This is a genomic window from Vreelandella sp. L-25 (assembly GCF_056857535.1).
Window position 1 is genome coordinate 1 of the sequence record NZ_JBSXNH010000078.1, and the last position, 47,109, is coordinate 47,109.

Here is a 47,109-nt window from a genome sequence, read left to right on the forward strand (position 1 = left end):
GCAGGCAAGGCGTCAGAACCGCCTTGCAGAAGCTGAGGGGCAGGTTAAGAGCCACACAACAGCACCAACACCAACACAGGGGGGGGTGAAGAACCCACGCCTCAGCTCATCCATTAACCTCAAGTCCGACAGACTGCTAGATATGCGTGAAACGGGCCTGGGGGCCTCTCCCGCACAAACGCTGTTGGAGCAGGCGGGTGTGGCGTTGTCAGACGGCGCGGCTTTTGGCTGCCCAGGGTTTGTACGGCTTAACTTTGGAACCACCGCTTCCCAATTGGAAGCGGCGTTATCACGGATGGATACGCTGTTAAAAGCGTAACGTTGCCTTCGTCAGGCGCTATCAATAGAGCAGGGCGAACAGCTTGCGGCGGTAGGTGACCGTTAGAGGGTGGTCGGCTCCCAGCGCGTCAAAGACCTGTAGCAGCGTTTTGCGGGCCGCGTCGTCGTTATAGGCGCGGTCCTGCTTCATCAGCGCCAGCAGAGCTTCCAGGCCTGCATCGTACTGGCCATCGGCCACTTGGCGTAGCGCCCGCTGGTACTGCGCTTCGCTGTCAGTGCGATCACCCAGCGCGGCGATCTCTTCTGTTGAGAGTGCCTGTTCGCTGAACTCGATGCTGGCGCGAACGCCACGGGCGGGTGCTGCATCGCGCTCCTCTGGCGGCAGGTTATCCAGCACGCTACGGGCTTCTTCACCACGCCCTTCTGCCACCAGCGCTTTGGCAAGGCCAATTTGGTAGGCGTAATGTTCCGGGTATTGGCCAATCAGCGTTTGGTAAATCTCCCGCGCGCCTGCGGCATCGCCAGCGCTCAAGGCTTCTTCCGCCTGCTCTTCGGGGCTGGGCGGTGCGTCGCCGGGGGCAGGGAAGTAGCGGTTCAACCACTCGCGCACTTCTTTTTCAGGCAGTGCCCCTTGGAAGCTGTCTACTAAGCCGCCTTGGCTAATGAGCTTCACGTCAGGCACCGAGCGCACGCCCAATTGCCCAGCGATCTCTGGATTGGCTTCCACATCCAGCGTTGCCAGCAAGAAGGCACCGGCGTACTCCACCGCCAGTTTCTCAAGCACCGGCATCAGGTTCTTGCACGGCTCGCACCAAGGAGCCCAGCAGTCCATCAGCACCGGCACCTGCATAGAGGCTTCCAGTACCTGCTGAATGTTGCCTGCGTTGAGCTCAATGATGACCTCTTCGCGAGTCACGCTAGGGCGCTCGCCACTGGTGGGCGCATTATTGCTCGCGACAGGGTCGGCAGTCATCGGGTTGCCGGTACGGGGATCAATAATCGACATGGGTAAACTCTGCATCGCATAAAAAAGGTTACTTCATGATATGCAGGCAGCCGCCCAGGGATTCAAGGAAGTGAAGGGAAATAAAGCGCTGAGCCGGAAGAGCGCACACAAAAAAGCCGATCCCCTAAAGAATCGGCTTTTTCTATGTTTGGTAGCGGGGACGGTTATGAGCCGGATTGATTTGATTTTCTTAGCGCTGCTTTATTTGTTGTTAATTTGTCTAAATAGCCTGCTATATAAGGGTTTCCGTCGGTTTTTGAAATGCTGTCTAGGTAATTTAAGGTCAATCTAGCACGCTAAAGAGTGTCACAGAATAAAATGTAAAATTTACAGCATAAATGACCGTTAGGCTGTTGCTGAGGTCGGCAGCGGGTTAGCCGGACTCTGAAACCGGCGAGAATGGCATCAGAGGTTTTGTCAGAACGGATTGTTTGGTATGCCAGTTCCCGTGAGATGGCGCTGGGTGGATGTTCCAATTGTCGGGCGATGGTTCGGATTTAGTAGTGAACCCGCATCTGCATGATGGCGGCTCGGTCTTCAGTAGAGAGGTCGCAATAGCAGTGAGTCGTGGCAAAACCATACCGGAGGGTCAGATATTGCATTTGGTCATTGAGACCGCCAACCCAGGTGCGAATAGGAGTCAACGGCATCTTATTGGTGATACGGCTACAGTGGAAGCAGCTTGAAGCATTCGATTGATGAGTTTATTATATCTGAACTGATATAGATTTATGGCAGTCAAGGAGCCAGCGTGGCGCGCAAGAAACCTGTTGCATTCGTTGGAGACTCGAAGGATCGGCTGCGCGACTTCTCTCTGGACGCCAAGCGAGAAGCGGGGTTTCAGATAGACAAGATTCAGGCTGGAGGCCAGCCGGACGATTTCCGCCCAATGCCAAGCGTTGGCCCTGGTGTCATGGAAATCCGCATTCGGGAACACAACGGGGCCTTTCGGGTCTTCTACGTGGCCAACCGGGGCGACGCGGTATTTGTGCTCCACTGCTTCCAGAAGAAAACCCAGCAGACCGCCAAAAAAGACATCGACTTGGGCAAGCAGCGATACAAGGAGCTGCCCTGAGCCCAACCACCAAGCGAGGTTAGAAAATGGCCATCGAGTATTACGACAGTGTGTGGGACGCCATCGAGGACACTCCTGAAGAGGCGCTGAACATGCGGCTGCGCTCCGAGCTCATGGCGAGGATTGCTGGCCGTGTAAGGGAGTGGGATATTACTCAGAAAGAGGCTGCACATCGTCTGGGAATCACCCAACCCCGCCTCAACGACTTGCTGAACGGCCAGATTAATAAGTTCAGTCTCGATGCTTTGGTCAACCTGACGGGGCCAGCTAACTTCCATCTCGAACTGGAGATTGAAGACGAGAAGGAAGTAGCCGCCTGAGAGTGACCAGATAAACTGGGTTCAGCTAGACAAGTGAAGAAATTCTTGGCCTCAGTTCACTTGATGAGCTTTTAACGACTGACTGCCTCTCAAAGGCTAAAGCAATCTGGTTTGCCCGGAAGCGATAAACTTATACCCCATAGCCTTATAGCCTTTCTCACGCTTTCGGAACATTCGCTCAAGCATAGGCAGGCCAGTATCCAAGTAATCATAGACAGTGACTTCTAGTTTGCCTTCGGTGTCTCGATGGAGTCTGCCTGCATACTGTGACAGCGTTCCTTTCCATGCGATGGGCAGAGCTAAAAACAGGGTGTCCAGTCGAGGCAAGTCAAAGCCTTCTCCAATGTATTTCCCAGTTGCAACGATGACTTGAACCCTATGCAACTCTTTTTCTGCCAACTGGCGCTCTTTGACGCGCATCCCACCACGTAAGATAACTGACGATATGGATTCAGCATCCAGCAGTGTCGCCAAGGTCTCGGCATGTTCTCGTCGTTCCGTCAGCACAAGGCAATTTGCTTGGTTGTGCGCACAGCTTGCAACATCCTGAACAATGGCCTCATTTCGGGCGCTGCTCTGGGCAAGCCAATGGTAAACCGATGCGATATGGGGCCGCACGCTAGGCTGGCAGATGTGGGTGGGTGGCGTTTCGTGATGCTCTCGAACAATGACGTGTTGAATAAATCGGTTACTGTGGTGCGCCTGGGCTTTGTGACGAATGGGCCCTGCAACCATCAACATGATTTTTTGGTGGCCATCCTGACGATCAGGCGTTGCTGTCAAACCAATGACGTATCGGGCGCTGACCTCATTAAGCAACATCTCGTAACGTGGCGCTGAGATATGATGGCATTCATCGATGATGACTTGCCCGTACTCCTTGACCTGCTTCGAGACTGTATTGTCTTTCTTATTGATCAAGCTTTGGTAAGTGGCAACGTCGACCTGCCCAGTAGGTTTCTTTTTACCGCCGCCAATTACACCGATGAGCGCACCCTCAAGGAAGGTGTCGAGTCGCTCCTTCCATTGATCAAGTAGCTGACGACTGTGCGTGAGGATCAGTGTGTTGACTTGCCGCCTGGTTATCACGCCAATAGCCGTTACGGTTTTACCGAAAGCGGTCGGTGCATGAAGTATTCCGGTATCGTGTTGGATAAGTGCCTGCACCGCCTTGTCCTGGTCGCTACGCAGCGTTGCTTTTAGGCTGACTCCAGGTAAAAACTGGCCTGATATTCTACGGTCATCAATGTCCACCGTGATTCCCTGTTTCAGCAGCAGATCTTGAAGCTCATCCAAGCAGCCTCTGGGAATAGAAAGATAACCTTGCTCAATATGGGCGCATGATATGTAGCGAGGGATGCCATGCGTCGAGAAACGAAGCGACTGTGTTTTGAAAAATACAGGATTAGCAAAGCTGGCCATTCGCTTTATTCGTGTCGCCAATGTTCCTGGAATGCCTGATAACTTTATATAAATGTGACTGGTCAGGATGAGCGTGATGCTTTCAGGACATCCAGAAAGCTTCCCTGTATCAACCGGTAACGTTGACTCCCACGGCAACACAGTATCTACAGTCACACCGGAATTAGCCTCATTGCCGATCAGCTCTTCAAGTTGAGCTGATGCAAGTGTCTGTTGCTGACTGAGCAGTGCCCATTGATCCGGGTATGGCGCAAAGTTGTCGTCGACGAAGACGGTGCATCCGCGACTTCGCGCCTCGTGTTGAAGCGGCAGGGCAATCAGATTGCCAAACCCACCATCAGGCATGGTGTCTTGGTTGGGAAATAGGCGGTCATAGGAGTCGAAGGATAAGCCTGGATGAAGCTCCATGGCCTTATCCAACAATTTGAATCCCAACCTCCTCGCTGACGAAGCTTGAACAGCTTCTGAAAAGAAAACCCATAGATGGGCACCCGCACCGGACCGAGAAACCTCCATAAGATAGGGTACGCCTTCACCACGACAGGCCTGGGCTAGTGCACGAACATTCGCTTTCCAGTCCCCCTTATCAAAATCCGCCGCCAGCAAGTAACAAGAGCTATCCGGCAGTAAAGGGTAAAGGCCGGTCACATGTTTGCCAGACAGGTGGTCATAAACTGCATCAAAATCGAGGGGTTTGAAATTTTTGTGTCGACATTCTCCGCACTTGATCCTTGGTTTCTGACAGATGACCGGCATCCACTCGTTCGCACAAGCGACAGCATAGCCGGAACGACCGCCGGAACTCTGCCAGCGAACCGCATAAACATCCTGCCTGCCTCGAAAGAGTTTTCGGTATACTTCAACTTTCTGGCCAGGGGTGAGTAGCGGTAAATCATGTCGGTTTGCAGAGCGATACAGCTCTTGCTTTCGAGAAAGGAGAGCAGCCTTTTCTTGTTCAAGCTCTGATAGTCTCAGCTCAATAGTGACGAGTTCTTGATCTGTGCGGATACCTACCTCGTGCCCAGTAAAGCTATAGGGGTCTACGGTTTAACAGGTTAGAGACGCTTATTTGTAGTCTAGCTTATCGTCAGCACTCGGCTGACAGACCACACTCGTCACCATAAAAATTTACGGCGATCTATTTTGATATAATAGTAATGCATTGGACTGACAACACTGAGGCATGGTGTGACAAAGTTGGTAATATCGAAGATCAAACCCCCTTCCGGAGCGCTCGCTGAGATCGAGCGAGTCAACATTAACATTGCCAATCAATTGCCAGTATATAAACGATGTCGTATGAAATCATGTTAAAGCGTATATATGCGCCGATAGAGGATCACGACGGCACGCGCGTGCTGGTTGATCGGGTACGTCCTAGCGGGCTGTTTCCCAATTTATTGGCACTGAATGAGTGGTATCCAGAGATAGCGCCTGCCTCTCAATTATGCAGTCAGTATCGACAGAAAAAAATCAGTCAATCACTCTTTCTTGAGCGCTACAAGCGTGAGCTGAAGGCATGTCCTGATAAGCTACTGCCTTTAATGAGATTCGCACGAGCGGGGCGGGTTACCCTACTAACCGCCGCTCGTGAAATTGAAGATTCCCACCTTCCAGTAATCAAAGAGCTGGTGCTATCAGCGCTCGAAGAGGAAGACGCCAGTGATCGTGAATTTTGCTCATCGCCCTGCCTGGCGCACACATTACCCACTTCTCAACGTTAGACCGTTTGCTTCACGCGTCATCATTGGGCTTGACGATGAATGGGTTGGTGCCAGTGCGCCTAATATTCATGGCTTAATAAGCCCAGATAACAGCAAACAAAATACCCCACCCCAGAGCACTGGCAGCCATGATTGTGTAAGTGGCTGAAATCGTAGCAACATCAAATTCTTGATGGGTACAGAGTGCTTGTAAGCCGTGGTAAATCAAGCTGCAAGAGATGCCCAGCCCGCTAAGTATAACCACTACGTTGAAAAGTAAGCTGGGTACCAATAGTGCCAATGAAGCGACGAATAACGGTAGTGGTGCAAGTGTGGCAAGTAAATAGGCATCTTGATAGCTGATAGATAGCTCTTCAGTTCCATTGACTACAGCGTAGATTACCCAGCCAATAACGAAAAAACTCAATATCTCTGCTAGGAAAATAATTGTCGTGATAAAACGCCACTCTCGGTCAGCAAAGCCCGCCATAAATGCATCGCCGTAATGGGTGCCCGCATAATAGAGCATTACTGGCGGCAAGAGGGACATGGGTAACACCACCAGCCAAGCTAGTAAAGGAATGGAGGGGGAGGAAGCCTGTAGCTCTTTCCAGCCTTCACGATGGTTGAATGGTAATTTGAGAAAAGTGAGTGCTCTCATTTCAGATACCCCCTGCAGGTGTAATCTCAATGGTTATTTGTATCATAGTGTGATATTGTATTTTTCTAAAGCGCTCTAAATTGGCGAGTCAGCAATAGCCGAGTATGTGGTAAAGAGAATTGGAAAAATGAATAACCCTCAGACACTTGATAAAAGCGACTTTGAGCGGCTGTCGCAATTTCGTTACCGGTTGCGTTGCTTTCTTCGCCATAGTGAAGATATCTGTCGCCGCTATGGGCTGACGCCCTTGCAGTATCAACTATTGCTACATCTTCGTGGTTTCCATGGAAGAGACTGGGCGACGGTGGGGGAGCTAGCGGAACGGCTTCAATCAAAACATCATGGGGTGGTGGCGCTAGTTGATCGCTGTGAGCAGCTATCATTGGTTGTGCGGCGGCAAGGGCGTGAGGATCGCCGCCAAATAGAAGTGCATTTATTGGAAGAGGGCGTGAATCGGGTAACGCAAATCGCTGAAGCTCATCAACCTGAGTTGCGTCATTTGCAGGAAGAGACGCCATTTCCGGGTTGGCATAAGTCCACTTAATGCAGAGCTTAAGACGTTGGATATAGCCAATATACATCGAATGTCCTCATTAATAATGCTTGGTTCGATTGCTGTGTTTAGCTCTTAAGTGTGGTGTGTGGCATTTAGTTGCTGTACTTCTATACTGTGAACTTCAATTTATCGTTAAGGTATTGCACTATGACAAAGCATGATTTGCCTTCTGGAGCTGGAGATGTCGCAAACCAGTATCCTGAGATATGGGAAGCTTATGCCGCTTTGGGCAAAGCCTGTGCTAAAGCTGGGCCGCTTGATGAACGTAGCCGACGCTTGATAAAACTCTCGCTGGCCATAGGGGCACGCTCCGAAGGGGCCGTTCACTCCCATGTGCGTCGTGCCTTGGAGGAGGGAGTGAGTGCCGAGGAACTAAAACAAGTAGCCATGTTAGCGATTCCTACCACCGGATTTCCGACTGCTGTGGCGGCCTTAACCTGGATTGAGGACATCACGGATCCTGATTAAGGGCGCTCTGGGGGCGCTCTTCTGAATCTAGAGGCACTGTCCGGATCCAATCGACGCGAAAGTGCCGTGATGCTACAGATATTCCGACCGTTCAGTGCTTGGCGTTCTGAAGAGCCTGTTCTTCGATGTCTCTATCGACTGAAGAGACGTAGTATTCGTCATCGAAAGCGCCTTCTGGCTCCTTGAGCCACACTAGGCAGATAACCCAACTAATGAAGGCGCCGGTCGCGATGATGTAGAAGAACTGCGACGGTGTGACAAACGTGAAGATGGTGAGGTAAACCACCGCGCCAACATTACCGTAGGCGCCGGCCATGCCCGAGATTTGCCCAGTGATGCGGCGCTTGATGGAGGGAATGATGCCGAAAGTCGCTCCCTCAGCCCCTTGTACGAAAATCGAGGTGCCGATGGTCACCGCAATGGCCAGAATGAGTGGCCAACGCGAATTGAGCATGGCCATCAGTAAGAACCCCACGCTAATGCCAAACATGTAGCACAGCATCACAAAACGCCGGTTACCCATACGGTCGGAAACCATGCCGCCCATGGGGCGCGCCACCAAGTTGACGAAAGCGAACGATGCAGCGATCAGACCGGCCGTGGCGGCATTCAACCCCCAGGTCTCCTCAAAGAACATGGGCAGCATCGATACCACCGCCAGCTCAGCGCCGAAGTTGGCAAAGTAAGTACTGTTAAGCGCAGCCACACTGTTGAACGAGTACTTGTCATCCTCAGGCACCCCCTTGCGCAGAATCGGCAGGTTGACCCGCAGGATCTGTATGATCTGATAAATAACGATCGCCACGATGGTGAGATAAGCGATGACCGCCCCGGTGATGGATAAATAGCCCATGTACTGGATGCGCCAGACCAGGATGGCGAGTACGCCGACCAGCGGGATCGTCCAGATGATCAGCTTGATCATATCGCCCCAGGAGCTCACTTCCATGGCGGCGGTCTTACGTGGTTTGCGGTGGGCCTGGGCATCTGGGCCATCAGTGATCGCGAACCAGTAGTAAACACCGTAAGCGGCCATAACAAGGGCACTCTGCGCGATGGCCCAGCGCCATCCATCCGGGCCGCCATACATGCTCAGGGCGATAGTCGGCAGCGACATGGCCGCTACGGCGGAACCGAAGTTACCCCAGCCAGCGTAAAAGCCTTCGGCGAAGCCGATGTCCTTGGGCTTGAACCACAGCGCCGTCATGTGAATACCCACCACGAAGCTGGCACCAATCGAACTCAGTACTAAGCGCGCCACCAACAGCTGCGTCATGCTGTTACCGAAAGCAAACGCCAGTGCCGGTAGTGACATAGTTACCATAAGCACCGAGAACACCCGTCGCGGGCCGAATCGATCCAGCGCCATGCCAACGATGATGCGCGCGGGAATGGTCAAGGCGACGTTGCAGATGGCGAATAGTTTGAGATCATCCGTGGTCAGCCAGTCGACGCTCTTGAGCATGCTCGACGCGAGCGGTGCCATGTTGAACCACACGTAAAAGGTAATAAAGAAAGCAATCCAGGTCAGGTGCAAGGCCCGGATTTCAGGGCTGCGAAACTTGAATACAGCGGAAACTTTCATGGTCGTATCGTCCTGTGTCCCAAATGTGGTTAGAGGCTGCTTAAGGGCTGGGTAGGATCAACAAGGGACACTCGGCGCGCCGGGCCAGGAACGAGCTGACGCTGCCGAAAGTCATGTAGTCGAGTTCATCAACAAAATAAGTCAACGACTTGGCGATGATGCCGCCGTCCGGCTGATGGCTATGGCGGGCAATGACCAGTAGGTCTGGCGAGAGTTTGCGAGTGGCCTGAAGCAGCATCTTGCGTGCATCCCCCTCGGCGAGAAGCTGCTCGGCCTGGAAGCCCTCACCGATGGCGAATGCCACGCCCTCTTGAAGGTGTTGTTTAACCTCATCGTGCTCCTGCTGAAAAAGCACCTCGTTGTTATCGGTAGCGTCGAGTGGGTTCTCCACCACGCCAACCAGTACCAGCAGGGGTTGGTTACAGCGGAACATATTGACGACCTGAGCGAGTGCCAGCTTGGCGTTTCGCGAACCGTCATAGGCGATCATGATTTTCATGGTGTCCTCCCGCATTGGGGTAGGGGGTGAAGACCCGGAGCTTGGCTCCGGGCGTAAAGACGCAAGCCCTATTTAGGGGTTCTTAACGTAGGCACCTTTGCGTAGGTAGAACCACCAGTTGATGACCAGACAGATGGCGTAGAAGACCGCAAAGCCGTACATGGCAAGCTCCGGTGTGCCGGCCTGGATTTGCTCGCCCATTACCCGCGGGGCGATGAAGGCGCCATAGGCAGCGACGGCTGAGGTCCAGCCAAGTACCGGGCCTTTCTGCTGCTGGTCGAAAATAACCCCGATGCTGCGGAAGGTAGAGCCGTTGCCGATACCACTGGCGGCGAATAACACGATGAATAGCAGCAGGAATAGCCAGAAGAATTGATTAGGATCGGTGGCGTTATAGGCCTGCATCATCACGTAACCGGTGGCGATAGAGGCGACCACCATGACCGCAGAGATTATTTGGGTAACGATGGAGCCGCCCACTTTATCGGAGATCCAGCCGCCCAACGGGCGTATGAGGGCGCCTACGAAGGGGCCTATCCAGGCCCAGGTCAAAGCGCTGGGCGCCTCTGGGTTGGCCACGCGAATCAGTGTGCCGTCGGCTGTCGCTTCCATCATGTTGCCGAAGATGACGTTGATGGAAAGCGGCAGGGCCGCAGAGAAGCCGATAAAGGAGCCAAAGGTCAGGATGTAGAGGATGGTCATTGACCAAGTGTGCTTATTGGAAAATATTGCGAACTGCTTCTGGATATTGGGCTTGATGTCGCCAGGAATCAGGCGCAGCAACACAAGGGTCAGAACGATAGTTAGCGGCAGGGCAATCCACATATTAAGCCAGCCGAGTGCCAACATGCCGACGATGGCGGTCACCAGGCCGACGCCGTAGAGGCCTAATATTTTGCCGAAAGCCGCCAGCGGGGAACCAGGATTGGGCGTAATGGTGCGTAGATTGTTCATACCGAACCAACCGGCGAACGCCAGCGGAATCAGAAAAACAAGCCAGATAAAGCCAGCATTCTGGATCCAGGTATCGGTACCTGCTTCGATACGGCCGATCAACGTACCGCTAGCGCTTTGCAATTCCATCGGCGATCCGGCCATAGCGCCGAAAATGCCGACGGTCATCACCAGCGGGATCACAATCTGCATGGTGGTAACGCCGAAATTGCCGAGGCCCGCATTCATGCCCAGGGCGTAACCTTGCTGCTTGCTGGGATAGAAGGTGGAAATGTTGCTCATCGAGCAAGCGAAGTTACCACCGCCGATACCGGAAAGTAGTGCCAACGCCTGGAAAACCCAGAACGGCGTGCCTGGGTTCATCAAGGCGATACCAGTGCCGGCTGCGGGGATCATCAATAGCGCGGTGGTCAGGAAGATAGTGTTACGCCCGCCAGCGATGCGGATCATGAACGATGCTGGGATGCGCAGGGTGGCACCTGCTAGACCGGCAAGCGCCGTCAGTGAAAATAGCTGGTTAACCGTGAACGAAAAACCCAGGTTCTGCATCTGGGTGGTAATCATTCCCCACATCATCCAGACAGCAAAGCCCATCAGCAGGCTGGGAATGGATATCCATAGGTTGCGGTTGGCGATGTGTTTGCCTTCCTGTTCCCAGAATTGGGCGTCTTCGACATTCCATTTCTCAATGTCGGCATTTATCTTGCTCATGGCGGTTTCCCCTTGGCATCAAACCTTTCTGCGTTTGGCAGTTAGAAGGCAAGATACGCTTGCAAAGGGGGTTGGGAAACTAAGGGAAATGACCTATAAATCAGCGATATACCTCTTGAGAGGTAGTCGCTGAAAAGCCAAGGTTCATTGATTTTAAAGACAAAAAATCGAGAGGGGGTAAAGGCGGATCAGAACAAAAAGTACGCTGGGAGTCTTTAGAGGTAACCACACAGAACCAGCTAGTGATCGATACCTGCCTGAACGGCCCAGACGGCGGCTTCAACACGTGAACGCAAGTTGAGCTTTTTGAGCAGGTGCTTGACGTGGACCTTGACCGTGCCTTCAGTAATATCCAGCTTGCGCGCAATGAGTTTGTTGGAGAGGCCGCCAGCAAGCTGTTGCAGAATTTCACGTTCACGCTGCGTTAGGCTATGAACATCAGGGGTGGTGGGGGCATTGCGCTGATTACGAAGCGCTTCAGCGAGTAAGGCGGTCAGGCTTTCGCTGATGACCATGCGCCCCAAAGCAGCCTGACGCAGTTGGCGAACCATGTCTTCAGGCTCCATATCCTTTAACAGGTAACCGTCGGCACCGTTACGCAGTGCGGCGACAACATCATCCTCATGGTCGGAAACAGTGAACATCACCACACGGCCGCTATAGTTGGCTTCCCGTAGGCGGCGCAAGGCTTCTAAGCCATTGACGCCCGGCATGTTTAAATCCAGTAAAACTAGGTCAGGCTCAAGTTTGAGGGCCAGTGCAATGCCTTCTTCAGGGTCACCCGTCTCGCCAACCAGTTCAAGATCGTCCTCTAGCTCAAGCAGCTGAGCGACGCCACGCCGGAGTAGCGGGTGGTCATCAATAATCATCAGGCTGGCGGGTGTATCGTTGGCGGTGGTCAGCGTCATTAAGAAGTCCCTGTGCCTAAGTGAGAATCGGAGGCAGCCGAATCGGGCTGCTGTTGAATTAAGCGAGCGGTCAACGGCGTAAAGACAAGTTTAACACCGGTACCACCAGTAGGGCGGTTGGCGATACTCAGTTCCCCATTCAGGGTCGTAGCCCGGTCGCGTATGATCACCAAACCGTAGTGCATAGGTGGCGAGCTATCGTCTTCCAGGCCGATGCCATCATCCTCAATACGTACTAGTACGCGAGCATCGGCGAAACGCACCGTGACCCCAGCCCAGTGGGCTTGGGCGTGCTTGTGGGTATTGGCCAGCGCCTCGCGAATGATTTGCAGGACATGAATTTCTTCATTGGGGTTAAGCAGGTAAGGCGGCACATCGTAGTCAAGGTCGACCGTTACCCCCATACGCTGGCTGAACTCCTCGACGGTCTGGCGCAAGGCAAACTGCAGACCCGGCCCCTCAAGTTTGAGCCGGAACGTGGTGAGTAGCTCACGCAACTGACGGTAGGCACTGTTCAAACCGGTACGCAGCTCGTCGAATACAGCAGACTGGGCTTCTTGGGTTGCCTCCTTCTGCTGCATGCGTTCGAGTCGGGCGACTTGCATCTTGAGATAAGAGAGCGATTGCGCCAGAGAGTCGTGCAACTCACGTGCAATGATGGTTCGCTCGTTGATTAAGGTGACGTGCTGCTGCTCCTCAATACGCCGCTGTAGGTACACTGCCGTGGCGAGCTGGTCGGCTAGCATGGTAAGCAGGCGACGGGTGCTATCGTTGAGCCGTTCCTGGGGATACCACACTTCCAGAGTGCCAAGCAGCGTATCGCCTACGCTGATAGGTAACAGCAAACACTGCGACTGGTTCTTGGCAACCAACTCCAGGGGGCGGGGGTCAATTAAGCAGGCATGGCAATCCTGATCGCGGCAGTACTCAGGGCGGGTGCGCGAGTGAGTTTCCAGTACCGGCATTTGCCGTTGGTCAAAAGGATCGTTTAGGGAAAGACGTATCGGCCCAATGTTCAATAGCTTTTCCAGTTCACGCAGCATGGGGGCGGCACTAGAGCAAAGATCGTTACCACCGCCATATAGCGAACGGCTGGCATCGTGCATCACCCGCAGCGCCTGATTACTGCGCTCTAGCTCCTGTTTCTTGCGCGATACGGTGTCTTCCAGCGCGGCGTAGCTGGTTGCCAGCTCGGCAGACATCCTGTTAAAGGTGTGGCCTAGTAGGGCCAGCTCGTCACTGCCACGCAACTGCGAGCGCTGCTTGAAGTTACGCTGTGCCGCCTCGCGGGCAAGTACCATCAGTTGTCGCAAAGGCACTACTAAATTGTAGCGAACATCGTAGAGAGCAATTGCCACCACAATAGCGATCAGCACTAAAAAGAGCACTTGCATCATGCCCAGCAGGCGCACCTTGGACTCGCTACGCTGTTCCAGGTTGGTCACTAGCACTTCAATGTCATTGACCATCGCAACGATCATCGTTTCTAGCGTATCCAGGTCAAGCGCTGTGGCGGAGGACGGTGTCTCTAGTGCCGGGCGAAGCGTGTGCTGCCAGTAGGTCTGAAGTTTCTCCAGTTGGGTGCGGCTCTCGTGGCTATCATCAGCCGGGATAGTTAGCTGTAAGGTGGTGCCATTCAACCGCTGATCGAAGCTTGCCACCAAGCTGGCTAGTTGTTCTTCGCTGGCCTCATCGGGGGCATACTCCAGACGTTGCAAGGCCCACATCATCTGATAAACAGTCATACGTAATGAGCCGGCGACATTAATTGCCGCAGCATCGCCACGGCTGCTGTTAGACATTGCCATGGTCAACGTGACGCTGATAAGTGCCATACCGCTAATGGCGAGCAGCGACGCAATGATACGAGCAACCAGGGAACGTTGAAGTAATTTCATGCTTGTTCCGATAGCGCGGAAGAGGTAACACAGAGTGTGGCACTGTCTGCATCTTGATACGAGGGCTATCCCTTTAGGGTTAGCCAGCCTACCTCCGATGTTTTTTGACCTACACCCGGTATTTACCGACAATTCTGGCATGTCTTCCGATGTCTTTATACCCTCACTGGGAAACGCCATGCCATCATCTGTGCCGACTCCCACGTTGGAGACATCAACACAGCCAGTCAATGGTTATCAGTTGCTGGTCGCCATGCTGCTAATGCCGCTGGCAAGCGCTTTAGCGGTGGCGAGCTGGACACTTTATGCCCTGCTCGCAAAACAACCCCTCTATGTGCTGGTACCGTTGAGTAGCGGTGTGCTGTTGGCATGGCCTGCTTGGTATATCGCCAGGCGGGGAGACACCTGCCGCTTGATGCAATGGCTATTACTGGGGCTAGCGTTGGCGCTGGGCGGATTTGGGATGTCTAGCCAGCCGTGGGAATTTCTGCTGGTGGGTGTGTGGCTCGGATTAGGAGGCGCTGTGATTGCTACCGGCATCGCCCACGCCAAAGGCTGGATGCCAGGTCGCTGGGCACGTATTTATGTTGCCCTTTTTCTGGCTTTAGCAGCAGGTGGAGGGTTTTCCTTGCGGATGGCACCTCTGGTTGTCCAGGCCTATGGTTGGCGTGCGGCGCCACTTAGCCTGTTGATACCTCTGTTCATGGTAGTGCTGCTGCTGTGGCTTTTCGTAGAGTCCCCCGAGTAATGCCACCTATTAGCCTCACTTACTCATTCTTACCTACTATCGATAAGGCCCATTTTATGACCATAGCGACGTTTGCCGATTTACTTCAGGAAGCGCGTAAACAACCCAAGCCCCAGCGCCTGCTGTTTGTGTTCGTTCGCGCAGAGCTGCCCGACTTCCCTGATGCTGACCAGCGTCGTCGCTTCGAACAGGGTGAAGGGGGTGTGTTGGTGCCTGTGGTATGCGTAGATAAGTCGACGGAGGAGTTGACCAGCATGGCGGCGTTGGTTGAGGAGTCACGCCGTACCGAGATCGAATGGGATCTAGTTTTCACAGCTGCCATGGACGACCCAAAAGATGACGCCGAGGTTGAACGGCAGCTCCAGCGTATGATGGAGTCGCTGCAAATGGGTAATATCACCACCTATCTTGCCTTCGATCATCACGGCAATGCGCTTAACGTCGGCTAGGGACGGTTACCATGGAGCACTATTTCCTCATCAAGCACCTGCACATGTCGGCCGCTGCGCTGAGCATCACGCTCTTCGTAGTGCGCGCCTGGTGGTCGGTACAGGAAAGCTCGCGACTCAACGCCCGTTGGGTCAAGGTATTGCCTCATCTTATTGATACGGCTCTGTTGGGGCTGGGAGTGACTTTGATGGTATTGCTTTCCGTATGGCCCTGGCAGCTTCCTTGGCTTGGCGCCAAGTTACTGGCGCTGCTGGCCTATATCGGTATTGGCACCATTGCGATTAAGCGCGGAGCGACGCCAACGGTGCGAGCCCTAGCCGCGGTCGTGGCGGTGGCTATCTTCGCCTATATGGTGGGGGCCGCTGTTCATCACAGCCCTCTCTCCTGGCTGGCCTGAGGGGTGATTGCCTTCAGCACTTACTCCATACTTTAGAGCAAGTTGATGTGCCATTGATTGAGACGATTATTTTAGCATTTTCAAGTACTGGCGCAGCACTTCGGCATTGTTATGTCGCTCTTCTTTAGAGGCAAATACTAAAGTGACACGCTCTTTCCTGGCACGTTGTGCAAGGCCACGAAGGGCCTCGCGATAGGGAGTTAACTCTTTGAGATAGCGTCGGCGGAAGTCATTCCAGCCGAGTGAGCCGTTATGAAATGCTTTGCGAAGTTCGCTGCTCGGTGCGACTTCCTTACGCCACTCATCAATTTTGGCTGCTTCCTTGGATACCCCACGCGGCCAGATTCCGTCGACTAAGACACGATAACCATCCTTATTGTGAGGAGAGTCGTAGGCACGTTTCAATTCGATACTCATCGTTACCTCGTTTGCACTGGGTTGCCCTATAAACTTAGCGAGTGATTAGCTCCCATCACTACCTAAACTTTAGTAAGCCCAAACAATAGCCATCAACAAGCCCCATGCCAGCAACCCTGCGGCCATAACGGTGTAAGTAACAGACATCGTTGTTACGTCATTCGTTGAGCGCTCACATAGAGCCTGAAGGCCGTGATAGACCAAGCTACAAGAGGTACCCAATGCCACCATAACAACCATGGCATTGAAGAGCAGGCTGGGTACCAGCAGAGCGATCGTAGCAAACCATAATGGCAGTGGTGCTAAGGCCGCCACCAGATAAGCGTCGTGGTAGCTCATTGAGAGTTCGCGATTGCTATTGACTACTGCATGAATCAGCCAGCCCATCAAGAAGAAGGTAAGCAGCTCGGCCAAGAACAAGATAGTAGTGATGAAGCGCCACTGGCGGTCAGCGAAGCCCGGAGCGAAGCTATCTCCGTAGTGGGTAGCCGCGTAATAGAGCAGTACAGGAGGTAGCAACGACATGGGCAGCACGACGCACCAGGCCAGAGTGGCGATTGAAGGGTGGCGTTGTTGGATGTGTTTCCATCTCTTCAAGTGGGAAAAGGGTAGCTGAATAATACTGAGGAGAGTCATTATCTAGCCTCGAGGTTAGTGGAGGTCGTGGTTTATTTTTTAAATATCATACTATGATATTATGTTTAAGATTTAGGACTTAATGAAGGTTCTGTCAAGCGAGCCTGGCTCTCATATGGCTAAAGGAGCACAGCAAACTGGGTAGCTCTGCAAACGTCACTAGCCGGAATTAAGTTATCTACTGAAAGAGTCCGGTCTTATTGGATCGTCGAAAATGACCTGAAGGATGGGTTTTTCTTAACGTGCAGGGTGGTTTGGTTTGGCTTGCTGACGCTTCTAGCTTCTTAACTGCTTCATTGAGCTAATACAAGGCGGCCCCAGTTATACTACTGGGGCCATCCATTATCAGGTTGCGTTGAGGGGGCGCGAGGGGCCAAAGTGCTCAAAGTGTCGGCGATCCTCATCAACACCCAGCTCCGACAGGGCTCTGTTAATCGCTGTCATGAATCCTTGAGGTCCGACGAAATAGCAGCGTGTCTTAAGGTCTGACAGGTAGTGAGCTAATAAGCTGCGGTCGATACGGCCAATATGTTCGGCTTCGTTACCGCGCTCATGAATACGGACAGCTTTAAGATGTTGAGGATACTCGCTCTTCAGCTCCTCTAATTCGCCTTTAAAGGCCTGGTGGTCGGCATCCAGGGCAGCGTGTAGATAGATGACTTGCCGCCCAAGAGATAAGGCATGGCGCGCCATGGGGAGCAAGGGAGTTTGACCAACGCCGCCGCTGGCAAGCAGTAGAGGCTCATCACCTTCAATCAGCGTCAGATCACCTGCTGGCGGTAACAGCTCCAAGATATCGCCTGGTTTTAAAACATCGTGGAAATGACAGCTGACTTGGCCCTGTTCTTCGCGCTTGATCGAAATACGGTAGCTTCGACCGTTCGGTGTGTCCGAAAGGCTGTAATGCCGATAGACCAATTCGTCGTTAATAGTCAAACGTACGCCGATATACTGCCCGGGCTCGTGGTTAGCCACGCGGCCCCCATCTTCGGGCTCAAGGATAAACGAGCGAATTAAAGTACTTTCCTGCTGGGTACTGGCAATCTTGAAACGGCGTGTGCCGCGCCATCCGCCCGGGCGCTGCTCAAACTCACGATAGCGCTGGTCTTCGAGGTCAATTAACAGGGCGGCAAGCTCGTTATATAGAGCGCCCCATGCATCGGCGATTTCCGGGGTGACAGCTTCACCCAGCACTTCGCCAATCGCTGCCAGCAGGCATTCGCCAACAATAGGGTACTGCTCGGGAAGAATGCCTAGAGAGACGTGTTTGCTGACCACAACATCCAGAGTAGCCCGCGCCTGAGCTGGATTACTGCGTAGTTGCACATAGGCCAACACGGCGTTGGCCAGGGCACGGGGCTGACCACCGCTTTGCTGATGAACCTCATTAAAGAGGGGCTTGACCTCTGGGTAACGGGTAAACATCAGCGGATAGAAGCGCTGTGTAATCGCATTCAGGTGTTCGGCCACGACGGGAGCTGTCGCGTTGATCAGCTTTTCCTGCTCATGTGTTAGCACTGTTAATCCCTCGGTATATTAAGAAGTATTTAAAATGAATCTTAATGCGACGAGTCTGTAAATGCTAGCCATAAGATGTATTTTTGATGCATGTCATGGTCTTTGTTGATAGCTAGGCGCACAATCATATTTCCAAGTAATTTAGTCGGGATTAAACCATGCCAACGACCACCTCATCCCAGCCTGCTTCTAAGCTTGAGAATCTGCCATTAATGCGCCTGGCTTTTCGGCCCTTCTTTCTATTGGCCGCGCTGTTTAGTGTGGCCTCCCTATTGGTGTGGTTGGGCTTCTGGCATGGCAGTATTTTGCTGCGCCCTTATGGCGGCCTGGTGTTCTGGCATCAGCATGAAATGTTGTTTGGTTTTGCTGCGTCTGTGGTAGCGGGATTTTTACTGACTGCTGTGCGCAACTGGACCGGATTGCCGAGCTTAAGCGGCGCGCCGCTAATGGGTCTGGTGGTGTTATGGCTATTGGGCAGGGTGCTGATGGCTTTCCCCTTGGATTTGCCGGGGTGGCTGCTGCTGGCGGTTGATCTTGCGTTTCTGCCGGTGGTCGCCATTGTGATGGCGCGTCTGGTCATCACTGCAAAGCGGTGGCGCAACTTGATCTTTATACCCGTGCTGCTGCTGTTTGCCACGGCTAATCTGGCGATGCACTTAGGGGTGATTCAGGGTGACGCCGAGCTTATCCGCCAAGCCGCCTACTTAGCCGTGCTGTTAATCACACTGATGATGACAGTCGTTGGCGGACGCGTGATTGGCATGTTTACTGCGAACCGTTTGGGACGCACCAAACCTGAACCTATTGCTTTACTTGAAGGAGTGACGCTGGCTAGCACGGCTGGGGTTGTCGTGCTGCAGTTGATTATCATGCTGGATGTTGCCATTCCTGCGTCATTAATCGGCGGGGTGATGCTCTTAGCGGCGTTGGCCAATACTGTTCGCATGGCGCGCTGGGGTGGGCTGCACAGCTGGCGCGAACCTTTACTTTGGGGACTCCACGGTAGCTACGTCTGCATCCCGTTAGGGCTAATCATGTGGGTCTTGGCACTAATGGGGCTGATACGCACAGAACTAGCTATACATGCCCTGACCATTGGTGGCATGGGTGCCATGATGCTGGCCATGATGGCCAGGGTTTCGCTAGGTCATACAGGCCGCCCCATACGCACCTTGCCCGGTATGGGTGTGGCGCTGGGCTTAATGCTAATAGCCGCCCTGGTGCGCTCACCCGTCTTGGCGATATTTCCCCAGATTACCCACTGGACCTACACGCTAAGCATTATCTTCTGGTGTGTAGCCTACGCAATATTCCTAGTGCATTACACTTGGCCGTTAATGCAGGCGCGAGTCGACGGACAGGATGGCTAGTGAGTGCTAAGCGCTGACAGTAGGAATGCGCATAAGTTGCGCCAGTTGAGAGCGTTGATTGCCCAGGAGGTCGGCCAACGTATAGTGGTCGAGCACACCTAGAAATGCTGACAGTGCATCATTAAGAATCGGTTGAAGGCGACATGCCGGTGTAATGATGCAGGCGTTGTCGCTATGAAAGCACTCCACTAACGCCATGTCGTTTTCCATCTCGCGTACCAGCTCGCCTAACCCAATGGTTGCAGGATCACGTGTCAGCAGTAAGCCGCCATTCTTGCCACGAATAGCGGTAACGTAGTTCTTTTGACTCAGCTCCTGCACGATTTTCATCAAATGATTGCGTGAGATATTAAACGTCTCGGCAATTTCATTAATCGTAGAGCGCTCCTCCCCCTTGGTAGCAAGAAATATCAATACGCGTATCGAATAATCGGTGAATCGGGTGAGATGCATGGAGTGCGTTTTGCTCCGAGAGTAATTCAGCTATAAAAAGTATGTTGTATGAATGTTCAGTGAGTTGCAATGTAAACGTGATTGAAGGCCTGCGAGCCTATCCAGCCTTGCTACAGCAAGCATTCGCGCACGGTGTAATTTCAACAGTGCCAACCGTCTATTCCTTTACGTTGGCCGCTCTATCACCTTGGGGGTAGATAGGGTGTATATGGAGGTAATCACGCAGTAATTCGCTTGTCGATCACGCAGAATCCACTCCATGGAACCCGCACTGTCGGGTATGCAAATTTCCGAGGAGCCTGGAGATCGACCATGAGTCACTTCATAGATCGGCTGAATTTCTTCCGCAAGTCCCGCGAGCCTTTTGCCAACGAACACGGTGAACTACGCAGCGAATCCCGCCAGTGGGAAGATAGTTATCGTGCCCGCTGGCAGCACGACAAAGTGGTACGCAGCACCCACGGGGTGAACTGCACCGGTTCATGTAGCTGGAAAATCTACGTTAAGAACGGTTTGGTTACCTGGGAAACCCAGCAGACCGACTATCCGCGCACCCGTCCTGATCTGCCTAACCATGAACCGCGTGGCTGCCCACGCGGTGCCAGCTACTCCTGGTATCTGTACAGCGCCAACCGACTCAAGTACCCCTTAGTGCGCAAGCCGCTGCTGGCGCTATGGCGCGAAGCACTCAAGGCGAATCCCGACCCGGTGGATGCCTGGGCGTCGATTGTCGAAGACCCCGCCAAGACCAAGCAGTACAAGCGTGCCCGCGGTATGGGCGGCTTCGTGCGCGGTAATTGGGACGAGCTCAATGAGCTGGTCGCGGCCTCGAACGTCTACACCGCCAAGCAGTATGGCCCCGACCGGATCATTGGCTTTTCGCCGATTCCCGCCATGTCGATGGTCAGCTACGCGGCGGGTAGCCGTTATTTGTCGCTGATTGGCGGCGTCTGCATGAGCTTCTACGACTGGTACTGCGACTTGCCGCCAGCCTCACCAATGACCTGGGGCGAGCAGACCGACGTACCTGAGTCCGCTGACTGGTACAACTCCGGCTACATTATCGCCTGGGGCTCCAACGTGCCCCAGACGCGTACCCCGGACGCCCACTTCTTTACCGAAGTGCGCTACAAGGGCACCAAGACGGTCTCGATCACCCCGGATTACGCCGAAGTCTCCAAACTCACCGACGAGTGGCTGTCCGCCAAACAGGGCACCGATGCCGCCCTGGCCATGGCCATGGGCCATGTCATCCTCAAAGAGTTCCACCTTGAGAACCCCAGTGCTTACTTCACCGACTATGTGCGCCGCTATACCGACATGCCATTCCTGGTGGAGCTGGAAGTGCGTGAAGATGGCAGCTTCGCACCAGGCCGCCAACTGCGTGCCAGTGATTTTGATGCTGCCCTGGGCCAGGAAAACAATCCCGAGTGGAAAACCGTTGCCTGGGACGAAACCCGTGACCAGCTGGTGGTACCACGCGGTTCCATCGGTTTCCGTTGGGGGGAAACCGGTGACGAAGTGGGCAAGTGGAACCTGGAATCGCTGGACGCCGCTGGCACTGAAATCAAGCCGTTGCTAAGCCTGGCCAACCACCACGATAGCGTTGCGCGCGTGGCGTTCCCTTACTTCGGCGGTATCGAGCACGAGCACTTTGAGCACGTTAAAGGGGCGGGTGTCGGCGCGGCTGACGACCTACTGTTCCACAATTTGCCCGCCAAACGCTTAAAGAGAGCCGATGGCAGCGAAATGCTGGCGGTCACCGTTTTTGATCTGATGTGTGCCAACTACGGTATCGACCGTGGCTTTGCCGGCGACGGCGAAGATGATGGCGCGACCTCGTTTGATCAGATTCGCCCCTATACCCCCGCGTGGCAGGAGAAAATCACCGGTGTCCCAGCAGAGCAGTGCACCCGCATTGCCCGTGAATTTGCCGACAACGCCCATAAAACCAACGGTCGTAGCATGATCATCGTCGGTGCCGGTATGAACCACTGGTACCACATGGACATGAACTACCGCGGCCTGATCAACATGCTGGTCATGTGCGGCTGCATCGGTCAGAGCGGTGGCGGCTGGGCTCACTATGTGGGTCAGGAAAAACTGCGCCCGCAGACGGGCTGGACGCCGTTAGCCTTTGGCCTTGATTGGCAGCGTCCGCCGCGTCATATGAACTCCACCTCGTTCTTCTATAACCACTCCTCCCAGTGGCGCTACGAGAAGCTTGAGATTAAAGAAATTCTTTCGCCGTTGGCCAAGGCCGAGGATTACCCCGGTAGCCTGATCGACTTTAACGTGCGCGCTGAGCGTATGGGCTGGCTGCCGTCAGCACCTCAACTGGACGCTAACCCGCTGCGCCTGGCGAAAAAAGCTGAAGCCGCGGGTATGTCTACCGCCGACTATGCGGTTCAGCAGCTCAAGAGCGGCGAACTGCGCTTTGCCGCAGAAGACCCGGACGCGCCAGAGAACTTCCCGCGCAATATGTTCATCTGGCGCTCCAACCTGCTGGGCAGTTCCGGTAAGGGCCATGAGTATATGCTCAAGTACCTGCTGGGTACTCGTCACGGTATTCAGGGTAAAGACCTGGGCGACTTCGGTGGCCAGAAGCCCGAAGAAGTGGTATGGCGTGACGAGGCGCCGGAAGGCAAGATCGACCTGCTGGTGACGCTGGATTTCCGCATGTCCACCACCTGCCTCTACTCGGATATCGTGCTGCCCACGGCGACCTGGTATGAGAAGGACGACCTTAACACTTCTGACATGCACCCCTTTATTCACCCCTTGACTGCCGCCACCGACCCGGCCTGGGAATCGCGCAGCGACTGGGATATTTACAAGGGTATTGCCAAGGCGTTTTCCAAGGTGTGTGTAGGCCACCTGGGCGAAGAGACCGACCTGGTCACGCTACCGATGCAGCACGACTCGCCAGGAGAGTTGGCCCAGCCGGCGGTGATGGATTGGAAGAAGGGCGAATGCGCGCCGATTCCCGGCAAGACCATGCCGTCGCTGATTGAAGTCAAGCGTAACTATCCCGAAACCTATGAGCGCTTCACCTCAGTAGGGCCGTTGCTGGAAAGCATCGGTAACGGTGGCAAGGGCATCGCCTGGAATACCGATGCTGAAGTCGAGCTGCTGGGCAAACTCAACCATCGCAAGTTGGATGGCCCACATAAAGGCCGCCCATTGATCGACAGCGCTATCGATGCCGCTGAGATGATTCTGACCCTGGCACCGGAAACCAACGGCGCCGTGGCAGTAAAAGCGTGGGATGCACTCTCCAAAATTACCGGGCGTGATCACACGCATTTGGCTAGGCCCAAACACGAAGAGAAAATTCGCTTTCGCGATATCGTCGCTCAGCCGCGCAAGATCATTTCCAGCCCGACCTGGTCCGGCCTAGAGGATGAGCACGTCTCCTATAACGCCGGTTACACCAATGTTCACGAGCTGATTCCCTGGCGCACCGTGAGTGGACGTCAGCAGTTCTATCAGGATCATGCCTGGATGCGCGCTTTCGGCGAAAGCCTGCTGGTCTATCGCCCGCCCATCGATACCAAGGCAGCCAAAGGCTTCACGCTGCCCGCCGACAATGGTTTCAAGAGCAAGGCGCTGAACTTCCTCACGCCGCACCAGAAGTGGGGCATTCACTCCACTTACTCCGACAATCTGCTGATGTTGACGCTCAACCGCGGCGGCCCGGTGGTGTGGCTCTCCGAGGCGGATGCAGCCGAGATCGATATCGAGGACAACGACTGGATCGAGGTCTACAACGCCAACGGCTCGATTGCCGCGCGGGCAGTGGTCAGCCAGCGGGTCAAGGCGGGTATGGTGATGATGTACCATGCCCAGGAACGCAACGTAAACGTTCCTGGCTCTGAGATAACCGGTACACGGGGCGGTATCCACAACTCGGTCACCCGTGTTTGCCCCAAGCCCACCCATATGATCGGCGGCTACGCGCAGCTCTCTTACAGTTTTAATTACTACGGCACCGTCGGCTCAAACCGCGATGAGTTCGTGTTAGTGCGCAAGATGAAACACGTTGACTGGCTGGATGGTGAAGGCAATGACAGCGTTCAGGAGGCCGTGAAATGAAAATTCGTTCTCAGGTAGGCATGGTTCTCAACCTTGATAAGTGTATCGGTTGCCACACCTGTTCGGTGACCTGCAAAAATGTCTGGACCAGTCGCGAAGGTATGGAGTACGCCTGGTTCAACAATGTCGAGACTAAGCCCGGTATCGGCTATCCCAAAGAGTGGGAGAACCAGGCCAAGTGGAAGGGCGGCTGGATGCGCCGTACCGATGGCCGGATTGAACCGCGTATTGGTGGCAAATGGCGGGTGCTGGCGAATATCTTCGCCAACCCCGACCTGCCCGAAATGGACGACTACTATGAGCCGTTCACTTTCGACTACCAACACCTGCATACCGCCAAGATCGGCGAGCACCAGCCGGTGGCACGCCCACGCTCGCTGATTTCCGGTCAGCGCATGAAAAAGATCGAATGGGGCCCGAACTGGGAAGAGATCCTGGGCACCGAGTTCGCCAAGCGGCGCAAAGACGCCAACTTCGACAAGGTGCAGGCAGATATCTATGGCCAGTTTGAAAACACCTTCATGATGTACCTGCCGCGACTGTGCGAGCACTGCTTGAACCCCACCTGCGTAGCCAGCTGCCCGAGCGGTGCCATCTACAAGCGGGAAGAGGACGGCATCGTTCTAATTGACCAGGACAAGTGCCGTGGCTGGCGGATGTGTATCTCCGGCTGCCCCTACAAAAAGATCTACTACAACTGGAAAAGCGGTAAGTCCGAAAAATGCATCTTCTGCTACCCGCGTATCGAGGCCGGTCAGCCGACTATTTGCTCCGAGACCTGTGTGGGCCGCATTCGCTATCTCGGTGTTCTGCTCTATGACGCTGACCGCATTGAAGAAGTGGCAAGCTCGCCGGATGAGCGTGATCTCTACCATCGCCAGTGCGAGATCTTCCTTGATCCCAATGATCCGGAAGTGATTGCCCAGGCCCGGCGGGATGGTATCCAGGAGAACGTCATCAAGGCGGCCCAAGCCTCACCGGTCTATAAGATGGCCATCGACTGGGGATTGGCGCTGCCGCTGCACCCGGAATACCGCACGCTGCCGATGGTGTGGTACGTGCCGCCGCTGTCGCCGATTCAGTCCGCCGCCGAGGCAGGCCATGTGGAGTTCGACGGCATCCTGCCCAAGATCGAATCACTGCGTATCCCGGTGAAGTACCTGGCTAACCTGTTGACAGCCGGCGAGGAAGAGCCTGTGGTGTTGGCGCTCAAGCGCTTAATGGCGATGCGTGTCTACATGCGCGGCAAGCACGTGGAGGGTACCCCCAACGCCGAAGTGCTCGATGCCGTGGGGCTGAGCGTGGCCCAAGTAGAGGAGATGTACCGCTACCTGGCCATTGCCAACTACGAGGATCGTTTCGTGATCCCCACCAGCCATCGGGAAATGGCCACCGAAGCCTTCCCTGAACGGGGAGGATGCGGCTTTACCTTTGGTGATGGTTGCCACGGTGAGAGCCAGCCCAGCCTGTTCAATGGCCGTAAGCAGACCAGCGTTTTGGTAAAACCGGTAGAGGTCTTCGACCCGCAGCCACAATTTGAGGAGTCTCGTCATGACTGAAGCCGCTACCCAATCGCCCACCCCGGTAGAGCCGTCGTTCGAGCCGCTACAGGGTATGCGAAGCCTGCGCGTACTGGCCCGCCTGCTCGATTACCCGACCCAGGAACTGCAGGATGCCAGCGGTGAGCTCATCGAAATCCTCAATGCCGAGCGCCGCCTGGGGGCGGCTCTCAAGTCGTCGCTAATGGAGTGGTGTCAGCGTCTCCAAGAGGGTGACTTGCTTGAGCTGCAGGCCGAGTACGTCGCCATGTTCGATAAGGGACGGGCTACCTCGCTGCTGCTATTCGAACACGTTCACGGCGAGTCCCGTGATCGTGGTCAGGCCATGGTGGATCTTATGGCTGAGTACAGCGCGGCCGGGTTCGAGTTGGATGCCCGTGAACTGCCCGATCATCTACCGGTATTTCTTGAATACCTTTCGATGTGCGACGAAGCCGAGATCGGCCGCTGGCTGGGCGAAATACGCCATATCCTGGCGCTGCTGACCGCACGACTGGAGGAGCGGGGAGCGGATCACGCGCTAGTACCGCTGTCACTTTTGGCGTTAATTGGGGCCGAGGGCGAGGTCGAAGAGCATCGGCCCCAGGTCAAAAAAGAAGCGCCTGACAACACGCCCGAAGCATTGGACGCCGTATGGGAAGAAGAGGCAGTACGCTTCTCGGCCACTTCTGACGAAGACTGCGCGCTGCAGTCTGCGGAAGGGCGGCGGCTTGCTGAACGCAAGAATGCGGTGCACAGCGACCCCGTCAAAATCATGCCGTCCGCCTGGAGCGCTTCCCCTCCCTCAACCGTGGCCGATCGCTAAAAGGAGAAACGCCATGTTCATAGAATATCTGCAACATCTTATCTACGGCTATTACCCCTACCTGGCCGGTACGGTGTTCTTGGTCGGCAGTCTCATGCGTTACGACCAAGGCCAGTTCACCTGGAAGACCGGCTCCAGCCAAATGCTGTCCTCAAAAAACATGCGACTGGCCAGCAACCTGTTCCATATCGGGATTATCGTCATCTTCTTCGGTCATTTGGTGGGCATGCTCACGCCACACTGGGTCTATGCGCCTTTCCTGCATGCCGGTACCAAACAGCTGATTGCCATCGTGGTCGGCGGTATCGCCGGTGCCATGTGCGTGGTGGGCGGCGCCATGTTGCTCTATCGGCGAGTGGTCAATCCTCGCGTAAAGGCGTCGTCGAGCATGATGGATACCTTGATCCTGGGTTTGATCGTCTTACAGGCATGTCTTGGCATGGTGACCATCATTTTCTCGCTAGGCCATATGGACGGCGAGATGATGTTGACACTCTCCAGCTGGGCGCAATCCATCGTCTTCTTTAGCGGCGGCGCAGCGGACTATATGCAGGAAGTGTCATGGATCTACAAACTGCATATCTTTATCGGTCTGACCATCATCCTGCTGTTCCCCTTCTCGCGCTTGGTGCATGTGTGGAGCGTACCGTTTGGCTATGTGACCCGGCGCTATCAGCTTGTCCGCCGTCGCGCCTAAACACTTGCTGTGCTTGCCCAGGCCTAGAGGAGAAATAACATGCAGATGATTGATATCGAACAACTACCAGGGGGTGTCGCCCCGCCTCCGGTGCGCGTCGGCGACGCTAGTATCGATGAAGCAACGATTGCGTTAGAGATGCAGTATCACCCCGCCGAAACGGCGGGGGAGGCCCAGCTTCAGGCGGCTCGTGCCTTAGTGGTTAGAGAGCTGCTGCGCCAGCGAGCTAACGTCCTGGGTCTACTATCGACACAGGAAGCCAGCGAAGCGCAGGAGGATGCGGCGATTGCTGCCTTGCTTGAGCAGGAACTTGAGGTGCCCGAGCCGGGAGAAGCCGATTGCCAACGCTTTTTTGATACCCACCGTGAGCGCTTCAGCGAGCCGACCCAGCTACGTGTAAGGCATATTCTGCTAGCAGCGGCGCCAGATGACTCCCAGGGCCGCGATGACGCGTACCAGCTTGGCGAAAAACTGCTTAAAGAACTTAATTCCATACCCGAGCGGTTTGCCGAATTTGCGCAATACCACTCCGCGTGCCCTTCAAAAGAGATGGATGGTGATTTGGGCTGGCTAGTGTCAGGCCAGACCGTTCCTGAGCTGGATCGCGCTTTGCAGCACCTGCCCGAAGGCCTTCACGAGCGCCCCTTGGCGTCTCGCTATGGCTGGCATGTAGTAATCATTGACGAACGGCGTGAAGGGCGGGCGTTACCTTTCGATCAGGTGGCCGACCGAGTGCGCCACAGCCTCCGGGAGCAGGCGACGCGACGTGCGTTGCGCCACTATTTGCTGGCGTTAGAGAGCGAAATAGGCGTCGAGGGGATTGTTCTGGATGACGATGCTGGCGGCAGCTTGATGCAGTAGGAAAGCTAATAGGAGAGGCTTGATGTCCCATGTTCCTGTAAATGCTCTTTTCACCCCGCTTGGCATCGCAGTACTAACGGTTTCCGATACGCGTGGCTTCGACGAGGATGGCAGCGGTGACCTGCTGGTTAAGCATCTGAACGAAAGCGGCCATATTCTGGTAGAGAGACGCATCGTACCTGATGATATCTACCAGGTTCGCGCCGTGGTCTCGGGATGGATTGCACGAACAGATATCCACGCGATCCTGGTTAATGGTGGCACCGGTTTTACTGCCCGGGATACCACTCCCGAGGCGTTGATACCGCTGTTCGACAAAGCGATTGAGGGGTATGGCGAGCTGTTCCGCCACTACTCCCTGAAGACCATTGGCACAGCGACGATCCAGTCTCGCGCCGTCGCGGGGGTGGCCAACCGAACGATGATATTCGCGATGCCCGGCTCGCCCAAAGCGTGTGCGTTGGCGTGGGACAGAATTATCGCTTTGCAGCTGGACGCCCGCACTCGGCCCTGCAACTTCGCCGCCATGGTCCTGCCTTCAGCGACCCTGTGTAACGGGCGTCACACAACGACCTCTGCCAATGATGGGGTGCGTTTATGAACTGTCACTGCGCAGAAATAGTCACGCCCGGCTTGTTAGATCTGTTTGATGCACGCCAACGGCTTATCGACGCCGCCACGCCCATTAATGCAGTAGAAAACATCACCCTAGAACAATCGGCGGGGCGAGTGCTGGCAGAAACGCTGGTCGCACCTCTCGATATGCCGGGTGTGGATAATAGCGCTATGGATGGTTACGCGCTGTGCCTGGCTGATTACCAAGCGGCACCTCCCGGCGCAGGCTTACCCATTCTTCAACGCGTACCGGCGGGCGCAGGCGTCATGCTACTACCGAAAGGAGGCTGCGCGCGTATTTTTACCGGCGCGCCGGTGCCCGTGGGGGCAGATATTGTGGTGCCTCAAGAGCGGGTCACCCTTGATCAGCACGGGCATATACACCTTGAGGGTAACGTGGTGGTAGGCGCTAATATTCGCCGTCAAGGCGAGGAGACCCGCATGGGAACCCCGCTACTCGCCGCGGGTAAGTTTCTTGATGCCGCGTCGATTGCGTTGTTGGCAAGCCATGGAATCAATGCCGTGACCGTCAAACGGCGCCTGCGGGTGGCACTGCTCTCAACCGGAGATGAACTGATTGCCCCTGGCATGTCGCGGTCTCCGGGGCAGGTGTACGACAGCAATCGCGCCATGCTTAGCGTACTGCTAGCGCAAGCTCAGTGCGACGTGCTGGATTTGGGCGTCATCGCTGATTCGCCGGCGTCATTGCATCAGGCCTTTGAACACGCACAAACCGTTGCAGATGTGGTGATGTGCACTGGGGGCGTTTCGGTAGGCGAAGAGGATCATGTTCGTCCGGTGATCGAGCAGCGCGGTGGACTACATTTTCATGGTGTCGCGATGAAGCCAGGGAAGCCCTTTGCTTTCGGTTATCTAGGCGCGGAGTCTTCCTCTTCCACCCCGTTAATGGCGCTGCCGGGTAACCCCGTGGCGTCCCTTGTGGGCTGGCAACTGCTGGCGCTGCCGTTTATCCATGCCATGCAAGGTAGAAGTGTCGCTGCGTTGCAGAGTTATCCCGTTATGGCAGGCTTTTCTCAGCGCGGCCCCAGGGGGCGTTGTGAGCTGTTAAGGGTGGTGCTGGACTGGGCAAGAGAGTTGCCGGTGGCGCAGTTAGCGGGTGGACAGGGCTCGCATATGCTCAGCGCGGCTAGCCAAGCCGATGGCTATTTAATGATCAATCCCGAAACAGACGTAGCAGAAGGGAGCACCTACCACTACTACCCCATTAATCAGTTCGCCGCTTGAATTTTTATACTCACTGTGGCTGCTGATGCTGTTTTCTTTTTATAGGAGAGGGTATGTCTTCACATCACAAACCCCGCACACTGATTTATGCCTGCTCCGGCTGCTCTGATGTGGCGCAACTTGCCAATAGCGTTGCCCTGCGTCTTGACCATGCAGGAGAGGCAGAAATGTCCTGCATTGCCGGTGTGGGCGGTGGTGTGCCCGGTCTGGTGCGCATTGCCCGCTCCGGGCGCCCTATCGTAGCCATTGACGGGTGCCAGATGCACTGCGCCAGCCACTGTCTCGCCAAAGCGGATGTGATACCCACAGAGCACGTAAAGCTATATGAAAACGGCCTGCGCAAGCGACGGGGTCAGTTTTATGATGAGCAAACAATTACCGAGGTTACCGCAGAGGTAAAAGGACTCATTGCCCGGCTGCCCGTTAATGCCAGTACCCAAGAGGAGCCCGTAGAATGAGTGCACTAGTAGATGGGTTTGGCCGCACGGTGCGTTACCTGCGTATATCGGTGACTGATCGTTGTGATTTTCGCTGTGTGTACTGCATGGCTGAGGAAATGACCTTTCTGCCACGCGCCCAGCTGCTGACCCTTGAAGAGATAGCCGCGCTTTCGCAGGCGTTTGTCGAGCTGGGCGTAGAGAAAATCCGCCTAACCGGCGGGGAGCCGCTGGTACGCCAGGGCGTACTCACGCTAGTGCAAAAACTCGGTGCATTGGAAGGTCTGCGCGAGCTGGCGATGACCACCAACGGCTCAGGCTTGGTCAAGCATGCCGATGCTTTGCGGCAAGGCGGGCTACATCGGCTCAATATTAGCCTCGACTCGCTCAAGCCCGAACGCTTTAAAGCATTAACCCGAACGGGGGATCTTGATCAGGTGGTCGCGGGTATCCGTGCAGCGCGCCGCGCTGGCTTTCAGTCGATTAAGCTCAACGCCGTACTGCTCAAGGGGCGCAATGACGACGAAATTCTCGACTTGGTAAACTTTGCCCGGAATGAGCAAGCCGATATCAGCTTTATCGAGGAGATGCCGCTGGGCGCTATCAGCGAACATAATCGTGGTGAAACCTTTCTTTCCACTGATGCGGTACGCGAGACCATAGAAAACCATTATCAACTCCTGCCCACCACCGAGACTACCCTAGGGCCATCCCGTTATTACCGCATGGTAGACAGCCAGTCGCGCATTGGCTTCATCTCTCCCCATAGCCATAATTTCTGTGGTGCCTGTAATCGTGTTCGGGTGACGGCAGAAGGGCGACTACTCCTTTGCTTGGGCAATGAGCACTCGGTAGATTTACGCGCTGTAATGCGGCGTTATCCGGGTGATACCCAGCGGCTTAAAGCGAGCATTGTGGCGGCCATGAAGAAAAAACCTGAGCGTCATCACTTCACCACGGATGGTGAGGTTCAAATAGTGAGGTTTATGAATGCAACAGGTGGCTAGGTAGTGCAGTTCCTATAGGAAACCTTACCCATGGCTATAGCCTCCATTTGCCATCGGAATGGAAATAGTGCCATGAGCGGCTTTAAGTATTTCTTTTCCAACGGCTTCCCACAAGAACAAAATTTTCCGTCGTCCAAATGGCTTGATGTAGTGGGTGCCCTCGATAAGGACGCTGTCTTTTAGCTGCTGTCGGATAGTACGGCAGTCGTACTTGATGCGCTGGGCAAGCTCTTCGGTCGTGAGATAGGTATAAGATGATTCCATCGAAAACCTCCAAAAGGAGTGGTATTCTGCGTGACTAAAAGGCATCTCAAATATCAGAATGCGATCCTGGATGACATTTTAGACAGCAAAAAACCATTCGCAATCGTTTTTTGACATTCAGGATAGCAAAAAAAGCATTTTCAGGAGGTTTTGATGGTTCGTTGTCATCTCGCGCGCTTGATGGGTGAGCACAAAATGAAGATTGTGGATGTTGCGCGTGAAACAGGGCTTAACCGCAATACTGTTACGCTTCTTTATAAAGAAACTGCTCAGCGAATCGAGCTGGATGCACTGGATAAGCTATGCAAGCTTTTCAATTGTGAGGTGGGCGATCTGCTAGAAATTCAAAAAAATCATGAGGAAATTAGAGATGATTAATACTGCCAGCCGTTGACTGAAGGTCGTAAGAATAAATTACTGACGCAAGCAACGGAGCGAATGTGTCACATATACGTCACAGATGTGTCACAGGAAGTTTGCAGACAAACAAAAACAAAAAAGGCAGATCAGTAAGTAACTGATCTGCCTTTCAAAATATTGGTAGCGGGGACCGGATTTGAACCGATGACGGTTATGAGACTGATGGAATAGGGACATATTATATGTCCTAAAATTGCATCTAATGTTCTAAAACCATCATTAAAAAGGGTTTTTTATAGGTTGCATTCGTGGAGGTAGTGTCACTTAAGAACACATGAGGGAATTTATATTTGGCACAGAAGTAGGTGGAATTCCTTGAAAGGAAGTGACCTTCGGGCCAATCACAGGGCACAGTCAAGCTGTTGAGATAGGTCGAACGTAGATGACCTTATGCCTCAGTTTCCTGAAAGCCAAGATCGAGTAATCCTGGCCGTAAATCAACTAACGCACTGGCTGGCACACCAAGCCAAAACAAGTTCCGGGCGCGGGTAACCGCAACATAGCCAATACGCCCGATCTCTGTATCCACGCCGTTCATTAAGCCTTCGGCATGTTCCTTGTTTGTCAAATACAGCACTGCATCCAGGCTTTCTCCCTTCGCCTGATGAACTGTGTCAACGCGAATGCGGGGTCGGTAATTATTCCCATTCAGGTCAGCGGTAGATAGTAACGGTCCATCAGGCAAATCTCTTGTAGTGAGCTTGCTACCAAGCTTATCGACGCTCGTCAGACCACAATCTTTATTAATTTGAGCCAGTAAAGTATTGACTCTATTAAGTAATAGGGGGTGCCACTGCGCTTTTCCATTGAGCGATACACCGGGCAGTCCCATATCAGGATTACGAGTAAAAGCCCAGATGAGCCGACGTAACGCCTGATCCTCACGTTGGGATGTGAGCTTAGCCAACATCCCATTTGGAGCATCAACGAGTAGGTTGACGATACCGATAGCCACCAGCCTGAATGCACCTTGATAGTCTTTAAAACGCTCGCGCAGAATTGCAGCCTGTGTAAACCGTTTGACGATGCCCCAGCCCGGGGCCCCTTTGTTGCCAGCCAGTTTATCTGCCTGTTTGCGTCCGCGGCAGAGTACCGCCGAACGCTCCAGCCTAAGGCCAGCGGCCTCCACTGCTCTCTGAAACGAAACAATGAGTTGCTCTCTGTCATTCTTACCGTAAGCTACAAAGAAGGTACCATGGACTGTATCAGGCGCTTCCCTATCTGCGGCATCGGTTCGTCCGGCCAGATGGTTGGCCAGATCAAGGATTGGTGGCACGGACCGGAAGTTTCTCTTCAATTCGAGGCTATTTACGCCGTCACGTTGCCCGTACTTTGACAAGAACGCCCCATCAGCACTGGCAAATTCATAAATACCCTGATTTGGATCTCCTATCAGCGAGACCTGGCAACCAGCACTCACTAGCTGCTCGATGATGACCTGATGAACCGTTCCGATATCCTGAGCCTCGTCAATCAGGATGTGCGGATAACGGCGAACCAGAGCACGCAGAATCCCAGGTTGATCTGCTAACGTGCGATAGCACCAGTAACGCCCGAGGTTGTGTGTGTAGGCACCGATCCGCCCAAGGCGATGCACCACGTCTGCAGCTTGGGCAGTATTGAGCCTGTGCATTTCACTTTTAATATCCGAGTAGCAGAAGTAGACACCTCCAGCGTCAATACCGACCTGCATTTCATTGATAGCGCGCGGGTAAAGATCCGTTCGAAATGTGAATCCTTTCAGAAATGCTTCTCCACCGGTCACAAGGAAAGCCGTCTGTTGCGCACCCATCGTCCGATAGGCATGAGGGCGCAACACGTTGCTGGTGATGAAAGTATCCAGCGTATCTATGTCCACGCGGTTGTTGACGTTGCTGCTGAGCCCCAGATCTTGATATTCCTTTCGGAAAGTATCTACAGCGACATTGGAGAAGGACAGGAGTGCCACACGTCCACGATGATTACCAAGTTTTTGACGAATATTGGCCAGACGTCGCACGGCAGTGAATGTCTTGCCGCTGCCAGCACAGGCAATTACTGACAAGGGCTCTACTGAGGCATCTATAACCTGCGTCTGCTCTTCGGAAGGGTGATTCACTACTTGGCCTCCGCTGTTTGACAGGCATGAGAAATCGCATTCTGGATATACTCTGGCACTACAAAAGCGTTGCCTTCGGCAATAACTTGCGCAAGTGACTGGCCAAAGCGCCCCTTCTGCACATTATTTTGTTTGCGCTCAAACATGCCGCTGAATATAGTCCGTGCTTTGGCTGCATCGCCTTCTTCCTCTTCGACCTTAGTCTGGAGGTCTTGCGCGATTCTCGGGTGCATATTTCTAAGTGCCGCCAGCATTGCGGTGCGATTAACGTCAACCAACGCCAGATCATATTCGAGAGTTTTGAGACCGCAGAAAACCTTAACGAGGGAATCCTCGTTTTTCTTCATCCTGGCGGTATTGTTTGAAACCCTAATTTCCTCGTCGAACGTGGGATAAACGGCCACCGTTTCTCCGGTTTCATCCGCTTCACTTACTGGATCCGCGTCGGTGATCACGGATACTGGAATTTTCAGGGCCTCCTCGCCAAACAGAGGCAAAAAAGAGTCAAAATTGAGTCCTTCGACACTGATCAGGCTGACGCCGTGCTTGCGCAGGTTATAGCCACACATTTCCGCGAGCACATTGACCAGCATCAATTCGGCCGCGCCTTCAACGAAGATGATACGACGGGCAAAAAACAGTTCAGCGCGGGTCACATCAAGGTAGCGTTCGAGCTTTTCTCTTTTTCCCCTTTCGAATTGGATGGTGCGTGGGAAGAAAGTCTCCACGCCAGTGGCTGTTTCGACCAGACATGTGAGGCTGTCGAGATTAGCAATGCTGGCGAAGTTGGGGGAATGGCTAGAAACAAACAACTGAACGGGCTTCTCACCCTCCCCATCTTGAATCGATTCCAGGTAATCTAGCAACACCGCCTGCAACTGCGGATGCAAGTGTGCCTCAGGCTCCTCAATGATCAGGCCTCGGTAACTCGCGTCAGCGTTCCTGGCCAGCTCACAGAGAACCACCGCCATGTAAATCAGATTGTTAAATCCAAGGCCGTTCTGTTCAATTTCGAAGTCGTCCACTACTAACGACAGGCGTGATGCCAGCTTCTGAAAATCGCTTCCGCTCAATCCCAAATCCAACACTTGGGCTAGCTGAGACCCTAGCATCGTGTCATGCCGACTTGTGATGGCCGAGTGAGCGGTAATAATCGGATCGTGGCCCCTTAGCTCTTCATCGAGCAGTTTAAGTGCTTCATTAATACCATCACGACCTTCATCATCGGCAAGGAGCTGAAATAGTCGAGCCAGCTTGCTATGGCGATTGGGCTTGAGACCCTGTGAAGCATCTCTAAGAGGTGGCAGGTAGACACCGCGAAGGTTCTCGATCATATCCGCGGTCAGGCCTATCTCTTCATGGTCTCCACACCAACGCCTTACTCGCAGCCTGCCAATCTTGTCAGCTTCTGAATAACGGATGTTAATGTGAGCTTCAAACCTGCCATCTTCGTCCGGCTTCAGTGCTGCCAGAAAGTCGGCTTCGTCGTCTACGTCCAAATCCTGGAAGACGTACTTAAACTGGATGTCCCCTGCCGGATCGCCCCCCTTTGGTCGATGCATATCGTCGTTGTTAAAGCGCGGGTATGGCTCGTCGTATCCTGCAAGTAGCGCGCGCAATGCATCAACAATGGCGGTCTTGCCAATGTTATTAGAGCCGACCAGGACGTTCAGCCCGGGCTGAAACTCTAGGTCAACAGATTGCAATTTTCTGAAGTTCGTTATTTTCAGTTTTGCTAGATACACTGATGTAGCGCCCCCTGTGGATCGGTTTTTAATTCATCCATTGTTATTACGACTGTGTAATCAACACATCACCTGCGCCCCATCCCAGAAAAGGTCATAAGCGGTTACCCCAGCAATAGCATGCTTCTATACCAATGTGATACCCCAAGCCCAGGGGAGGAAAAGGGCTATTTCCGCTCCCTAAATAAATTTTATCCCGCTAGCCCTTTCTTAAATCGTTTCAAACCTTCGCGGTTACTGGGAGGCCTCAGTGGCCTCAAGCCTGCCATATTTTGTACGCCTTGAGAGTGCTTACTAAAATTAGATATGCTTGTGGCAACAGGTACCTAAAGCTCACTAGAAATAAACGGTTTCGGGTACCGACAGCCTGAGAGAAGGCCGGTAAGCTATCTTTCAAACTTCACGGAGATAAGCACATGACCCACCTCAAGCCGCCAGCCTCTCCCCTAGCCGTTTGCGAAGACATTCTGCGAAAGAGTAAACAATACAATTTGGAGCATCACTGTTTGCCGAGTGAGAACAGAGTGATTGATAGACTGTTGAACAGAGGCCACGAGCTGGAAAGCGCCTATCTGGAGCTGCACCGTAAGCTCGGCCATCACCCTCATGCACTGCAGGAATTTCTCGCCAAGCTTTTGAGTACAGCCGCATTTTGGAAACCGGAAGACATGAAGGCCGCCCGTGCTAGTCGATATCGTCTCATTGAGGTCAATCGGCAGATTGCGGACAAGGCTATGGAACTCTCGATGCTGCTGGATGAGCGCAGCGTGCTCCATAATCATTCCGGCTTCGCCAGCAATACCCATTATCATGTCTGCGAAGTAATCGAAGAAGCCTCTGAACACAACCCTTTGTTTGGAATGGAGATTGGGGATAAGCTTAGCCGCTTACACTATCAATATGACCTAAAATATTGGCCATCACTAAGCGACTTCATGGACGAACTAGTCCAGGATGCTAGCGACGCAGATATTGAAGCTACTGATCCGCTAACCAAGGCGGCCACGGAGAGTTCTAGATCGTCAAAAGGTGATTTTCTCAGGGCTTTCCTCGCTGCCATCGAAGAAAGCAGTGCTCAGGTGTTTGGGCGGCTGCCCAGTGACTTGAAGATCACGGACAATACCATGGCCTCCTTGATTAACTGCGCACTGGAGCTAAGGGTGGACGAGATGGCATCCGCCGACTATGTGAAGCGCTTCCGGCAGAAGGAACGCGATCGCAGTAGAAGGACATCCTATTGGACGTCAGCCAGCAATTGAAATGATGAAATAAACAATCTGCTCGGATATGCCTGATTCGAACAAAATTTCAATTTAAAAGTAGAGCGGTATAACCATATTGGATGTGCTATGCGTCACATGCTGCATCAACGCAAATGCTCCCATCATGAACGCTAACCGGGTCTCACAGTGCAAACAGGTCGTTTATTATCACTGGCTGCTTTGCGCCGTTGTGTGCATGCCATAGATAGGACGGATAACCTCTTGCCGAAATGCTAAATATATTTTTCTTTAAGAGCTGAAAAAGTCGTAAGTTCAGGCAGGTCTTATAGGCTTGGAGTACTCATTTTGCCAAACGTTTTTTTCTCATACTGTCACGCTGACGAGGTGCTGAGAGATCAGCTAGAAAAGCAGCTAGCGATGCTCAAGCGTCAAGGTGTTATCGACAGCTGGCACGATCGAAGAATTGGTGCTGGTCAGGAAATCGACGCAGCCATTGATCAACATATCAACAGCGATGAGATAATTTTGCTGTTAGTGAGTCCTGATTTCATTGCTTCCGACTATTGCTACAACATAGAGATGGCGCGTGCCATGGAACGCCACAACGCTAAGGAGGCAATCGTCATTCCAGTGATTTTGCGAGCATGCGATTGGCACCACGCCCCATTTGGAAAGCTGCTTGGCACCCCCCAGGATGGAAAGCCGGTCACTCTCTGGCCGGATAGAGACGAAGCATTGTTACAGGTCGCGAAGGAGGTTCGCAAAGCGGCTGAAAGGTGGCGAAGCACTCAATCAAGCGCCGAACGCGTGGATGTTGGGGCTTTGATGCATACCCAGCAGTCTGTAGTTGCCGGCCCGCGTTCGAGTAACCTTCGAGTCGCTAAGACCTTTACTCAGCTGGACAAAGACCGGTTCCAAATCGACACATTTGAATACATTGCGCGCTTTTTCGAAAACTCTCTGAATGAGCTCCAAGCACGGAACCCAGGTTACGAAGGTGTATTTCGTCGAATCGATGCTAATCGTTTTTTTGCGACCATCTATAAAGATGGAGAGAGCGTCGCGACGGCGACAGTGTATGTTGGAGGGCAAATGGGAGCAGGGATCTATTACAGTCAGGGTGGTGACTCTTTCAGCAGTAACTCCTTTAACGAGGCTCTTTCGGTGCAAGCAGACGACCAAGCCCTTTACCTAACGAGCATGGGAATGGCTTTCCAAGGGCGTCAACATCAGAAGCTATCTCAGGAAGGGGCAGCAGAAATGCTTTGGGAAATCGTTATCGCGCCACTTCAGCGTGCAAGATAACTTCTCTATCGGAAACTGGGCCCCTGCTGATTCATGGGTGGTAAACCCTATCCCAAAATAGGCTTTGCATGGGATAGGTTATTCCGATGGCTACCTTCTGAGTCTGCCTAGCGCTTGGGTGCTGGAACGTCTGTTGGGCCCACGCTCACTTTGGACGATTGTGACATCAAACTCGTCAATTACCAGTGAGCAGTGATAGTTGCCTTTTGCCCACGATACCTACTTAGAGTTAAGCAACTGTTTCCCTCAAAGTGGCCAAAGATATTTGGGCGCACCGCTAGTTGGTGCCCTAAAAATTTTTTGCCACCACTTGTGAACCACGCCACTCAGGCAACCCCTGGTCTGTCGTGCATGTAACGTTAAATGTTGTCTGGGCATGCCACACCTGTTCACGAGGTTTAGCAAGGCAGAATTTGTTTGGCTGGTGGCGACACCATCTTTAGTTATATGAGTAATCCAAAATGGCAGGTTGACAGCTCTGGTGCGCAACTACTTTGGCTACTCGTGCTTGGTATCAAGAGATATTGGTGGCTATCACTATTATTTATATGTTTTTTAGATATATAGTAACTGTCTATATAAGAATGAATAAGTCGTAATGGTAGAGCATACGTTCGCGGTCAAAAGAGACGATATAAGCACTGGTAAGCAAATAGCGCGCTTTGGCCACCCCTATCGCGATATATGCCAATGGGCTGCCCAGCATGATCTCAGTGATGCTCTGGAACTGGCTTTTTGGACGCTTGGATTGGATCACCAGGTCGTCGCGATTGGCAACCTGGTTAATGAATTTCACCATCCTGAATCAAAAGACATTCTGGCTCGATGGCGGCAAAATCCCACCCTTGCCTCGCTAGATGATCTGGCGAAAGCCATTCGTCAAGATCCCTTGATCAACCTTCAGTATCCTGCATTTCCTCATGCAGGAGACGCTACAAAAACGAAACAAACATATAAAGGCAGCCTTAAAGAGCAAACGTTTCTTATAACGTTAATTACTTACCCGCTGCCTGGGGCGGAGCAATCATCTGAATACGTGTTAAGGCGTGCGCTACGCTTGTGGTTGATCGCGCAGGCGGCGAATCGGGTAGTGACTGAGCATTGCTTAGCGGATCGAAATATCAGTACCGCAGCACGCTTTTTGATTGCAGACCGCTATCAAGCGCAGTGGCAACTCGTCGATGATGTCTTGCGCCGTGCCCGACGTTACCTGACACCTGATGCTTGGACATTTGAACGTTTTACTGACGCGTTGTCTTTGGCTGCTGAGCAGTACAAGCAAAGCCATACATTTGGTAAAAGTGGCACCGCATTCATCAATGCCATCATCGAGATTGCCAGTGGTGATACAAAAGCTTTCACCACTCAGCGCGATTTCCCTCCGCAGCCTTTTGTGCATGCTGAGTTATCTGCACCCATTTCTGAGCCGACACCGTTAATAAGTCTTGATGAGTCATCTGAACAGTTCATAGAAGTATGTCCTAGCCCGGCGGGGTTGTTAGATGAAGAGGCTGATGAGGCGATTTACTTACTGCCGGTTGATGCAACAGATACTCAGGCTCAACAAGAACTGACAGGGCGTAGCTTTTATCAACAACAAGTGGAAACGTCCCATTATCTACCGTGGAGCTATTCCAAGCTTTTACCACCTGAGCGTTTGCTAATTGAACAGTGGGTTGCGCAGCAGCTCAAGCATACTGATCAGCGAGAGCGATTAGGCGGAGCGTTAGTGTGGCTCGCGATACGTTTTTCGCGGTCTCTCAGCCAAGTGCTTGCAATGGGCATTGGAGACGAGGCCCAAGGGGAGTGGTCTTTAGCATCAAACCTTAAGCAGATGGTTCGCTTGTCACCGCGTCGACGTAATGCATGGAAACCCGATATCGCCGCGCAACCTTACGTGGCAGCTGTTCACGAAAAGCAGTGTGTTGGACTAATCCCTGAAGTAAGAGAGACGCTTGTAATCAGTAGTCAACCATTGTCCACCCAAGCCTCACTGGCTGAGTTGTGGCAAAGCGTATCGCCAGCCCAAAAAATTGAGGTGTGGTTTAATGAACGCATGCGCATCGCATGCCCACGCGTTACCAGCGGTAAGCTTTCCGAGGTATGGGGCCAATCTGTTTTTGATGCCTCAGGCAATCACCATTTCGCGAGGATGCTAACCGCTCACCCCAATAGCGCGTTACCTGGTGCATGTAGCTATGCCAGCTGGGATATCGAGGCGATTGAGCAAGGTCTTGCTTTACCTTATCAGTTCCAGGGCGCCGAAACGTTACAATCGACGAATCAAGGCAGCTTGTTGGTACCGCTTGAAGCTCAGCTCAATAGGGCGATTAGCGAAGCGACTCAGCAGCTCAAAGAAACGTTAGAAGGCAATGATATGGTGCGTCTACATAATCAGTGGACCAGCTACTGCGTCATGGCCCTCTATGCGGCAACGGGGAGTCGGTACCTTAAAGACCCTTTTGAAAGCCCACGGTTTTTTAATCACGACCTCCCAGCTGTGTTTATAAATGATAAAGCGGAAGGCAGCGGTGTGCGGAATGGTCGTATGGTGCCATTGGCCGATAAGGCGATTAAGTTTGTCGAGGCTTACCTCTCGTACCTCCAACGTCTCGCCGAGCATTTGTTGAGCACCCATCCTGCAATATCATCGCAAATTAACACGCTATTAGAATTGCCTGCGAAGGCTGAACAGCCCCTGTTCTTTTTAATCGATGAGTCGCTCAATTGGCACTCTATGTCAGCGACTGATCTACCAGGTGCCACCTTATTCGACTGGCCACTACCCCCCAATCTTTTCCGTCACCGACTAGCACAGCAATTACCCTTATTAGGCGTCGATAACGAAGTTGTGGATGGTTGGCTGGGGCATGCGGAAAAAAGTGTCGCCACCTATGGCGACACCTCGGCCCGCTGCTGGATGGACGATTGGACAGCCTATCGCAAAGAGGTCAACGAACTCTTTGAGCGACTATCGTTTGATTTGCTAGCACCACCTGCCTCCTTGCCAGTAGCTGCCGGGAGCAGCTTGCGTGATTCAGCGACATCTCCCCGGGCATTTGGGCAGCGGCTACGCGAAAAAAATCGTCGATTGGCAACACGAAACGCTATCAGAGCAGCGCTTAACGATATTGAGTTGTTTCTAAAAGGGCGTGATATGGACACGCTGTCCGCTGATGAGATCAATCAACTGGGTCGGCAAATGTTGCTTCAGCAGGGAAAAACGCCTTACCCCTCTGCAGCCTTACGGTTTAGTGTGCTGACACGCTTGCTAGAGCGGCATGAGTCACCGCATCGCCATGCGTTTCAGCGCCGTTACATTTCGATGTTGCCGGAAAAAACGCTGATTCATGAGCACGCACCCGCTTACGCTGCATTAATGACTCAATTGACGCATTGGGCATCGACTATGCGTCCATACGCCACCCGAACCCACTGTTCTAAACGCCAGGCATTAGCGCTCGGTGCGTTACTTTTGTGTATTGAAAAACGTATTTGTTATATGCGCCTGCTGAAGGATGTGTGCCAAGGAGACAACATTCGGCTGTTATATCACCGTAAAACCTATTACTTGGAGTATAGCGAACAGTTAGATAGCACCAGCTGGCAAGCCCCCGTACAGCGGCACACAGTGTCATATCATGTGGCATCACTACTGACTTACGGGCAACGCCTAACATCTACCAAAGCGCTCGACGATCCTTGGACGATCCCAAAACAGGCGCCGCCTTTGCCTGAGGCGTTGATCCAGTGCTGTGAGAGTCAAGAGTGTATAACGATCCAGCAGATACTTGGGCAGGCGGCCGCTATTGTCGATCAAGCCAATCTTCTGAGATTACCGGGCGTAGTGGCTGGCGCGTTAGCAGGGCGGATAGTGGCCACCAGCCTCCCTATGCAAGCGCACATTCGTATGGTGTACGGCAAATCGCTGATGTTCCCACCTTCAGCAGTCAACACTGAGGATCTGGAGCTCTCGACAGCGTTGCCAGCGCTATTACGAGCTAATGGCGATAAACATGAGCTGCAGCAACAGGCGGTACTTCTTTTTAAAGAGGTGAAGCAAATCTTGGATGGCTACACCAAGGCGCAGGCTAAAATAACGGCAAAATCACTGGAGCAACTAGTAACCCAGCGAAACGGTAAAGTAAGTAGTGCCATCATGCTGTTGGTCATCTGGATCGCGACGGTTATCCGGAGTGGTAAGGGGCGAGTGAGCAGGCGCTTTAAGCCGTTCGAAAGCAGTAGTATTCATCGTTACTGGGGCGCGTTGCGTAAGCTTTTTGAGGAGCTTGCGTACGGTGTCGACCTGATGGCGATCGGTAGTGAAGAAATCACCGCCTTTTATGCAGGTCTGATTGATTATCAAGAAACCCATTTGAGCGATATGAGCTATTTTAGCCATCGTCTACGCTCTTTTCACCGCGTAGCCGCCTCTCTCGGCGTTGAAGAACCGGATTGGGATGAGCTACCCGTTGCAGAGCAAGGACGACACGTGCGTGCTGAAACGCTCTCAGAAGGAGAATACCTTGAGACACTGAAGCGGATAGAAGCATCGCAACGAGACCCCGATATTGCGTGTTTACTTCAGTTTGTATTGCTATGCGCGTATCGCTTTGGTTTGCGGCTGGATGAAGCGAGAGGGTTGCTCAGGCGAGATTGGTGTGAATCTCATGGCTACTGCTGGGTTTTGATTAGGAACAATCGTTATCGAACATTAAAAAGTGAGGCCTCTCGACGTGCTGTGCCGCTTTTGTTTTCTCTCGAGGCGACAGAGCAACGTATGCTTAACGCTGTGCTTAATCGTCATGATGCGCTACTGGGGGGTGAGGCGTCCCTACCGCTGCTAGGTGAGATACGCGATGGTAAAGTCGAAGTAGCGCTTAGTGCATCAGCAATCAGCGCTGCTGAGATAGATGCGTTGCGTCACGTGAGTGGCAGCCCAACACTATCACTACATCACGCCCGTCATGCGTTTTACAATATAGCGGCAGCCTCTCTGCTACAGCTAAACACGCCTGTCGCCACCAAAATAACCCAGCATATAGATATAGATAGCGCTAACATTCGTCAGATGGTGATGGGGCAGCAACATTACTGTTCGCGTCGCGTGATGATGGGGCTGGCGCGCTTAATGGGGCACCGCCAGCCATCGACTGGGCTGCTTAACTATAATCATTTAATTCTAGAATGGGCGGATGCGCTGACACCTGTTAAAGGGACAAATGGTAGCATTCTCAAAGAAGCAATCAAGCCGCAGGATTTTAAACGTTACACGCCGGCTTCTGCGCTACCTCAAGAGCTTTCTTTGTTTAACGAACCAACACCGCGTTTATTGATGAAAGCGTTGCGATTAGGCGCGCTACGGCAGAATGTGCGACGAGCGAGTGAGGCGTTGGGATTGTCGCCGGTACATGCTGCTATCCTTGAAGGTGTTATTAAGGACGCTGAAAGCAATATGCGCTTCAAAATTCGGGGAAAAGACCAATGGATAACATCGCAAGAATACCCCTTAGGACTGCTGCGCAGTATCAGCGACGCTGCATGGGATCGCTTGCTCGAGCATGCTAAAAAAATTGACGGCGAAACCTTAACGATTAATGGGGCACTAGAGCTCAGTGAGTTAGCTTGTCAGGTTGGACGGCACCGGCATCTACTGATGAGTGAAACGAGGCACGTGGCAGTTATCGCTCTTACTGTCAAAGCGTTTAAAGTGTCTTCATCCAACTACGTCATTGTTGGAAAAAACTGCAGCGATGACGTAAAGCGAATGCTGCACTCGTATGGGTTGAAAGAGATAAGTGATACGGGTGTTCAGCTAGATATGTTTGAAGTTGTAAAGGGCGGTAGAAAGATGAAGTATCAGCAGTATGCCGGGCTGCTACTAGGTAAAAATGAACGCGATATTGTTAGAAATCGGTATGAGTTGGCAGTCGCTTACATAGTGACTGCCACTTATTTGTATATGAATAAAAGGTAGTTTGGCGTTAGCTAGATTGCAGCTGAAAGTTTTCGTACGGATTGTCATCGCTCGCAATAGAAAGATTAGACAATACATATGACTTTTGTTTAGTAGGGCCTTTAGGGTTTTCAAAACGCTCGCCGGTGTAGTATAAAATGTCTTTATTAACTTTTGCAGAAGCTAATGTCATGATGTGGTCAGCATGATTGGAGGAGAGCGTAAAAGGTGTGCTTGAAACTTTATTAGTTGAATCGATATTATAAAGAGAAATTGTATTGCTGTGTTCATCATACCCCGCCGGAATCGCATAACCTTTAATGGGAATTGGTTTAGACGTTTCAAACGTTGGCGCACAATACTGACCGCTAACTAGGAGTTCCACTTTTGGTTGTTTTTTGTTATCTATTTCAGGTGATACGGTAAACGGATGCTTAATAGATCGTGCATTTTTTTTGTTAATGAATTTTTCAGAGTGTTCTTTAATAAACTCTTTGTCTCCTGAAGGCTTTTTATCTGTATGGACAATGCTTAAAATATCTTTTTGCGTGATGACGGAGTGCGTTATTTCGTAAGCAATTAAGGAGAGTTTATGGGTTAGGTTTTCTTGGTGAGGCTGGCTGCTTAAAAAAAGCATGCCGATATATTTGTTCTTATGCTCTCCATCTGTTTCTATAAAAAATTTATTTTCAACGCGGCCTTCGATGTCAGCCGATAAATCTTCGATGTACTGATTTAAAATGCTTTGTAAGTGGTAAGTGAAATCTTTTATTTCAGTGTTTGCTAGGTTTTCTGGTGTGCATTCGACGCCGTTACTATATTGAAGTTTTATAGCGTCTTCTAACGAAACGACTTTCACAATAAGGTTTTCAGGGTACTGAAAATGCGCTTTCTTTTGTTCTTTGGGCATGTTGTTCCTCAATACTTTAGGATCGGAAGGTTTAGGTTTTATGCTAATAAAAATTAATGTTTTGTAGTGAGATGTACTACCGCCTCTTTCTTGCTTGATACTATATGTATGTAAAAATAATTTATCAGCTACTACATATGCTCGAAAGGTCAAATAAGCACAGGTTTTAGTGCTATTTTCTGATTTAGCAACTATGGCTCAATTGCGCGTGATTAGCGTACAAACGACAGCTCTTCCCATCGAGTGGTTTCGCGCGGAGTCGGGTAATCAAAGAGTAATGCCCAGGCATCGCCTGCCCGTGGTGAACATAGCTGTAAGAGAAGGTACCTAATCTGCTAATAGATAGTTGTGCGGGTTTTGGGCATCTATGTTAGAACGCGAGAGAGGTGCTATATGCCGTGTTTCTTGGCATTGTAAACGATGTAAATGCTGACTTGGGGATGCTTTGCTGTCTTGCGCAACGAAAAGCCTGCCGCCAGGTGCTCTGTTATCAGGTGCCGTTTATCAGGCTGACCTTCTTAGCGACCTTCTTGTTGAGCCTTCAACATCCCCTGGGCTTGACGTTGGCGGCGCTGCTCGTAATCCTTGCGGGCGTTGACAGCCATCATATCCAGCATCATACGGTTGACCGCATTCAACATTCGAGATGTGAAGTCGTCTCCTGACGTGGGTTGCATGCTGGGTGGTGAGGCCTAGGGCGACGATCTGAAGGCTTTTGGACTTGATGTCGTTGCGCAACATTTTCCATTCATCGCCGGCGTTGATAAGCCTCAGACCTCAATTTTGTTACTTTTCTTTCTTGAATTTTGCTTTGCAATTTCCGCTCATACACATTGTACAGTAGTGCTCCCTGTCTTCGTGTTTAATATCCTTAGCAATGACAATGCCGCAGCTGTTGCAAAGCAGAGCGCCAATGCCTTCTTCGACTTTCACAACTGCATTTTCGTAGACCATAAAGTGCTCCGCGAAGACTCTATCCTGCAAGAACGGAGAGTAATAGCTTGTCGGCGAAAGCCAACCCTTCTCTCATATCCCTTACGACGGTGCTATCGAGCATCAGTTCAAATGCTGATGCTTATGGCCAACTGGAAGTCTGGTCACGCGATATACTGTTTGCTAGCAACCCCGACGAAATGTTCAGGCAGTAACTCGCCATACAGTTTGGTGGCGGATAAAAGTGTGCTAGCAGAAAACCTTGAAAGCTGAGCTCAGAAGGAGCGTCACCAAGGCATCGCTTGAGTAGTTGTCCAGGATCTAACTGTGCGACGTTGGTGTCATACGTTGCATGCATTGATAGCCTATCGTCTCCTGCCATGATGTAAAGACAACCAGTATTAGCTGCGAGTAACGCCGCCATGTCCAAGAAACAATCTTCGCCCGATAAGCCCTTAGCGCGTAAAAGCGTCAGCGGTGACGCTGTTGACGGACGAGATACGCCCCTAAAGCGGCTGGCAGTATCAGTGCGCGCGTATCATCAGCCGTTTGAGCCCGTGGGTGCTGAAGATTGGGAAGCCATACTGCCTGCATTGGTTGACTGGTTAGTGTTGCGAACAAAGCAGTAAGAAATGTATCGTAAAACCAATAAGCCGAGAGTTCGATTTGGATTCTGGTAAGTAATGCTCTCTCCCACCTGTGGGAGCGACGCGCTATAGGGTGGTGAGAACTCCATTCCATTGTTTATGAATAAAATGAACCTGAATCCGTGAAGCCGGCGCCGACACTTTCCCTATCACCGCCAGCGAGCACTTTTTGATCATTCGCCCCGTGCAAGTTGGCTTTCGCAAGCCCGTTATTGCCAAAACCCACCGTGCTGATCGGTGCTGACGGCCCGTT

The 47,109-nt window shown here is 52.7% G+C and carries 41 protein-coding genes; 23 read left to right on the forward strand and 18 right to left on the reverse strand.

Going from position 1 to position 47,109, the window contains the following annotated elements; translation table 11 throughout:
• The coding region (locus tag AC13CN_RS12845) for an aminotransferase class I/II-fold pyridoxal phosphate-dependent enzyme (RefSeq protein ID WP_483053194.1) at positions 1–319 on the forward strand (319 nt) is incomplete at its 5' end.
• Positions 320–340: 21 nt separating this feature from the next.
• Here the strand turns inward: AC13CN_RS12845 and AC13CN_RS12850 are convergent.
• Positions 341–1,285, reverse strand: a complete 945-nt coding sequence (locus AC13CN_RS12850; RefSeq protein ID WP_089674610.1) for a thioredoxin family protein — start codon at positions 1,283–1,285, stop codon at positions 341–343.
• Between the two features lie 751 nt (positions 1,286–2,036).
• Here AC13CN_RS12850 and AC13CN_RS12855 point away from each other — a divergent pair.
• Positions 2,037–2,360, forward strand: a complete 324-nt coding sequence (locus AC13CN_RS12855) for a type II toxin-antitoxin system RelE/ParE family toxin (protein ID WP_035565904.1) — start codon at positions 2,037–2,039, stop codon at positions 2,358–2,360.
• 26 nt (positions 2,361–2,386) lie between these two features.
• Positions 2,387–2,680 carry a helix-turn-helix domain-containing protein gene (locus AC13CN_RS12860; protein ID WP_039860777.1) on the forward strand — a complete coding sequence of 98 codons (294 nt, stop codon included), beginning with the start codon at positions 2,387–2,389 and terminating at the stop codon, positions 2,678–2,680.
• Positions 2,681–2,776: 96 nt separating this feature from the next.
• On the opposite strand, the gene AC13CN_RS12865 is transcribed toward AC13CN_RS12860, so the two are convergent.
• Positions 2,777–5,110, reverse strand: a complete 2,334-nt coding sequence (locus AC13CN_RS12865; RefSeq protein WP_193061738.1) for a TOTE conflict system archaeo-eukaryotic primase domain-containing protein — start codon at positions 5,108–5,110, stop codon at positions 2,777–2,779.
• 299 nt (positions 5,111–5,409) lie between these two features.
• Here AC13CN_RS12865 and AC13CN_RS12870 point away from each other — a divergent pair, with 299 nt between their 5' ends.
• Entirely contained in the window at positions 5,410–5,826 is a 417-nt protein-coding gene (locus AC13CN_RS12870; protein ID WP_228219845.1) for a DUF488 domain-containing protein, read from the forward strand.
• Between the two features lie 73 nt (positions 5,827–5,899).
• Here AC13CN_RS12870 and AC13CN_RS12875 read toward each other — a convergent pair whose 3' ends face one another.
• Entirely contained in the window at positions 5,900–6,466 is a 567-nt protein-coding gene (locus AC13CN_RS12875; RefSeq protein WP_089674616.1) for a YIP1 family protein, read from the reverse strand.
• 127 nt (positions 6,467–6,593) lie between these two features.
• Between AC13CN_RS12875 and AC13CN_RS12880 the strand changes: the two genes are divergently transcribed.
• Together AC13CN_RS12880 and AC13CN_RS12885 are read left to right on the forward strand one after the other, a co-directional pair.
• The gene (locus AC13CN_RS12880) at positions 6,594–7,010 is read left to right on the forward strand and encodes a MarR family winged helix-turn-helix transcriptional regulator (protein ID WP_039858438.1); all 417 of its coding nucleotides are present in this window, start codon (positions 6,594–6,596) and stop codon (positions 7,008–7,010) included.
• A gap of 159 nt (positions 7,011–7,169) precedes the next feature.
• On the forward strand, positions 7,170–7,490 hold the full coding sequence (locus AC13CN_RS12885) for a carboxymuconolactone decarboxylase family protein (RefSeq protein ID WP_062362547.1): 321 nt from the start codon (positions 7,170–7,172) through the stop codon (positions 7,488–7,490).
• A 91-nt stretch (positions 7,491–7,581) separates the two neighbouring features.
• On the opposite strand, the gene AC13CN_RS12890 is transcribed toward AC13CN_RS12885, so the two are convergent.
• The 5 genes from AC13CN_RS12890 to AC13CN_RS12910 form a co-directional block, all read right to left on the reverse strand.
• Positions 7,582–9,075: an MFS transporter gene (locus tag AC13CN_RS12890; protein WP_288101723.1), complete on the reverse strand. Its 1,494-nt coding sequence runs from the start codon at positions 9,073–9,075 to the stop codon at positions 7,582–7,584.
• 40 nt (positions 9,076–9,115) lie between these two features.
• Positions 9,116–9,574: a universal stress protein gene (locus AC13CN_RS12895; RefSeq protein WP_009724647.1), complete on the reverse strand. Its 459-nt coding sequence runs from the start codon at positions 9,572–9,574 to the stop codon at positions 9,116–9,118.
• 72 nt (positions 9,575–9,646) lie between these two features.
• A complete protein-coding gene (locus AC13CN_RS12900; RefSeq protein ID WP_062362539.1) occupies positions 9,647–11,239 on the reverse strand; it encodes an MFS transporter in 1,593 nt (530 codons plus the stop codon).
• A 239-nt stretch (positions 11,240–11,478) separates the two neighbouring features.
• Positions 11,479–12,147 (reverse strand): two-component system response regulator NarL, encoded by a 669-nt coding sequence (gene narL, locus AC13CN_RS12905; RefSeq protein ID WP_062362534.1) that lies wholly within the window; start codon positions 12,145–12,147, stop codon positions 11,479–11,481.
• Positions 12,147–14,045, reverse strand: coding sequence for a type IV pili methyl-accepting chemotaxis transducer N-terminal domain-containing protein (locus AC13CN_RS12910; RefSeq protein ID WP_062362531.1), 1,899 nt, complete (start codon positions 14,043–14,045; stop codon positions 12,147–12,149). Before AC13CN_RS12910 ends, narL begins: the two co-directional genes overlap by 1 nt.
• Before the next feature lie 178 nt (positions 14,046–14,223).
• Here AC13CN_RS12910 and AC13CN_RS12915 point away from each other — a divergent pair, with 178 nt between their 5' ends.
• From AC13CN_RS12915 to AC13CN_RS12925, 3 genes are read left to right on the forward strand one after another with little or no spacing between them, the layout of a single operon-like run.
• Complete coding sequence (locus tag AC13CN_RS12915; protein WP_228219846.1) at positions 14,224–14,793, forward strand: MFS transporter; 570 nt, start codon at positions 14,224–14,226, stop codon at positions 14,791–14,793.
• A 56-nt stretch (positions 14,794–14,849) separates the two neighbouring features.
• A complete protein-coding gene (locus tag AC13CN_RS12920; RefSeq protein WP_062362524.1) occupies positions 14,850–15,242 on the forward strand; it encodes a hypothetical protein in 393 nt (130 codons plus the stop codon).
• Positions 15,243–15,253: 11 nt separating this feature from the next.
• Positions 15,254–15,640 (forward strand): SirB2 family protein, encoded by a 387-nt coding sequence (locus AC13CN_RS12925; protein ID WP_062362520.1) that lies wholly within the window; start codon positions 15,254–15,256, stop codon positions 15,638–15,640.
• A 66-nt stretch (positions 15,641–15,706) separates the two neighbouring features.
• Here the strand turns inward: AC13CN_RS12925 and AC13CN_RS12930 are convergent, their stop codons facing one another.
• The 3 genes from AC13CN_RS12930 to hmpA all read right to left on the reverse strand — a co-directional run bounded on the left by AC13CN_RS12930 (position 15,707) and on the right by hmpA (position 18,211).
• A complete protein-coding gene (locus AC13CN_RS12930; RefSeq protein ID WP_062362517.1) occupies positions 15,707–16,057 on the reverse strand; it encodes a DUF488 domain-containing protein in 351 nt (116 codons plus the stop codon).
• 69 nt (positions 16,058–16,126) lie between these two features.
• Positions 16,127–16,693: a Yip1 family protein gene (locus tag AC13CN_RS12935; protein WP_062362514.1), complete on the reverse strand. Its 567-nt coding sequence runs from the start codon at positions 16,691–16,693 to the stop codon at positions 16,127–16,129.
• A 345-nt stretch (positions 16,694–17,038) separates the two neighbouring features.
• Entirely contained in the window at positions 17,039–18,211 is a 1,173-nt protein-coding gene (hmpA, locus tag AC13CN_RS12940) for an NO-inducible flavohemoprotein (RefSeq protein WP_089674626.1), read from the reverse strand.
• 158 nt (positions 18,212–18,369) lie between these two features.
• Here hmpA and AC13CN_RS12945 point away from each other — a divergent pair, with 158 nt between their 5' ends.
• Positions 18,370–19,581, forward strand: a complete 1,212-nt coding sequence (locus AC13CN_RS12945; RefSeq protein ID WP_062362507.1) for an NnrS family protein — start codon at positions 18,370–18,372, stop codon at positions 19,579–19,581.
• Positions 19,582–19,587: 6 nt separating this feature from the next.
• Here the strand turns inward: AC13CN_RS12945 and AC13CN_RS12950 are convergent, their stop codons facing one another.
• On the reverse strand, positions 19,588–20,034 hold the full coding sequence (locus tag AC13CN_RS12950) for an Rrf2 family transcriptional regulator (RefSeq protein WP_062362504.1): 447 nt from the start codon (positions 20,032–20,034) through the stop codon (positions 19,588–19,590).
• 312 nt (positions 20,035–20,346) lie between these two features.
• On the opposite strand from AC13CN_RS12950, the gene AC13CN_RS12955 reads away from it, so the two are divergent.
• From AC13CN_RS12955 to moaA, 9 genes are read left to right on the forward strand one after another with little or no spacing between them, the layout of a single operon-like run.
• Positions 20,347–24,129, forward strand: a complete 3,783-nt coding sequence (locus AC13CN_RS12955) for a nitrate reductase subunit alpha (RefSeq protein WP_089674627.1) — start codon at positions 20,347–20,349, stop codon at positions 24,127–24,129.
• Positions 24,126–25,688 (forward strand): nitrate reductase subunit beta, encoded by a 1,563-nt coding sequence (narH, locus tag AC13CN_RS12960; RefSeq protein WP_089674628.1) that lies wholly within the window; start codon positions 24,126–24,128, stop codon positions 25,686–25,688. The genes AC13CN_RS12955 and narH overlap by 4 nt, the downstream gene beginning before the upstream one ends.
• Positions 25,681–26,493, forward strand: coding sequence for a nitrate reductase molybdenum cofactor assembly chaperone (gene narJ, locus AC13CN_RS12965; RefSeq protein WP_062375260.1), 813 nt, complete (start codon positions 25,681–25,683; stop codon positions 26,491–26,493). Before narH ends, narJ begins: the two co-directional genes overlap by 8 nt.
• A 13-nt stretch (positions 26,494–26,506) precedes the next feature.
• On the forward strand, positions 26,507–27,190 hold the full coding sequence (gene narI / locus AC13CN_RS12970) for a respiratory nitrate reductase subunit gamma (RefSeq protein WP_062362493.1): 684 nt from the start codon (positions 26,507–26,509) through the stop codon (positions 27,188–27,190).
• 39 nt (positions 27,191–27,229) lie between these two features.
• The gene (locus tag AC13CN_RS12975) at positions 27,230–28,051 is read left to right on the forward strand and encodes a peptidylprolyl isomerase (protein WP_062362490.1); all 822 of its coding nucleotides are present in this window, start codon (positions 27,230–27,232) and stop codon (positions 28,049–28,051) included.
• Between the two features lie 22 nt (positions 28,052–28,073).
• Positions 28,074–28,652, forward strand: coding sequence for a molybdenum cofactor biosynthesis protein B (gene moaB / locus AC13CN_RS12980; protein WP_062375258.1), 579 nt, complete (start codon positions 28,074–28,076; stop codon positions 28,650–28,652).
• On the forward strand, positions 28,649–29,911 hold the full coding sequence (locus AC13CN_RS12985) for a molybdopterin molybdotransferase MoeA (protein ID WP_062362484.1): 1,263 nt from the start codon (positions 28,649–28,651) through the stop codon (positions 29,909–29,911). The genes moaB and AC13CN_RS12985 overlap by 4 nt, the downstream gene beginning before the upstream one ends.
• A gap of 53 nt (positions 29,912–29,964) precedes the next feature.
• Complete coding sequence (locus AC13CN_RS12990) at positions 29,965–30,369, forward strand: putative zinc-binding protein (RefSeq protein WP_062362481.1); 405 nt, start codon at positions 29,965–29,967, stop codon at positions 30,367–30,369.
• A complete protein-coding gene (moaA, locus tag AC13CN_RS12995; RefSeq protein ID WP_062375254.1) occupies positions 30,366–31,355 on the forward strand; it encodes a GTP 3',8-cyclase MoaA in 990 nt (329 codons plus the stop codon). The genes AC13CN_RS12990 and moaA overlap by 4 nt, the downstream gene beginning before the upstream one ends.
• Before the next feature lie 24 nt (positions 31,356–31,379).
• Here the strand turns inward: moaA and AC13CN_RS13000 are convergent, their stop codons facing one another.
• Positions 31,380–31,619 (reverse strand): hypothetical protein, encoded by a 240-nt coding sequence (locus AC13CN_RS13000; RefSeq protein ID WP_062375253.1) that lies wholly within the window; start codon positions 31,617–31,619, stop codon positions 31,380–31,382.
• Positions 31,620–31,772: 153 nt separating this feature from the next.
• Here AC13CN_RS13000 and AC13CN_RS13005 point away from each other — a divergent pair, with 153 nt between their 5' ends.
• A complete protein-coding gene (locus AC13CN_RS13005) occupies positions 31,773–31,997 on the forward strand; it encodes a helix-turn-helix domain-containing protein (RefSeq protein WP_062375251.1) in 225 nt (74 codons plus the stop codon).
• A gap of 430 nt (positions 31,998–32,427) precedes the next feature.
• Here AC13CN_RS13005 and AC13CN_RS13010 read toward each other — a convergent pair whose 3' ends face one another.
• Positions 32,428–34,137: a UvrD-helicase domain-containing protein gene (locus AC13CN_RS13010; protein ID WP_483053195.1), complete on the reverse strand. Its 1,710-nt coding sequence runs from the start codon at positions 34,135–34,137 to the stop codon at positions 32,428–32,430.
• Positions 34,137–35,882: an ATP-dependent nuclease gene (locus AC13CN_RS13015; protein WP_483053196.1), complete on the reverse strand. Its 1,746-nt coding sequence runs from the start codon at positions 35,880–35,882 to the stop codon at positions 34,137–34,139. Before AC13CN_RS13015 ends, AC13CN_RS13010 begins: the two co-directional genes overlap by 1 nt.
• 416 nt (positions 35,883–36,298) lie before the next feature.
• Between AC13CN_RS13015 and AC13CN_RS13020 the strand changes: the two genes are divergently transcribed.
• The 3 genes from AC13CN_RS13020 (at position 36,299) to AC13CN_RS13030 (ending at position 44,387) form a co-directional block, all read left to right on the forward strand.
• Positions 36,299–37,141, forward strand: coding sequence for a hypothetical protein (locus tag AC13CN_RS13020; RefSeq protein ID WP_483053197.1), 843 nt, complete (start codon positions 36,299–36,301; stop codon positions 37,139–37,141).
• 309 nt (positions 37,142–37,450) lie between these two features.
• Complete coding sequence (locus tag AC13CN_RS13025) at positions 37,451–38,410, forward strand: toll/interleukin-1 receptor domain-containing protein (RefSeq protein ID WP_022520322.1); 960 nt, start codon at positions 37,451–37,453, stop codon at positions 38,408–38,410.
• Positions 38,411–39,008: 598 nt separating this feature from the next.
• The gene (locus AC13CN_RS13030) at positions 39,009–44,387 is read left to right on the forward strand and encodes a hypothetical protein (RefSeq protein WP_483053198.1); all 5,379 of its coding nucleotides are present in this window, start codon (positions 39,009–39,011) and stop codon (positions 44,385–44,387) included.
• Positions 44,388–44,394: 7 nt separating this feature from the next.
• On the opposite strand, the gene AC13CN_RS13035 is transcribed toward AC13CN_RS13030, so the two are convergent.
• The 3 genes from AC13CN_RS13035 to AC13CN_RS13045 form a co-directional block, all read right to left on the reverse strand.
• Entirely contained in the window at positions 44,395–45,276 is an 882-nt protein-coding gene (locus tag AC13CN_RS13035; RefSeq protein ID WP_483053199.1) for a hypothetical protein, read from the reverse strand.
• Positions 45,277–45,794: 518 nt separating this feature from the next.
• Positions 45,795–45,953, reverse strand: a complete 159-nt coding sequence (locus AC13CN_RS13040; RefSeq protein ID WP_483053200.1) for a hypothetical protein — start codon at positions 45,951–45,953, stop codon at positions 45,795–45,797.
• Between the two features lie 109 nt (positions 45,954–46,062).
• Entirely contained in the window at positions 46,063–46,230 is a 168-nt protein-coding gene (locus tag AC13CN_RS13045; RefSeq protein ID WP_483053201.1) for a hypothetical protein, read from the reverse strand.
• Between the last annotated feature and the right edge of the window lie 879 nt (positions 46,231–47,109).

What these genes read in the sequence shown, in the direction of transcription:
- AC13CN_RS13035 (WP_483053199.1), bottom strand. Translation starts at nt 45,276, where the DNA reads ATGCCCAAAGAACAAAAGAAAGCGCATTTTCAGTACCCTGAAAACCTT.
- AC13CN_RS12955 (WP_089674627.1), top strand. Translation starts at nt 20,347, where the DNA reads ATGAGTCACTTCATAGATCGGCTGAATTTCTTCCGCAAGTCCCGCGAG.
- AC13CN_RS13040 (WP_483053200.1), bottom strand. Translation starts at nt 45,953, where the DNA reads ATGCAACCCACGTCAGGAGACGACTTCACATCTCGAATGTTGAATGCG.
- AC13CN_RS13045 (WP_483053201.1), bottom strand. Translation starts at nt 46,230, where the DNA reads ATGGTCTACGAAAATGCAGTTGTGAAAGTCGAAGAAGGCATTGGCGCT.
- AC13CN_RS12885 (WP_062362547.1), top strand. Translation starts at nt 7,170, where the DNA reads ATGACAAAGCATGATTTGCCTTCTGGAGCTGGAGATGTCGCAAACCAG.
- AC13CN_RS13030 (WP_483053198.1), top strand. Translation starts at nt 39,009, where the DNA reads ATGGTAGAGCATACGTTCGCGGTCAAAAGAGACGATATAAGCACTGGT.
- AC13CN_RS12945 (WP_062362507.1), top strand. Translation starts at nt 18,370, where the DNA reads ATGCCAACGACCACCTCATCCCAGCCTGCTTCTAAGCTTGAGAATCTG.
- AC13CN_RS12975 (WP_062362490.1), top strand. Translation starts at nt 27,230, where the DNA reads ATGCAGATGATTGATATCGAACAACTACCAGGGGGTGTCGCCCCGCCT.
- AC13CN_RS12935 (WP_062362514.1), bottom strand. Translation starts at nt 16,693, where the DNA reads ATGACTCTCCTCAGTATTATTCAGCTACCCTTTTCCCACTTGAAGAGA.
- AC13CN_RS12985 (WP_062362484.1), top strand. Translation starts at nt 28,649, where the DNA reads ATGAACTGTCACTGCGCAGAAATAGTCACGCCCGGCTTGTTAGATCTG.
- AC13CN_RS12850 (WP_089674610.1), bottom strand. Translation starts at nt 1,285, where the DNA reads ATGTCGATTATTGATCCCCGTACCGGCAACCCGATGACTGCCGACCCT.
- AC13CN_RS12860 (WP_039860777.1), top strand. Translation starts at nt 2,387, where the DNA reads ATGGCCATCGAGTATTACGACAGTGTGTGGGACGCCATCGAGGACACT.
- AC13CN_RS12875 (WP_089674616.1), bottom strand. Translation starts at nt 6,466, where the DNA reads ATGAGAGCACTCACTTTTCTCAAATTACCATTCAACCATCGTGAAGGC.
- narI (WP_062362493.1), top strand. Translation starts at nt 26,507, where the DNA reads ATGTTCATAGAATATCTGCAACATCTTATCTACGGCTATTACCCCTAC.
- AC13CN_RS12930 (WP_062362517.1), bottom strand. Translation starts at nt 16,057, where the DNA reads ATGAGTATCGAATTGAAACGTGCCTACGACTCTCCTCACAATAAGGAT.
- AC13CN_RS12890 (WP_288101723.1), bottom strand. Translation starts at nt 9,075, where the DNA reads ATGAAAGTTTCCGCTGTATTCAAGTTTCGCAGCCCTGAAATCCGGGCC.
- narL (WP_062362534.1), bottom strand. Translation starts at nt 12,147, where the DNA reads ATGACGCTGACCACCGCCAACGATACACCCGCCAGCCTGATGATTATT.
- AC13CN_RS12900 (WP_062362539.1), bottom strand. Translation starts at nt 11,239, where the DNA reads ATGAGCAAGATAAATGCCGACATTGAGAAATGGAATGTCGAAGACGCC.
- AC13CN_RS12870 (WP_228219845.1), top strand. Translation starts at nt 5,410, where the DNA reads ATGTTAAAGCGTATATATGCGCCGATAGAGGATCACGACGGCACGCGC.
- narH (WP_089674628.1), top strand. Translation starts at nt 24,126, where the DNA reads ATGAAAATTCGTTCTCAGGTAGGCATGGTTCTCAACCTTGATAAGTGT.
- AC13CN_RS12920 (WP_062362524.1), top strand. Translation starts at nt 14,850, where the DNA reads ATGACCATAGCGACGTTTGCCGATTTACTTCAGGAAGCGCGTAAACAA.
- AC13CN_RS13020 (WP_483053197.1), top strand. Translation starts at nt 36,299, where the DNA reads ATGACCCACCTCAAGCCGCCAGCCTCTCCCCTAGCCGTTTGCGAAGAC.
- moaB (WP_062375258.1), top strand. Translation starts at nt 28,074, where the DNA reads ATGTCCCATGTTCCTGTAAATGCTCTTTTCACCCCGCTTGGCATCGCA.
- AC13CN_RS12925 (WP_062362520.1), top strand. Translation starts at nt 15,254, where the DNA reads ATGGAGCACTATTTCCTCATCAAGCACCTGCACATGTCGGCCGCTGCG.
- AC13CN_RS13000 (WP_062375253.1), bottom strand. Translation starts at nt 31,619, where the DNA reads ATGGAATCATCTTATACCTATCTCACGACCGAAGAGCTTGCCCAGCGC.
- narJ (WP_062375260.1), top strand. Translation starts at nt 25,681, where the DNA reads ATGACTGAAGCCGCTACCCAATCGCCCACCCCGGTAGAGCCGTCGTTC.
- AC13CN_RS12910 (WP_062362531.1), bottom strand. Translation starts at nt 14,045, where the DNA reads ATGAAATTACTTCAACGTTCCCTGGTTGCTCGTATCATTGCGTCGCTG.
- AC13CN_RS12990 (WP_062362481.1), top strand. Translation starts at nt 29,965, where the DNA reads ATGTCTTCACATCACAAACCCCGCACACTGATTTATGCCTGCTCCGGC.
- AC13CN_RS13005 (WP_062375251.1), top strand. Translation starts at nt 31,773, where the DNA reads ATGGTTCGTTGTCATCTCGCGCGCTTGATGGGTGAGCACAAAATGAAG.
- AC13CN_RS12950 (WP_062362504.1), bottom strand. Translation starts at nt 20,034, where the DNA reads ATGCATCTCACCCGATTCACCGATTATTCGATACGCGTATTGATATTT.
- AC13CN_RS12915 (WP_228219846.1), top strand. Translation starts at nt 14,224, where the DNA reads ATGCCATCATCTGTGCCGACTCCCACGTTGGAGACATCAACACAGCCA.
- AC13CN_RS12880 (WP_039858438.1), top strand. Translation starts at nt 6,594, where the DNA reads ATGAATAACCCTCAGACACTTGATAAAAGCGACTTTGAGCGGCTGTCG.
- AC13CN_RS12895 (WP_009724647.1), bottom strand. Translation starts at nt 9,574, where the DNA reads ATGAAAATCATGATCGCCTATGACGGTTCGCGAAACGCCAAGCTGGCA.
- moaA (WP_062375254.1), top strand. Translation starts at nt 30,366, where the DNA reads ATGAGTGCACTAGTAGATGGGTTTGGCCGCACGGTGCGTTACCTGCGT.